Below are 57,671 nucleotides of genomic sequence, written 5' to 3'. Positions count from 1 at the left end.
GCCGATATTGATGTGTGAAGATCGGGTGGTCGCTATCGCCAATCTTTTTATTGATCAAAGATTTGCCGGGCAAGATTGTGAACTCATCTGGGACAAGCCCCTTTAACTTGTGTGACAATTATCTTGATAAATAGAAACAGAATAATAGATAAGGAACAGCAATGAACAAATGGGTGTTTGGTATTCTAATTGGGCTCAGCTTAGTGAGTACTTCGTCATTGGCGGCAGGTGATGCAGCAGCGGGTAAGGCAAAAGCAGGCATCTGCGCTTCTTGCCATGGCGTGGATGGTATAGCCTTAATCCCGGGTTACCCAAACCTCAAAGGGCAGAATGAGCAATATCTTGTGGCTTCGATGAAAGCCTATCAAACCAATCAACGCCAAGGTGGTTTATCGGCGGTAATGAAAGTGCAAGCGGATCTACTCAGTGATGCCGATATCGCGAATTTAGCGGCATACTATGCAAGTTTGAAATAGTTAAAGTTAAAATATCAGTTTATCGCCCAAGCCTTCTCGCTTGGGCTTTTTATTGCGCTAGCTTTTTGGGATAATGGCGCAAACAACGTAAGTTTAAGGGATGAACATGAAAAAGATTGAGGCAATTATTAAGCCTTTTAAATTGGACGATGTGCGTGAAGCTTTGGCAGAAGTTGGTATTACTGGTATGACGGTTTCTGAAGTGAAGGGCTTTGGTCGTCAAAAAGGTCATACAGAGCTTTATCGTGGTGCTGAGTACATGGTCGACTTTTTACCGAAAGTGAAGCTAGAGATTGTCGTAACCGATGAAGTGGCTGATCAATGTGTCGACACGATTATCGAGACTGCACAAACTGGTAAAATTGGTGATGGTAAAATCTTCATCACTGATGTTGAGCGTGTTGTCCGTATTCGTACCGGTGAAGAAGACGAAGACGCCATCTAATTTTGATGAAAGAGCCGCAAGGCTCTTTTGTTTTATTCCCTTTCCCCATTCCCCTGCAAACTCAAATAAATTGAGTACAATATGGATATTAGCTGGGCTGAGATATCCGAATTATGAAAAAAAGAACCCTTATCGCCTTACCTTTGGTTGCGGTCGCCGCGACGATATTCGCTTACCATACGATATTTACTTTGCCTGACTCTGCCCAAGTATCTACCTTATCGCCTGCCACACAAGCACCTGAACTGGCTTGCTATAACAACCCTAAAGCTACAGTGCTCGACAAGCAAGGCGAGCTAAATGTGCTGGTTTGGAATATCTATAAGCAGAATCGAAGCAGTTGGCAGAGCGCGTTAGATTATCTTGCGCAGGATAAACAATTGCTGTTGCTGCAAGAGGCGAGCATGACACCGGAACTGCGTCATTGGATCGATCAGGGTCAGTGGAGTGGCAATCTGGTCGATGCGTTTAAAGCGTTTGATACCTCAGCTGGCGTGTTGAATTTGGCGCATGAACTGCCTAGAAAAGCGTGCGCATACACAGAGATGGAACCTTGGTTGCGACTACCTAAATCGGCAATATACGCCAACTACCCGCTGTCTAATGAGCAAAGTTTGGCGGTGGTAAATATCCATGCGATTAATTTCACCTATGGCACCGAGGAGTACCATAGCCAATTGGGTAAACTCGCCAAAGCGCTCGCACAGCATTCGGGTCCAATGATCATTGCTGGCGATTTTAACAGTTGGAGTGAAGAGCGTTTACAAGTAATGAAGTCACTGCTTGAAAAACTTCAGGTAACAGAAGCGATTTATCAGCCTGATCATCGTAAGCAATTTATTAATGGCTTGCCGCTTGATCACCTTTTTTATCGGGGCTTAGTGCTAGAAAAAGCAAAGGCGCCAATAAGTGACGCCTCTGATCATAATCCAATGGAAGTCTATTTTCGCTTACCTTAGTTGGCTTAGAAAATCACAATAAACAGCGCCCAAGCAACAAAGTATATAAACCAAGGTAGTGCAGAGATTGCCAGCGCTTGTCCGCGTTCGAACTCCGTCCAAGTGCCGACTGCTGCGTAGCTAAGTGCGATATACCAAGGCATCAGCAGCGGTAGAGTATTGGCAAAATTAAACCATTCGCTGGTCATCGGTAGCTTTAACAGACCATTAAGGCTATTGAGATCAGCGGCATAGCTCATCACCTGACCATGTTTAAGTAGTGCGCTGATATAGCTTGCCAAATCACCAATCACGGCAGGAAAGATGATCACACAACTAGCGGCAAACCATTTCCAGAATCCGTGTTGATGCTGGCTTGGCTTGGTCGCAAAGAACAGCCATAACGCTAGCAGTGCAATCGTGGTAATGCGCCCCAAAATATCAAGGATGATTTCGGATGCCATTAACGTGTTAGTATCGAGTAGCGCAATTTGCTCTGGGCTGACTTGCTGCAGTTGCGGGATCAAAGCTTGTTTTAGCCACTCAAAATCAACCATGTCAAAGTAGGCACCCCAAAAAAGAAATGGGGTGACTAATAACACGATAAACGGTTGCCAGCCCCACATGCCGCGTTGATGCAATGCAAGAAAACATGCACTCGGCGAGCGAAATATATCCACTAGCATAGAAAGTGGGTTACTAGAAGGCGTCATACACTTACCTTAGTGACATCAACATACAACTTGAGTTTCTGTCCCGGTTGTAGGTACTTTTTCTTCTGTAGGTTATTCCACTTTACGATGTCTTGGCTTTTCACCTTAAACTTACTAGCGATGCCGCTAACCGTGTCGCCGCTGCGCACGTTGTAGAATACAGTACGGATGATTGCGCCATCAGAACTGTTTTTCCAGATCACCAGTTTTTGCCCTACGCGTAGGGTATCGCGAGGTCCCATGCCATTCCATTTTGCTAGCGAGGTGTGTGACACCTTGTTGGCTTTAGCAATGCTCCAAAGGCTGTCACCTTTGGTCACGGTATGAGTCACTTTAAACTTACCGCGCGCGGTTGCTTGTGTTTTCGCCAAGCGATTAGAGGCACTTAAGCTGTAGGCTTTATCATCTTTGGTGGAAACCGGGATAAGTAAGTGCTGACCAACACGAATATTGTTGTTACTCATGTTATTCGCGCTACGGATCACCTGGCTGGTGGTGCTGTATTTGCGCGCTAACACGCTAACCGTATCACCAGACTTAACTTTATAGCGCACCACTTTCATGCCTTTTCCACGGTTTGCTGTCAGCTCAGTATTGAATTTTTTTACTGAATCTAGCGGCAGAAGCAATTGGGTGTTGCCGTCAGGTGACGTTGCCCATTGATTGTAAGCTGGGTTTAAGCTTTGTAGCTCACGTACCGAAATTCCGGCGTAGTTGGCGGCAATAGCAAGATCGAGCTGCTCTTTAGGTTGAACCAACTCAACCACAGGTTTATTGGCAATCGGCGGGATCTCAATGCCGTATTTTTCTTGGTTCGCCACCACATCAGCCAAAGCTAACAGTTTTGGTACATAGCTACTGGTTTCTTTTGGTAAGTCGAGCGAGAAGAAATCGATCGGCTTGCCTAATTTTTTGTTTTTACGGATAGCACTGGAGACACGACCGCCACCACTGTTATAAGCGGCAATAGCGTGTGACCAGTTGCCATCAAAGCGTTGGTTAAGATCGGTCAGAAAATCGAGCGCTGCACCGGTAGCAGCAGGGACATCGCGACGGCCGTCATACCAGAAGTCTTGCTCAAGCCCATACATCTTGCCGGTAGATGGCACAAATTGCCAAAGACCCGCCGCGCTGCCGTGAGAGTAGGCAAAGGCATCAAATGAGCTTTCCACAACCGGCAGTAGGGCAAGTTCGAGCGGTAGCCCTCGTTTCTCAATCTCTTCAGTGATCAGGAATAGGAAAGGTTCAGCGCGCTTAGAAACCGTTTTTAGGTGGTTAGGGTGCTTTAGGTACCAAGTTCGGTAGTAGTCCACTTTTTTGTGGTTAGGAATTGGCATCTCCAATTGCATCGCGATGCGTTTCCACACATCTTGTTGCGATTGAGGGGTAACCACAGGAGCTGCAACTACTTCAGGTTCTACAGGTGTAGTCACCGATGATGCTGGAGCTACTGTAACAGTAGAATCGTTGCCTGATGTTGTCTGCGCATCAGATTTTTCAGTAGTAGGCTGGGTGGTTTGGCAACCGGCTAAAAGCAGTAGCGTCACCCAGCTGTATTTAAATCGCATGGAACAGCCCTTTTAAAAAATGGCTGCTGATAATACTTGCGACTCTGGTTATATGACAAGCAAGAAAACGTTAAAATTCGTTCTTCCACTCACGTAATGCTGTAAAAATTGAGATAGGATCCATTTGCGCTGTACGATTGCTCACGGACTTTATGACACTTGGCTCATCTGCACGCAGGAACGGGTTAATCCACTTTTCTCGGCGGATTGTGGTTGGCAAAGTGGGTTTGTTTTGTGCGCGCAGGCGAATCACTTCGTCGCGATACTTTTGCAGTTGTGCGTTATCAGGTTCAACCGCAAGGGCGAAGGCAATATTACTCGCCGTATACTCGTGAGCAGCGAACACTTCGGTCTCTTCTGGCAAAGCGACTAACTTTTGTAGCGATTGATACATTTGCTCCATGGTGCCTTCAAATACGCGTCCACAGCCAGCAGAGAAGAGCGTATCGCCACAAAAGAGTTTACCATCCCCAACATAACCGATATGACCTAGGGTGTGACCTTCAAGACCAATCACCATAAATACTTCGTCAAATAGATGAATTTGATCGCCAGCACTGACTGGATGGGTTAGGGTAGGTACGGGCTCATCGGCAGGACCCACGACATCAATCCCAGGAAATTGGCGAACCAGCTCAGGTATTCCCCCAATGTGATCATTGTGATGGTGAGTGATCAAGATCGCATCGAGTGTTAAGTTATGCTCTTGGAGATAAGCCAACACAGGGGCGGCATCACCTGGGTCGACAACCGCGCAACGGCGATCGCTATTTTCGATCAGCCAGATGTAATTGTCGTTAAATGCAGGTATGCTTTTGATATCTAACATGGTTGAGTCTCCATACATCAAAGTGAGCTAGCTATGAAACCAGCACGCAGTGAAAAAAAGCTTCAGCAGCCTCATTCTTGGGCGCAATTGAAAAACGGTCAATGGGTTAGCGAATCAATCCAAACTCGACTCGATGAGTGGTGCCCAAAACTTTTTGGCTACCATATGCTTAAACTGGGCGGGCTCAGTTGTGAGCTCACCAGTTGCAATTGCAATATTCAACATCAAGTAAATCTAGATATCCACAATCCTTTGCATAATGTGATTGCAGATGGTTACGATTTACCCTTTTTAGAGAAAAGCTTTGATGTTGTTATTCTTGCCCATCAACTTGATTACTGCAATGACCCGCATCGCATGTTGCGCGAAGTGGACAGAGTGATGATTGATGATGGCTATTTGATCATCACAGGTTTTAACCCACTAAGTTTTACGGGGTTGGCGAGTTTGATGCCTTGGCGAAAAAATAATTTGCCGTGGAGCGGTCGTATGTTCACGCCCAGTCGCGTCAAAGATTGGCTAGGGATACTCAATTACCAGGTGATTGAATGTGATCGCTATGGTTTGTTTCCTATGCAGCGTTCGCGCACGATGTGGACTTGGCTGGAGAACGGTATAGGCGATTGGGCTGCGCCTTTTGGCAGTTTGTATTATATTGTGGCGCGAAAACGCACTTACCCACTCAAGCCGATTAAACCGCATTGGAAGCTAAAACGAAAATTGACGCCAGTTAGCGTCAATTACAAGGTATCGCCAAAATCGAATTGATTGGTTAGCTAGGAATGTAACCAGTATCTTCATCGGTCGGGTTTTCTGCTGCTGTGCGCGCCAGTTCATCGCACATTTCGTTTTCGCGATGCCCTGCGTGTCCTTTAACCCAGCGCCAGTCGATTTGATGACGTTCGGTTTCTTTGTCCAACGCTTGCCAAAGATCAGCATTCTTTACCGGTTTTTTATCAGCGGTTTTCCAACCACGTTTTTTCCAGTTATGGATCCACTGAGTAATACCTTGACGAACGTATTGGCTATCAGTGGTGAGGATCACCTGACACGGTTCTTTCAAGGCTTTGAGTGCTACGATGGTAGCCATCATTTCCATGCGATTGTTGGTTGTCAGGGTATAGCCTTTGGCCAAGGTTTTCTCGTTTTGCTTATAACGCAGTACGATGCCATAGCCACCAGGTCCCGGATTGCCTAAGCAAGAACCATCTGTGAAAATTTCCACTTGTTTCGTCATGATTTGATACTATAAGAGCTTGCACATATTTACTCATAGTCTGACACATAGTTTGTAATGAATACCAGCAACAATTCTAATCAGCATCGTATCGTGGTACTCGATACCGAAACCACGGGTATGAACCAAGAGGGTGGTCCACACTACCTTGGGCATCGCATTGTCGAAATCGGTGCGGTAGAGATCATCAACCGCAAACTGACGGGTCGACATTTCCACGTCTATATCAAACCGGACCGTGAAATTCAGGCCGAGGCGATTGGGGTTCACGGTATCACCGATGAATTTTTGCGCGATAAGCCGCAATACAGTGAAGTACACCAAGAGTTCCTTGAGTTTATTAAAGGTGCTGAGCTGGTGGCGCACAACGCGCCCTTCGACGTCGGCTTTATGGACTATGAGTTCGATAAACTCGACCCACAAATCGGTAAGACCGAGCAATATTGTAAGGTGACCGATACCCTTGCTATGGCGAAGAAAATCTTCCCGGGCAAGCGTAACAACCTTGATGTACTGTGTGATCGTTATGGTATTGATAACTCACATCGTACTTTGCACGGCGCATTACTCGATGCGGAGATCCTAGCAGACGTTTACCTGCTAATGACAGGTGGACAAACCTCACTGCAATTTAATGCTGGCAGCAACAGTGAAGGTATGGGAGGTGAGTCAATAAAACGTGTCTCTAGTGAACGAAAAGCGCTAAAGGTTTTACGTGCAACCGCCGATGAGATAGAAGCACATAATGGTCGTTTAGATATCGTTGAGAAAAGCGGAAGCTGCCTTTGGCGTCAATAGGAGAAAAGATGTTGAGGATCGGATTTGCCTTACTGGGGCTATTGGTGAGTTCACTGTGTTTTGCAACGCAAGCGGCGACTCTCTCTGAAAGCTCAATGTCTTTACTCGACAACCGTTTTCGTGTCGACCCGAGCATTAAACAGATCACCTTTGTGATTTATCGGGCAGAAAATTCCAAATCAGTGGTGCTTGTGCGTCCTGATGGGCGTAAATACTACTCTCATCGCCATCCTGAAAACGTTCGCTGGTATCAAGAGCCAGCGATGGACATTATTTCCATCGATAGACCAATGCCAGGACCTTGGCAGGCGGTTGGCAAAGTGACGCCAAAAAACAAGATTGAGCTGATCTCCCACCTTAAGCTTTCAGCTGATGTTTTGCCTGAGCGACTGTTTCAAGGGGAAGAGCTGAAATTTACTGCGCGTTTGACCTCTGATGACAAGCCGTTAGTGCTGCGAGATTTTTTGGATCGAGTAAAGCTCAAGGTTACCTTTACTAAGTTTGTTGCCAATGAAGAGAGCTTAATTAAAGAAGCTCGCCCAGTACCGATTGAGATCGGCGAATTTGCCGATGATGGTGTTGATCTTGATGAGAAAGCTGGTGATGGTGTCTTTACCGTAAAGTTACCGATTTCGCCTGAGCCGGGTAAATATCGTGTTCGGATTACTTCTGGCAACGGTGTGTTTTTGCGTGCGCAAGAGCAGGAAGTGCTGGTTTATCCAAGCCCAGTCGAGCTGACGTTTATTCAGTCTCGCCAGCCAAATCAAGCGCATCAAGTTATTTTCTCTGGTGAGCAAGGCATGATTGCTCCTGGCAGCATGGCTGCGCATATTGAACATACCGATTCTGGGCATGCCACCATCGCGGTTGAAGGTGCCGCCGCTTCAGATGAGGCGAGTAAAGTTGCGCTAGAAATTCCTTATTCAGGTGTGATTGGTCAATATTCGTGGAGTGGTGAGGTGTACGCGACAGAGCTTGGTTCTGGGCGCGAGCTCATGTTCCCTCTTGGCGAGCATACCTACAGTGTGGTTAAAGATATTGATTTGGCAGAAACTCGCCGTTTGCAAGAGCAAGAACGCATTCAGCAAGCAAAGCTCCTTGAAGCACAGCGCATCAAAGAGGTGCGTGAGTCTCAGCGTCAAACGAGTATGATGATTATCATTGTGGGCAACCTAGTGGTAGTGCTTATCGGTTTGGTAACCTGGTTTGTGATGCGTAAGCTAAAAGCCAAGCGAGCTGCTATTCCTGAAATGCAGTTGGAAATGCCGAAAAAATAGTACTGCACTTATCCAAAGTGGTAAAAGCTTCAGAGTATTAAAAAGGGCAGCGTTAGCAGCCCTTTGTTATTTAACCGCTTAGTGGTTTACCCACGCGGTGTGCTCTCGGTTTAGTTAAGCGACTTCATCCATGCTGATTGGTTGTAGAGGTTTGGCTGCCAGCGCTTGCGGTTCAAAATCATCCACATTGATCACGTAAAGGCGTTGCTTCTCCGCTTCGATCAGTAATTGAGCTTCTTGCTGATCAATCACCCCCATCTCTAGTCCCAGCTCTGCCACTTTATCTAACATTAGGAAAGGTTTACGTTTGCCTTGTGCTTGGCACACTTTATCAAACACCGGCTCTGCTTCTAAGATGACATGCAATGCGTGTTCGATACGACCTGCAGGGTTAAACTCACTGGCAGCTAAGTACTGATTGCGACCAAGACGTGAGCGAGTGTCACTTGGTGTTTGCAATAATTGTGCGACTTGGCTGTCGAGTTTATCACTTGGCGCTTTACGCACTCGTCCTAATGGCATGACCACCAACTTGAGCAAAGTCGCCACGATGCGGTTCGGGAAGTTTGCCAATAGACCTTCGATCGCTTGTTCTGTCTGATACAAGCTATCTTGCATGCCCCAGTGAACCAAAGGTAAGTCTTGCGCGTTACGTCCTTCCATATCATAGCGTTTTAGTGTCGCAGAGCTGAGATATAACTGACTCAACACATCACCAAGACGCGCAGATAGGCGCTCTTTACGTTTCAACGAGCCGCCCAATACCGCCATTGAAATATCGGCTAACAGGGCAATATTGGCGCTGTAGCGATTTAATTGCTGATAGTAACGCTTGGTTTGATCGCCAACTGGCGCAGATGAAAAGCGACCATCGGTGAGACCAAGCCACAAACTGCGTACTAAGTTACTGATGGTAAAGCTAACGTGTCCAGCAAGGGCTGCATCAAATTTTTCTAGCGCATCGCTTTGCTCTGAATACGCTGCATTCATTTCACTTAATACATACGGATGACAACGAATTGCGCCTTGACCGAAGATGATCATTGAACGGGTAAGAATATTCGCCCCTTCAACAGTGACCGCAATCGGCGCACCTTGGTAACCACGAGCTAAGAAGTTCGAAGGTCCCATACAGATGCCTTTACCACCAACGATATCCATCGCGTCGATAATGCTAGCTTGTCCACGGTGAGTACAGTGATACTTAACGATCGCTGAGATAACCGATGGCTTCTCGCCTAAATCAATACCAGCGACAGTCAGTTCACTCGCCGCATCCATCACATAGGCGTTACCTGCAAGGCGTGCGAGTGGCTCTTCCACCCCTTCCATATGTCCGATAGGTTGCTTAAATTGACGGCGGATTCGCGCATAGGCACCTGTTGCCAGAGCGGCTGTTTTGATGCCGCCGGTAGAGTTCGATGGTAGGGTAATACCACGACCGACCGACAGACACTCAACCAGCATACGCCAACCTTGTCCCGCCATTTTTTGCCCGCCAATTATGTAATCAATTGGCACAAATAACTCGTTTGCACGGGTGGGACCGTTTTGGAAAGGGACATTCAAAGGGAAGTGGCGATTACCAATCTCTACCCCTTTTAGATGGGTTGGGATCAGCGCGCAGGTAATGCCAAGATCAGGCTGATCGCCCAGTAAAGCATCAGGGTCACGCAACTTAAACGCAAGACCGAGTACTGTCGCAACCGGTGCTAAGGTGATGTAGCGTTTGTTCCATGTTAGGCGCATACCAAGTACTTTTTCGCCCTGCCAGTCACCATAGCAAACTACGCCATAATCAGGAATCGCCCCGGCATCTGAGCCAGCCTCAGGGCTGGTTAAGGCAAAACAAGGGATCTCTTTACCTTGTGCAAGGCGAGGTAGGTAGTAATCTTTTTGTTCAGTAGTGCCGTAATGTTGCAGTAATTCGCCAGGACCAAGCGAGTTTGGTACACCTACAGTAGATGAAAGCACACCAGAGACGCCAGTTAGTTTTTGCAGCACGAGAGATTGCGCGTATGCCGAGAACTCTAATCCGCCATATTTCTTTTTGATGATCATGGCAAAGAACTTGTGATCTTTTAAGTACTGCCAAACTTCGGGTGGTAGATCGGCAAGTTCATGGGTGACCTGATAATCACTCACCATAGCACACACCTCTTCAACCGGACCATTTAGGAACGCTTGCTCTTCAGGGCTTAGCTTAGGTGCCTTGATCGCATGCAGCTTGTCCCAATCGGGTTTGCCTTTAAATAGTTCCGCTTCCCACCAAACGGTGCCGGCATCCAAAGCTTCTTTCTCGGTTTGTGACATCGCTGGTAGCACTTTGCGAAACACTTTTAGTGCTTTGCCGCTGATCACAGATTGGCGAATCGAGGGCACCAGTAACACAGCGCCAGCTGCAAGAAAGACAATCCAACTTAAAGCGCCAACCGTACCGACTATTGTCAGAACGATCATCGTTACTGTCATCGCGGCAACTGAAGTCAGCACAGAAGATCGATGATAAAGGCAAGCACCGAGTACGGCGACAAAGCCCAAAGTAGAGAGCAAGATATCCATATTGAGGTTCCTTTTCAGACATTGTTGTTATTTATACGTCTGTTTACGTTAAGTGGTCTAACCAGTTAAATTGTAATCGAGATATTAAAGAAATGTAAAATCAATAACTGTCTAAAAAGTGATCTAAGTAGAGTTAAAAATCTATTTTTGCGTGGTGATGACGAATTTGTGTACGTGAAAGTTCAAGAATCCTAGAAATCTTGCTGGTGGACTATCGACAGTTGCGTAGGTTCAAGTAAACTCAGGTTGTATAGGAGTAACAAGACTCCAAGTTAAACTGAATTCAAGAGAGTGCTTATGTACCAGGATTTGATTAAAAGCGAGCTAACAGAAGCTGCTGATGTACTGAACAAGTTCCTTAGTGATGATCACAATATTGCCCAAATTGAAGCGGCAGCAAAACTGATCGCTGATTCATTTAAGCAAGGTGGCAAAGTGCTATCTTGTGGTAACGGTGGTTCACACTGTGATGCAATGCACTTTGCTGAAGAGCTAACGGGTCGTTACCGTGAAAATCGCCCAGGCTACCCGGGTATCGCGATCTCTGATCCAAGCCACTTGTCTTGTGTAAGTAACGACTTCGGCTACGATTTCGTTTTTTCTCGTTACGTAGAAGCAGTAGGTTCTAAAGGCGACGTATTGTTTGGTCTATCTACATCAGGCAACTCTGGCAACATTTTAAATGCGATTGATGCAGCTAAAGCGAAGGGCATGAAAACCATCGCTCTAACGGGCAAAGATGGCGGCAAGATGGCGGGTTGTGCGGATATTGAAATCCGTGTTCCTCATTTTGGTTACGCTGACCGTATTCAAGAAATCCACATCAAGATCATCCACATTGTGATTCAACTGATCGAGAAGGAAATGGAGAAGTAATCTTCATTTCAAACCACACGGTTTAGGCAGCAGCGGCTTTAGATATGCCGCTGCCAGCTGATGTAGAGGGAGTAAATTAAACCATGTGTGAATTGCTCGGAATGAGCGCTAATGTGCCGACAGATATCTGCTTTAGTTTTACGGGGCTGATGCAACGTGGTGGTAACACCGGACCACATCGTGACGGTTGGGGAATTACCTTTTATGAAGGTAAAGGTTTTCGCAACTTTAAAGACCCTAACCCTAGTTGCCAATCCAAGATTGCCGAGTTGGTACAAAACTACCCGATTAAAAGCCTCGCGGTAATAAGCCACATTCGCCAAGCCAATCGTGGTGCAGTGAATCTCGAAAATACCCATCCGTTTACTCGTGAGTTGTGGGGACGTTACTGGACGTTCGCGCATAATGGTCAGCTAACTGACTATCAAGACCTCATCACAGGACGCTTTCGCCCTGTGGGGCAAACCGACAGTGAACTCTCGTTTTGTTGGCTGCTTAAACAATTGGAAGAGCGCTATCCAGAGCCGCCGCAAGATATGGTGGGAGTATTTCGTTTTATTGCTGAATGCTGCGATAAGTTACGTGAGAAAGGTGTGTTTAACATGCTGCTTTCTGACGGCGAGTATGTGATGACCTATTGCACCAATCACTTGTACTGGATCACTCGACGCGCGCCATTTGGCAAAGCTTCATTGATTGATGAAGATGTGGAAATCAATTTCCAAGAAGAAACCACACCCAATGATATTGTTTCTGTGATTGCGACTCAGCCTTTAACTGACAACGAAACTTGGCATCGAATGAAGCCGGGTGAGTATGGTATTTTCCATTTCGGTGAGCTAATTGATGGCAATGAACAAGCGCTGGTGGATGTTCCATTTGCGCCGAAAAAGGTAGCTAGTCAAGCACCGACAGAGCCTTTGGCGTAGAAAGCGGGAACGGGCTTTGCCCTACAGAACGCTTTGCTTCGAGATGTGGGAACAGGCTTCGCCTTATGGAATACGGAGTAGGCATTATCTTACTTAGCGCTGCCTTAAGTTTGTCATTCCATAGAGCACGTTAGCGCGAGTAGGGAATCTTGTTTTTGTTATTTGAAAGCGAGATCCCCAACTCGATCGTCCCTCCCTCTTGGGGATGATAATGTTTAATTTTTACTCGCCATGACTAAAACCATTGATTCAGCTCGTTCTCCAAAAGATAAAATATCCCGCATCCCGCATCCCGCATCCCGCATCCCGCATCCCGCATCCCGCATCCGTTTTCCGCACGCAACAAAAAAGGCCGATGTTTCCATCGACCTTTTGCATGTTTTAACACTTCATTACGCGAATTGTGCTTTTAGGTGCTCAACGATATCTGCCATCGCTACTGCAGTTTTCTCGCCGCTGCGACGGTTCTTGTATTCGAAGTTGCCTTCGTCCATGCTGCGGTCGCCAATCACGATAGTGTGAGGGATACCGATCAGTTCCATATCAGAGAACATTACGCCTGGGCGTTCTTTACGGTCATCGAATAGTACTTCGATACCCATTGCAGTTAGTTCAGCGTATAGCTTCTCTGCTGCTTCTTGAACGCGCTCAGATTTGTGCATGTTCATTGGTACGATTGCTACTTGGAAAGGCGCTAGAGCGTCTGGCCAAATGATGCCGTATTTGTCGTTGTTTTGCTCGATGGCAGAAGCAACAACGCGTGATACACCGATACCGTAACAACCCATTTCTAGGATAACGTTCTTACCATTTGAATCTAGAACACCACAGTTCATCGCTTCAGAGTAAACATTACCTAGTTGGAAGATGTGACCCACTTCGATACCGCGCTTAAGCATCAGTGTACCTTGACCACATGGGCTTGGATCGCCTTCCACTACGTTACGTAGGTCAGCAACTTGACCAAGCTCTACGTCACGACCCCAGTTGATACCGAAGTAGTGTTTGCCGTCGATGTTTGCGCCCGCGCCGAAATCGCTCATTACTGCTACAGAGCGGTCAACGATAAATGGCAGCTCAAGACCAACAGGACCTAGTGAACCTGCGCCTGCGCCAATTAGCTCACGCATCTCTTCTTCAGTTGCCATCTCTAGAGGAGCTGCAACTTCAGCTAGGTTCTCAGCTTTGATTTCGTTTAGTTCGTGGTCGCCACGGATGATCAGTGCAACGATTGGTGCATCGATTTCATCAGAAGCTTTAACGAATAGCGTCTTAACAGTTTTCTCGATTGGTAGATCGAACTGCTCAACAAGTTCGGCAATAGTTTTCGCGTTTGGCGTATCAACTAGAGTCATCTCTTGAGTTGGTTCTGCGCGCTCAACTGTAGGTGCAACCGCTTCTGCTTTCTCGATGTTTGCCGCGTAATCAGATTCAGTAGAGAAGGCGATTAGGTCTTCACCACTTTCTGCTAGTACGTGGAACTCTTGAGAGCCGTTACCACCGATAGCGCCTGAGTCTGCTAGTACTGGACGGTATTCAAGACCCATACGGTCGAATGCTTTACAGTAAGCATCGTGCATCGCTTGGTAAGATTTCTCTAGACCCGCTTTGTCGATGTCGAAGCTGTACGCATCCATCATGCAGAATTCGCGTGCACGCATTACGCCAAAACGAGGGCGGCGCTCATCACGGAATTTAGTTTGGATTTGGTACAGGTTCATCGGTAGCTGTTTGTAAGAGCTAACCTCGTTGCGCACAAGTGCAGTGATCACTTCTTCTGCAGTTGGGCTTAGTACAAACGGACGAACGTGGCGGTCAGTAAAGCGAAGTAGTTCAGGACCCATCTTTTCGCTGCGGCCTGTCTCTTCCCATAGTTCAAACGGCTGAACAACGGGCATCAAAGTTTCGATTGCACCTGCATTGTCGATCTCTTGACGAACGATGTTTTCGACTTTACGCAATACACGTAGACCAGTAGGTAGCCAGGTGTAAAGACCTGAAGCCAGCTTACGGATCATACCTGCACGTAGCATGAGCTGGTGGCTCACTACTTCTGCGTCGTTTGGAGTCTCCTTCAGAGTAGAAAGAAGATAATTACTGGTACGCATTAAATTTATCCGTTTATTAAAGTGAAATACTCTGGCCAGCATAGGGCTGGAGTATGAAGGTCCCCAGAGGGGAAATTGTTAGCCGCTTATAATATCAGCCAAATCGCTTTGTCAAAAGTGTTCAATCGCAGTAACAGACACTAAGTTATCGTTTACAGTGAATTTAACGTTCAAATTGAATAAATTAACCGCATATTCTTTGTTGTCTGGCTTATTTTTCTTATACGCAGGACGTGGATCTTGGGCGAGAACTTGCTCAATTACTTGACGAATTTGCTGGCTATTGGCTTGTTTAGCTAAGCTTTCAACTGCTGTAGGCAGAAAACAGACCGGTGTTTTTTCTGGTTCTTCTTCGGCATAGCCGCCATTAGCATTGACGATGGAATCGGTATAAGGAATATAAGGTTTGATATCCACAATTGGGGTGCCATCAACCAAATCCACGCTGCCCAGTTCAAGGTAGAACTGATCGCCTTGTTGGCTTACGCCTTTAAGCTCCACCGCCGACATACCGATACCGTTGGGGCGAAAGGTTGAACGGGTTGCCAGCACACCGACCCGTTCATTGCCTCCCAAGCGAGGGGGACGTACGGTAGGCTTCCACCCAGCGGCTAGGTTCTGATCAAACAGGAACAGTAACCATACATGGCTAAATTGTTCGATACCGCGCACGGCTTCTGCGCAGTTAACCTCACCTTGTAGCTTAACTCGAGCAGTGGCTGCGGGCACTAAGCGCGGTTGTCTTGGCACGGCAAACTTTTCTTTATACGGGCTTTGAATAACGCCAATTGGTTCAATGTGGTACACAGCATCATCTCTTACTTAATTCTTGCCACAAGATAGCACAATCACACTAGTCTCACCGCTTTGCCATATTGCTTTTGTATAGAACGAAATAAATTGCTTGATTTGGAATTGATAATTGTTATCATTTGTTATGTTATAACATTTCATTTGAGGAAAAATGATGCAAGAAGGAATTCACCCTGAATACCGCAAAGTGGTGTTCCATGATACCAGCGTGGATAAGTATTTTATTATTGGTTCGACGCTAAAAACTGAGCGAACAATTGAGTGGCAAGACGGTAAGACTTATCCATATTTCACTTTAGATGTGTCGTCTGAATCGCATCCGTTCTACACCGGTAAGCAACGCGTGATGCAAAAACAAGGTCGAGTATCGAACTTTAACCGTCGCTACAGCCGCTTTAAGGAGTCAAAATGAAAGTCGTAAAGTCACTCAAAAGTGCAAAGAGTCGTCATCCAGATTGCCAAATTGTTAAGCGTCGCGGGCGGTTATACGTGATTTGCAAAACCAATCCACGCTTTAAAGCGGTACAAAAATAGAATACAAAGCGGTAGTTATATTTACTGTTTAAATGCTTTTTGATTCCTATTATTGACTGCTACTTAGGTAATTGATTGGTTATAAATTCTGCAATATTAAATTATTGTTACATTTTTCATTTGTTTTACATTCCCTCCTTAAAGTAGGCTGTCTCGGCTTTGTGACAATTTGTTCACATTTGCGCAGGAATAACTACAAGGAGGGAACAGATGAGTTCATCTGATTCAATAAGACAACACTCACCGAAGAAAACTCTGTTTACACGCTTTTTAGATACGGTTGAGTATTTGGGGAATCTATTACCTCACCCAATCACTTTATTTGCTATTTTCTGTGTCGCGATTCTCGTGACATCCGGAATTGCCGGTTATTTTGAAGTCTCTGTGGTTGACCCAAGACCTGAAGGGGCTAAAGGTCGTGCTGCTGATGGCATGATCCATGTTGTAAGCTTGCTCAATGCGGACGGTCTGCAACTGATCGTCACTAACCTAGTGAAAAACTTTGTTGGCTTTGCACCATTAGGCACTGTGCTGGTGGCGATGTTAGGTGTGGCAATTGCCGAGCATTCAGGGCTACTTTCTGCTGCGATGCGTGGTCTTGTCATGGGCGCATCCAAGCGCATGGTAACTGTCACTGTGGTGTTTGCTGGTATTATTTCCAACACCGCTTCTGAGCTAGGCTATGTTGTTCTTATCCCTCTTGCCGCGATGCTATTCCACTCACTAGGGCGCCACCCACTTGCAGGTCTAGCTGCTGCCTTTGCCGGTGTATCCGGCGGTTACTCTGCCAACCTACTGATTGGTACCGTTGACCCGTTGTTGTCTGGTATTACCGAGACAGCGGCGCAGATGATTGACCCAACCTATACCGTTGGACCAGAAGTTAACTGGTACTTCATGTTTGTTTCTACCTTCTTTATCGCGATTACTGGTGCTTTCGTTACTGAGAAGATTGTTGAGCCTAAGTTAGGTAAATATAACGATGAAGAAGCGGCGGAAGATCTGTCACAAGATTCAATGGGTAAGCTAACCGACATTGAGAAAAAAGGTCTTAAGCTTGCGGGTTTAGCGGTATTGCTGGTATCGGCATTACTAGCGTGGACGATCGTTCCAGCTGACGGCGTATTACGTTCTGATGCAGGTAAGGTGGCGGGCTCACCATTTTTGAAGAGTATTGTTGCCTTTATCTTTGTTTTCTTCGCCATTCCTGGTTTTGTCTACGGCAAAGTGGTGGGCACGATGAAAACTGACCGAGACGTGATTGATGCAATGGCAAAATCGATGTCTTCAATGGGTATGTATATTGTACTGGTATTCTTTGCCGCGCAATTTGTTGCTTTCTTCAAGTGGACCAACTTTGGTCAGGTGTTTGCGGTTGCCGGCGCTGGTTTCTTGCAAGAGATTGGCTTGACTGGACCAATGCTGTTCTTCGCCTTCATCTTGATGTGTGCCTTTATCAACTTAATGATTGGCTCAGCGTCAGCGCAGTGGGCGGTAACCGCACCGATTTTTGTGCCGATGTTAATGTTGGTTGGCTATGCGCCAGAGACGATTCAAGCGGCTTACCGTATTGGTGATTCAACCACTAACATTATTACGCCAATGATGAGTTACTTTGGTCTGATTTTGGCGGTAGCAACACGTTACGTGAAGAATCTTGGTATTGGTACGCTGATCGCGACTATGCTGCCTTACTCAATCTGCTTTATGGTTGGTTGGAGCTTACTATTCTACATCTGGGTATTCGTATTGGGTCTTCCAGTTGGTCCTGGTGCAGCGACTTACTACACGCCATAGTCACGTAGTGACCACTTGATTGAATGATTAACCCAAAGCCGGAGTATTTGCTCCGGCTTTGTCGATTTTTTGCTTGATGAACTTTCTTGATAGCCTTCGGCTAGTTATGTGCGTTTAGTTTCAGCTTGCATTTGTGCTGCGGGCTGCCTTCTTAGCCACTTCATTATCGGTTTTTCAAAGCCATAATAGCTAAGTGCTGATAGAGCAATCAGTAATCCGAGAAAGCCACTAATTGCTAAGAGGTGCGCCAGCCAACTGGTTTGTTGATACCACTTATCCACCGCGAGCGGATTGATAAGGTTTAGAATTTCTACTCCCGCAAGCAGCAAGACGCAGTGCCACAAATACATCGAGTAGGAGAGCTCTCCGAGCCAATTAGTGAGGCGATTGTCTAACAAGCGGTTGGCGATATGCTGAGGGTGTTTTTGCGTTGCTGATGATGCCACTAACACCGCAAACAGTGGGTAACACGCCAGCAGTGACCAGACATTTTGGCTAAAATGCATCACCAAAAGGCAGGCTATAAAAGTCAATAAAGGTAGCCAAGGGTTGGCTAGCGCTGAGCGTGCGCTAAGAGAAACATAACAACATAAACTTGCTCCGGTGGTAAAACCTATCCATCCACGTAATAGCGCCCCAACGCCGGTGGTGAGATCAAGCGTGCCATACAGTGAGACTAAGCTGATAAGTATGCCTGCATTAACAAGTAGCAGTAGTGGCAACTTGCTGCGCAGGCGGAGCAAGAAAGGCACGGAAAATGGGAAGGCAAGGTAGCAAAGCCATTCAATAGAGAGTGACCAGCCCGCAATGTTCCAACTTAATCCGTAGCTTGATAGTCCTTGCAGCATAAGTAAGTTGGATAGCAGCGTTTGTGAGGTATTAAATGGTCCTGCAAAAGCCGGTATGCCAGCTAATCCCCATGAATTAAGTAACGCCCCGCCAAAAAAGCCAATGCCATGCTGCTGTTTGTAGCTTTCCCAAGCGATAAGACACAATAGAGTGATGAGAAACAGCGGATAAATCCGGGTAAACCTTAGCCAGATAAATCGTTTCCAGCTTTGTCGTGTGATGCCAGACGAGAAGGTTTGCTGATAGCAATGCAGCATCACATATCCACTGAGGATAAAGAATAGGTCGACCCACAGATAGGCATTTTCTAAAAACGCGCTGTAGATCTTAATCTCTGGGTTTATTTGCGGAAATAGGATCAGCCGAGCGTGAAACAGCACAACAAATAACGCGGCAAGCCCACGCAGCGGAGTTAAGACCGGCAAAAATTTATTACTCATAATAGCCTCTATATCGTCAAATCAGACTTTTAGCTCTGGCAGAGTAACCGAGTTGTGAGCAGGTGAAAGCGCGGTAAAGTCAGGATGTAATCACTGGGGCAGAAGCGATTGAGAACAAGATTAAGGTTACATTAACTTCTCGAAAGAGTTGGCGAATTGTGTGGGCTTAAATACAAAAAAAGCTGGCTCGAAAGCCAGCTTGTAAGATAATTTCTTGCTAAGTGCGTGATTACCAGCCTTTAGCAACGCCACCTTTGAAGATTTCAGACGCTGCTGAGTATACTTCTTCAGATTGGTATGCTTTTACGAAGTTAACCACGTTTTCTGCATTCACGTTGTCTTCACGAGCAACGATAAGGTTTACGTATGGAGATTCTTTGTCTTCCACAAAAATACCGTCGCGTTGTGGAGTTAGATTAACTGACGCTGCGTAAGTGTTGTTGATTACTGAAAGCACTACGTCATCTAGTGAGCGTGGCAGTTGTGCTGCATCTAGCTCAACGATGGTTAGGTTTTTCGGGTTTTCCACGATGTCACGTACTGTTGCTAGTAGACCAACGCCATCACGTAGTTTGATCAAACCTTGTTGCTCAAGAAGTAGTAGTGAGCGACCTAGGTTAGTTGGATCGTTTGGTACTGCAATACGCGCACCATCTTGGATCTCTTCAACCGCTTTGATTTCTTTCGAGTAGCCTGCGATTGGATACACAAAGGTGTTACCCGCGATAACCAGTTTGTAGCCACGGTCAGCGATTTGCTGATCTAGGTATGGCTTGTGTTGGAATGCGTTAATATCGATAGAGCCATCATCCAGTGCTGCGTTTGGCGTTACATAGTCAGAGAAAGTAATTAGCTCTACTTCAAGACCAAACTTTTCTTTTGCAACTTTAGCTGCAACTTCAGCAACTTGCTCTTCAGCACCTGCCATTACACCCACTTTAATTTTGCTGTTGTCGACTTCCTTCTCGCCACAACCCGTTAGCACAAGTGCGGATGCTGCTGCCACGATAGCAACTAAAGATTTAAAACCAAATTTCATAACACATCTCCTTATATGAATTCTTATCTGTGGTCTACGTGGCGAACAACGGCGTCACCGATAGACTGAATAATTTGTACCAATACAATCAACATCACGACAGTCACAGCCATTATCACCACATCATAACGGTGGAAACCATAACGAATGGCAACATCACCAAGACCACCGCCGCCAACAGTACCTGCCATTGCAGAGTAGCTAACTAGTGTGACTAGTGTGATAGTGACTGAGTTAACAATCGTTGGTAGTGCTTCAGGAAGCAGTACCTTATTAATAATTTGCAGCGGTGTCGCGCCCATAGCTTGCGCAGCTTCTACCAAGCCGGTTGGAACTTCCAGTAGCGCGCCTTCAATCAGACGAGCCACAAAAGGGATGGCGCCAATGGTCAGTGGAACAATCGCCGCGGTCGTGCCGATAAAGGTACCGACTAAAAACTTGGTTACTGGGATAATTGCCACCATCAACACTAAGAAAGGTACTGAGCGACCAATGTTAACAATCGCACCTAATGCGCTGTTTAGACGAGGGTTCTCAAGTAAACCACCTTTTTTGCTGGTGTGTAGAATTACTCCAAGAGGAATACCAATCGCAAAGCCAACGATGCCAGCTACTGCCACCATATAGATGGTTTCCCATGTTGCACCAAGCAACAAATCTGCATTTAAGCTTAGCCAATCAGAAATGGTATTAAAGGACATAGCCAAGCACCTCTACTTTCACGTTGTTTTCACGCAAGAATTCAATTGCCCTGTTGTCATCTTCTTCGTTGCCAAACAGCTCTGCGACCATCATGCCGAATTTCACGCCGCCAGCGTAATCAAGATCTGAGCTAAGAATACTGATGTCGATATTGTATTTGCGCGCAATTTGGCTCATCAATGGTGCGTCAACCGTTGCGCCGGTAAATTCAAGACGTACCAACGGGTAGCTATCTGCAACGCGGGTTGGTTGTAGGCGCGCTTGGTAATCTTCAGGAATCGACAAGTCTAAAGTTGAACGAATAAATTGATGCGCCAGTTCAGTTTTCGGATGGGCAAAAATTTCGCCAACCGTGCCTTTTTCCACTAACTCACCACCACCAATAATCGCCACTTCGTGACAGATGCTCTTAACCACATCCATTTCGTGAGTGATAAGCAGGATGGTAATTTTTAGTTGGCGGTTGATTTCACGTAGCAATTCTAAGATCGATTGCGTGGTTGCTGGATCGAGTGCGCTGGTGGCTTCATCACACAGCAATACTTTAGGATCGCATGCTAGTGCACGAGCGATAGCAACACGCTGTTTTTGACCGCCACTTAAATTTGATGGGTAGCTTTCATGTTTATCCGCTAGACCAACCAATTTAAGCAGTTCAGTCACTTTGCTAGTAATGTGTGACTTTTCTTTGCCCGCTAGCTCAAGTGGCAGTGCCACGTTTTCAAACACAGTACGGGATGACAGCAGATTAAAATGCTGGAAAATCATGCCAATGTTACGACGAGCTTCGCTCAGTTGAGATTTACTCAATTTGGTTAAGTCGACGCCATCGACGATGATTTCACCACTGGTTGGTGCTTCAAGCATGTTTACGCAGCGGATCAGGGTACTTTTACCAGCGCCAGACGCACCGATCACCCCAAAAATAGTCCCTTGGGAGATATGGAGGTTAATATCTTTCAAGGCATTAATTTCCTTTTTGCCTTGATAGAACACCTTATTTACCTGATTAATTTCAATCATTGAGAAACCTGCTTATGCTCGAGTGTTTGAACAGTATATTATGTTGAGCTACATCTCATTTAATAGATGATGCTATGGGTTTGTTGAATTAGTGTCAATAGATATTTTTACGTCTAGACGTCCAAACTCACCTTGGTAAGCAAACGATTAAGTAATTAGATAGTGATGAAAGAAATAAAGCGGGTATAATCCTTTAAGTTATACAAGCAAATAGAGACAGTAATTTTGGCGAAACCAGCAGTTTTTTTGGATCGTGATGGCGTAATTAACGTAGACCACGGCTATGTACATGATGAGCATGACTTCGAATTTATCGAAGGCGTTTTTGAAGCGACCAAAAAGCTACAGCAGATGGGCTATTTGCTGGTATTGGTAACTAACCAGTCGGGAATTGCGCGTGGTAAGTTCAGCGAAGATCGCTTCCTTTCTCTCACTCAGTGGATGGATTGGAACTTTGTTGATAACGGTGTTGAGCTCGATGGCATTTATTACTGTCCACACCATGCTGAACATGGGCAAGGTAAATATAAAGAAGACTGTGATTGTCGTAAGCCAAAGCCGGGTATGTTTATCTCGGCGCGTGATTTCCTAAAAATTGATATGGCTAACTCAGTGATGGTTGGCGATAAAGCAGAAGATATGATGGCGGCTGAAGCGGCAGGTGTGGGCACAAAAATTTTGGTGCGTACCGGCAAGCCAGTTACTGAGCAAGGTGAGTCATTAGCGAGCGCTGTTTTGGACAGTATCCGCGATGTTCCAAGGTACTTAGATAAATGATTAACCTAACTATCTAAAAAAATAGACTATTATTTAAAGGCTGCCGTTGCAGCCTTTATTTTTATCGGAGGTGACTATGTTCAGAGCCAGCATTTGTATCACTAGTGCTGTTCTTCTTGCGGGTTGTGCGACCAGTAACGACTCAACGACTAACAACAATGATCAGTACGGCTATCAGTATCAATGCAGTGAAGATAAACAGTTTGCCGCAGACTATCTGATTGAAGAGCAGGGCGCATTGGTTCAAGTCGATGGCGTTGATTATGCGCTAGTGCAGGTTCCATCGGGTTCGGGGACGCGTTACATGTTGCCGGAAAACGCGCAAACTGAGATCAAGCCTGTGAACTTGTACACGAAAGGCAAATATGCTCGCTTAGAGTTAGGTCGAGAGATTTACAAAAACTGTGAAAGCCAATAATGTTATGGGCTGAGGTGATTGGGTTTAAGCTCCATAGCCTTAGCCACTGACTTTCTAACCACAATAAAACCCTCAACTATGAACAAAAAGCTGACCATTTTGGATATTGCCCGCCTTGCTGGTGTTGGTAAGTCGACAGTTTCTCGCGTGTTAACCAATGATCCCAAAGTGAAACCAGAGACACGCATTAAAGTGGAGCAAGTGATAGCTGAATCGGGTTATGTCCCTTCTAAGTCTGCACAATCAATGCGCGGCGGTAGCCAACGTGTTGTTGGGGTGATTATTTCACGACTTGATTCGCCATCAGAGAACAAAGCGGTGGGCAGTATGCTGCAAGCGCTTTATCAAGCTGGCTACGATGTGGTGATTATGGAAAGTCAGTTTGATCCGCAAAAAACCACTGAGCATTTGGATGTACTTAAGCGCCGTAATGTAGATGGGGTGATCGTGTTTGGTTTCAGCAGTTTGGATTTGTCGCAGCTTGAACGATGGCAAGATCGTGTGGTGGTGATCGCGATGGACACTCAACAGGTTTCTTCAATCAATTACGACAATCACGGAGTGATCACTCAAGCTCTCGAGCATTTGCAGCAGCAAGCTTTAACTCAGATTGCTTACATTGGGGTGAATCCGAGTGACCGTACTACAGGTCAGTTGCGTCTTGACGCTTACCTCACATGGTGTGAGCAACAAGGTGTGGCGCCAAATTATCAAACGGGCGATCTTAATCATGAAAGTGCTTACCAACTGGTTGAGCAAGTATTACGCGAAGGCACCGAAGCGATTGTGTGCGCCAGCGATACCTTAGCGCTTGGGGTGATTAAACGTCTACAAGAGTTAGGTCGTGAGGAGGTTATCGTGACAGGCGTTGGTGGTAATGAACTGCTCTCTTTTCTTTTTCCGAAAGTTTTCAGCATTGATCCCGGCTATGCCCAAGCAGGGGTAAAAGCGGCTAACTTATTGATTTCTCATATCAATGGTGAAGAGTCGCTCTCACATATCACTCAGCAACCCGTCCTAGCTTAAGTTCCTATTTTTAAAGTGATTTAAAATTATACTGTGATCACTTTCAATTAATGGGACTGTTCCCATTTTTAGTTGTTATCGATTCTGTCAATATACTCACCAAGAGATGGGAATGTTCCCATTAAAATTAAGAACTATAAATGAATCAACTCCAATAGGGTGGACAGGGTTATGAGTAAGATAGCCAAACAAGATGTTGTGCGTCTGATCGAATTGGTCGGCGGAGCGGAGAACATTGCCAGCGTAAGCCATTGCTTAACGCGCTTGCGTTTTGTGTTAAACGACACAGCCAAAGCCGACGAGAAAGGTTTGGAAGCTCTGCCGATGGTCAAAGGCTGCTTTACCAATGCAGGTCAGTTCCAAGTGGTGATCGGCACTGAGGTTGATGAAGTCTACAAGGTGTTGATTACACTCTCTGGTAAGAGTGAAGCTTCAAAAGAAGACGCTAAGAATGCGGCGCGTCAGAACATGAATGTGCTTGAGCGCGGGATTTCCCATTTAGCTGAAATCTTTGTCCCGCTGTTGCCTGCGATTATTACTGGCGGTTTGATCTTAGGTTTCCGCAATGTGATTGGCGACATCAAGATGTTTGATGGTCAGTCACTGACTGAAATTAGTCAATTTTGGGCAACAGTACACAGCTTCTTGTGGTTAATCGGTGAAGCGATCTTCTTCTTCCTACCGGTTGGTGTGTGTTGGTCAACGGTGAAAAAGTTGGGTGGTACACCGATCTTGGGTATTACTTTAGGTGTGACTTTAGTTTCGCCGCAATTGATGAACGCTTACCTCATTGGTAAACAAGCGCCTGAAGTATGGGATTTCGGACTGTTTGTGATTGAGAAGGTCGGCTACCAAGCTCAGGTGATACCAGCAATGCTCGCTGGTGTGGCATTGGCATTTATTGAGACTAACTTAAAACGCATTGTTCCGTCCTACCTCTATTTGGTGGTGGTGCCGTTTGTCTCAATTATTGTTTCTGTCGTTTTGGCGCACTCTATTATTGGTCCGTTTGGTCGTATGTTGGGTGATGGCGTGGCATTTGCTGCTAAAGCGGCGATGACTGGCGATTTTGCTGTGATTGGCTCTGTGATTTTTGGCTTCCTTTATGCGCCACTGGTGATCACGGGTATTCATCACACTACTAACGCGGTTGACCTGCAATTGATGCAAGATTTAGGCGGTACGCCAATCTGGCCTTTGATTGCGCTTTCAAATATTGCTCAGGCTTCTGCGGTGGTCGGCATCATTATCATCAGTAAAAAACATGGTGAGCGCGATATTTCAGTACCAGCAGCCATCTCCGCTTATTTAGGTGTGACGGAACCGGCGATGTACGGCATTAACCTCAAGTATAAGTTTCCAATGCTAAGTGCCATGTTTGGCTCAGCAGCAGCAGCGGCGATTTGTGGCATGTCAGGTGTGATGGCGAATGGCATCGGAGTGGGCGGTCTGCCGGGGATTCTATCAATCCAGCCACAGTTCTGGGGCGTCTATGCGCTCGCGATGCTGGTGGCAATCGCATTGCCAATCATCTTCACTCTGTTCTTCTATAAGCGTGCTCAAGCGAAAGGTGAGCTTGAAACCGCCAACGCGTAATTTTTTGTCCCACGGCAGCTTTTGCCGTGGGTTTTCTTGAGTCGAAATCTCGCTCAAACTGGTAAGTGAAAACCGTTATGACAAATATCAATCCACAGCAAGATTGGTGGAAGAGTGCCACCATTTATCAAATCTATCCCAAAAGCTTTTGCGACTCAGGAGATAAAGGAACGGGCGATATTCGCGGCATTATTTCCAAGCTGGATTACCTAAAGCAATTGGGTATCGATGCCATTTGGTTAACGCCAGTTTATCAATCACCGATGGTCGATAATGGCTACGACATCTCAGACTACTATGCTATTAACCCGCAGTTTGGTGATATGGACGATTTTGACGCACTGCTTGAGCAGGCGCATCAACGCGGTATCCGAATTATTATGGATATTGTGGTTAACCACACATCAACCGCCCATCAATGGTTCCAATCTGCCCTAGGCGACAAGCAGAGTCCATATCGCGATTACTACATCTGGAAAGATCCCGTAAACGGCGATGTGCCAAACAACTGGCAATCGAAGTTCGGTGGCAGCGCTTGGGCGTTAGATTCACAGACCAACCAATACTATTTGCATCTTTTCGCCACCGAGCAAGCGGACCTTAATTGGGAGAACCCTCAGGTTCGCCAAGAGGTGAAGAACATCATTAGTTTTTGGGCAGAGAAGGGCGTCGATGGTTTCCGTTTGGATGTCATCAATCTGATTTCCAAGCAACAAGATTTTCCTAATGATGACGAGGGTGATGGTCGTCGCTTTTATACCGATGGTCCACGAGTCCATGAATATCTGCAAGAGATCAGCCAAGCGGTGTTTCAGAAATACGGCAGCGTAACCGTTGGTGAGATGTCTTCCACCACGCTTGAGCATTGTCAGCAATATTCATCCCTCGATGGTAAAGAGTTGTCGATGGTGTTTAACTTCCATCATTTGAAAGTGGATTATCCGCAAGGGGAAAAATGGACTAAGGCACCGTTTGATTTTATCCAGCTTAAGCAGATCTTTAACCATTGGCAGACCGGGTTAAGTAACAATGGTTGGGGCGCACTGTTTTGGTGTAACCATGATCAGCCGCGTATTGTTAGCCGCCTTGGTGATGACCAAAACTATCGTGTCGAATCGGCAAAAATGCTTGCTGCTTCACTGCATATGATGCAAGGAACTCCATATATCTATCAAGGTGAAGAGTTGGGGATGACCAACCCAGGTTATCAAGACATCAATCAGTATCGTGATGTTGAGAGCACCAATATGTACCAGATTATGGTTGAGCAGCAGGGGGTTAGCCATGATGAAATGATGGCGATTCTTGCGCAAAAATCACGTGATAACTCGCGTGCACCAATGCAGTGGGATAGTTCAGTACATGCTGGGTTTACCCAAGGTACTCCTTGGCTTGAAGTAGCGAGTAACTACTCACATATTAATGCACAAGCAGCGTTAGCAGACACTAACTCGGTGTTTTACTTTTATAAGCAGTTGATTGAACTGCGTAAGCAATATCCTGTGATCACTCAAGGTAGTTTTTGTGACTTATTACCGTTAGATGAGCGCTGTTATGTTTATGTGCGTGAAACCGACACTCAGCAACTGTTATCAATCAGTAACTACTACGCTGAGCCAACGCAGTGTCAGTTACCCGATGAGATTGAGTTAGAGAAAGCGGAGTGCTTACTCACTAACTACCCACAGCAGCCAATGCAGCAATCAGGCAATAGCATTGAACTGCGCCCTTATGAGACCCGTATTATCCTTATTGATAAGTAACCCCCATTTGCTATCTGATAGATATAAAAAAGGCTTTGGTTATTGACCAAAGCCTTCATTTTTCAATCTTAGCTGTATTTCACAATGTAGCGATGCGGTTTGTGGTTCATCCCGAGTACTAGGTTTAACGCGACAACGCCAATTACAGAGTAAAGCAACGTCATCGGCTCAACAAAGAAGTAGGAAGTTACCAAGATGCTCAAATCGATCACCATCTGTGTTTTGCCTACCGAGATACCAAATTTGTCTTGAATGTAGAGACACAGAACGTTGAAGCCACCCAGACTTGAGCGGTGACGAAATAGGATCAACATACCTAAGCCCATTAACAAACCGCCAGCAATCGCGCAGTAAATCGGATTTACCTTGTCGACACTAATGACTAAATGGAGGTGATCGGCAAATACCGAGACCAAAGCACCTGAAATCGCACTATTTAATGCAAACTTAGTCCCAAAACGTTTCCACGCTAACAGGTAAAATGGACAGTTTGCCAAAAAGTACAGAGTGCCGAATGACCAAGGGACAACTTGACTAATTAGCAGTGCCAAGCCAGTCGTGCCGCCAGTTAATAAGTGAGCGGCTTGGAGAAAGAAAATACCTTGTGCCACAACAAGTGTACCAGTCAGGATCGCGATCCAGTCTTCTTTACGAGTATGTTTTGCCATCAAAGATCATTAATCAGGTGAAAGAAAGCCGTGCATAGTAATGAAAAGATCGGCATTTCGGTAGCTTGATTGCGAAATTTAAGGTAAATCTATGTAATCGTCATTTTACAAGGTGTAAACCTGATAGTGATTGCGATCACACAATTACCCGACTAACATGACAAACCTTGAACCACAGTATGAAAAAACTGCATGAGAAAATTCAAATTTTCTCTTTATGACCTAGATCAAATTAGTTAAAATGCGCGCCAATAGGGTGACGAAAACGTTTGCGTCGGAGTCGTTTACCAGTTTTTTGCAACTTTCAGTCTAAATCTGAGTCAGGAGATACAGATGCTTAAGCGTGATATGAACATCGCAGATTACGATGCGGAATTGTTCGCAGCTATCCAAGAGGAAACTCTTCGCCAGGAAGAACACATTGAACTAATTGCTTCTGAAAACTACACCAGCCCACGTGTAATGGAAGCGCAAGGTTCTCAGCTAACAAACAAATACGCTGAAGGTTACCCAGGTAAACGCTACTACGGTGGTTGTGAGTACGTTGACAAAGCTGAATCGCTAGCGATTGATCGTGCATGTCAGCTATTTGGCTGTGAGTACGCGAACGTTCAACCTCACTCAGGTTCTCAAGCAAACAGTGCTGTTTACATGGCGCTATTGAACCCAGGCGATACAGTGCTAGGTATGAGCCTAGCGCACGGCGGTCACCTAACGCACGGTTCACCAGTAAACTTCTCAGGTAAGCACTACAACGTAATTCCTTACGGTATCGATGAAGCTGGTCAAATCAACTACGACGAAATGGAAGCGTTAGCAGTTGAGCACAAGCCAAAAATGATCATCGGTGGTTTCTCTGCTTACTCACAAATCGTAGATTGGAAACGCATGCGTGAAATTGCAGACAAAGTTGACGCTTACCTATTCGTCGACATGGCTCACGTAGCAGGTCTAATTGCGGCGGGCGTATACCCAACGCCAGTACCACACGCACACGTAGTGACAACAACGACGCACAAAACTCTAGCAGGTCCACGTGGCGGTCTAATCCTGTCAAACGCGGGTGAAGACATGTACAAGAAGCTGAACTCAGCTGTCTTCCCTGGTGGTCAAGGTGGTCCGCTAATGCACGTAATCGCAGGTAAAGCGGTCGCGTTCAAAGAAGCAATGGAACCAGAGTTTAAAGCATACCAAGCGCGCGTTGTAGAAAATGCAAAAGCAATGGTTGCTCAATTCCAAGAGCGCGGTTACAAAATCGTATCAAACGGCACTGAAAACCACCTGTTCCTAGTTGATTTAATCGACAAAGACATCACTGGTAAAGATGCAGACGCAGCACTAGGTGCAGCAAACATCACAGTAAACAAAAACTCAGTACCAAATGATCCACGTAGCCCATTCGTAACATCAGGCATCCGTGTAGGTACGCCAGCGATTACGCGCCGTGGTTTCACAGTAGAAGATTCAAAAGATCTAGCAAACTGGATGTGTGACGTGCTTGATAACCTTGAGAACCAAGATGTTATTGAAGCGACGAAAGCGAAAGTACTCGAGATCTGTAAGCGTCTACCGGTTTACGCATAATTTCTGCCTAAATCACTCTATTTCTGTGTCAAAGGTGCTCATTTACTTACGTAAACTGTGTCCTTTTCCTTGAACTAGAGACGATTTAGTTTGAAATTGAAGTTTAGAAAGAGTCCGCTAGGGCTCTTTTTTATGCGTACTCTCCTAGAACTTCTTGCCACTATTTGCCAATGCTGATTTCAAACAACGCGACTTTTCCTTGAATTAGAAGCGATTTAGTTTGAATTAGAGGCGATTTAGTTTGAAATTGAGAGTTCAGAAAGAGTCCAGTAGGGCTCTTTTTTGTTGCCTATTGTTTTAAACTGGAAGCGAAATGCTGCGAAAAATGATTTGCATGCATCCCGCATCCCGCATCCCGCATCCCGCATCCCGCATCCCGCATCCCGCATCCCGCATCCCGCATCCCGCATCTCACTTCGTGATACTCAGCAGCGTACCGGATTTACACTTAAACGAGTAGTAGCGAGTCGATTCGTTAAATTTGCCTAGCCCTTCACCATCACAATAATCGATGTTGATGTCTTGCATGGTTTCTAAGGTATTGGTTTCGGTGAGAGCAAATTTGGAGCCGTCAGAGCAGACAATTCTTACCCGCCCATCATCGCTAACAGAATAGATATCTACCTCGGTATTGCACAGTTCGAAGGAGGCTTGGCGAAAATGGTCTTGCTGGCTTGGGGAGTTGCATCCAATCAGTAAAGCGCTGGTACAAAAGGCGAGTAGGGCTATTTTTTCCATAACAGTCTCCTAGATTTTGCTTGTCGGCTCGTAAGTGATGACGTAGCGGGTTTCTATAAGACTAGAAGTGCATATCAATAGGTGCAAGACAGGTTTGCTGGTGGCAGAGAAATGGGATAGAAAAAGACCAGCAAGATGTGCTGGTCTTAGATAAAAGCGTTGGTGCTAATGGCTTATTTCACTTCAATACCTTGCGCTTGCATATCGGCATGGTAAGAAGAGCGTACGAATGGACCACAAGCAGCGTGAGTAAAGCCGAGTTCTAGAGCAATCTCTTTTAGCTCATCAAACTCTGATGGCGGCACATAACGCTCAACTGGCAGGTGATGACGGCTAGGCGCAAGATATTGACCAAGGGTTAGCATAGTCACGCCGTGGGCACGTAGGTCTTTTAGCACTTCGATGATCTCTTCTTTGGTTTCACCAAGACCCATCATCAAACCTGATTTGGTTGGGATATCAGGATGTTGCTCTTTGAATTTTTTCAGTAGCTCTAGTGACCATTTGTAGTTCGCACCTGGGCGAGCTTTACGATACAAGCGTGGCGCGGTTTCAAGGTTGTGGTTAAATACATCTGGCGGGTTATCTTTCATCAGATCCAGTGCCACATCCATACGACCACGGAAGTCAGGCACAAGCGTTTCAATCTTAATGTTCGGGCTAAGAGCACGGATTTCACGGTTACAATCAGCAAAGTGCTGAGCGCCGCCGTCACGTAGGTCATCACGGTCAACAGAGGTGATCACCACATACTTTAGCTTCATATCTTTGATGGTTTGAGCCAGTTTTTGTGGCTCGTCAGCTTCCGGTGTCAGTGGTCGACCGTGGGCAACGTCACAGAATGGGCAACGACGAGTACAAATTGCGCCAAGGATCATAAAGGTCGCTGTACCGTGGTTAAAACACTCGGCTAAGTTCGGGCATGAGGCTTCCTCACAAACTGAGTGCAGGTTGTTTTTACGCATTGCAGATTTGATATCTTGAATACGTTGGCTATCTGCAGGCAGCTTGATCTTCATCCAGTCAGGCTTGCGCAGTACTTCTTTCTGCTCAACTGGCATGTTCTTAACAGGAATCAGTGCCATCTTGTCAGCATCACGGTATTTGATGCCTTTTTCCATTTGGATTGGTTTACTCATGCTTCTATTTCTTATCGTTTGGGACTTCTGTGCTGACTTCAATCTGTTGGTAATCCAACAAAGTCACGAGTTCTTTCAATAATTGCTCTGCCACATTATCGACACAGTCTGGACCGCCAAGTTGGCTAACTTGCACCATTTCCATGCCCGCATAACCACATGGGTTGATACGCAAAAAGGGTGTTAAGTCCATATTCACGTTGAGCGCCAGTCCGTGGAATGAACAGCCTTTGCGAATACGCAAACCAAGCGAGCAGATTTTTTTATTGTCTACATACACTCCGGGCGCATCAGGTCGGGCAGCTGAGTCGATATTGTAAGCTTTCAGTGTATTGATCACGAGGTTCTCAATGTGTGTAACGAGATCTCGCACACCAAAGTTTTTCCTACGTAGATTGATCAGGAAATAGACCACTAGTTGACCAGGACCATGATAGGTTACCTGACCACCACGATCACTTTGTACTACCGGAATGTCACCGGTGTTCAGTAAGTGCTCTGTTTTGCCTGCTTGACCTTGGGTAAATACAGGGTTGTGTTCGACAAACCAAACCTCATCCAGAGTCTCGTCTGTGCGGGTGTTGGTAAAATCATGCATTGCGTGCCAAATTGGCTCGTAATCCTGTTTTCCAAGATGCTTCACAACCAGAGTTTGGTGCATTCCTGAGTCCATCATTTATCAATAAAGAGCGTCGATTATAAACCGCTTTGTCACTTTGAACTATATGTTGATAACACATTCTTAACCCTAGTGAATGTGATGGTTATTTATCTGATTGATAAATAACAAAAAAGCAGCCGAGGCTGCTTTCAAAAATAATTTATTTTTTCAAATAAAGTTATAGAACCATGCGTACGATGTCGATTTCGCCCAGCTCTTTGTAAAGCGTTTCAACCTGTTCGATTGAAGTTGCTTTAATAGTAACAGATACCGCGTGGTAGTTACCTTTTGAGCTTGGTTTCACCGTTGGACTGTAGTCACCTGGAGCATGGCGTTGAATCACTTCCAGAACCTTTTCTGGTAGTTCAGGCTTAGCGTAGCCCATCACCTTGTAGGTAAACTTACAAGGGAACTCTAGCAGGTCTTTCAGTTTTGCGTCTGAGTTGATAGTCAACATGTAAAAAACTCCAAGTTGGAATATTGATCTGAGCAGCGCGGAATCTTACTGCCAATCAGGTTTAATCTCAAGATTAGCGATTATACGTTAATCAAACAAAAGCCGCCCAAAGGCGGCTTTGCAAATTCATTTAGCGGTTGGGATCAGAATAGGCTCTTAACCAGCATCACGATGTAATCCCAAAGGCGGCTAAATAGGCTACCCTCTTGAACATCTTCTAGAGCTAGAAGAGGGTATTCCGCAATATCTTCACCATCTAGTTGGTAGTATAGCTTACCAACTACGTCACCTTTACTAATTGGGGCTTCAAGTTCTTTTTCAAGTACGAAACTCGCTTTTAGGTTTTTCGCCTGACCACGAGGTAGCGTTACGTAGGTGTCTTGGTCTAAACCAAGTGCAACCATATCTTTGTCGCCCATCCATACTTTTTCTTCAACGAAAGTTTCACCCGCTTTGTGTGGTGCCACAGTTTCAAAGAAGCGGAAGCCGTAGCTTAGTAGCTTTTTGCTTTCTGATTTACGAGCATTGGCGTTTTTAGTCCCCATTACTACCGCAACTAGGCGCATTTTGCCTTCTGTTGCTGAGCTAACTAGGCTGTAGCCTGCGTTGCTTGTGTGACCGGTTTTGATACCGTCCACATTCATGCTTTTGTCCCACAGTAGACCGTTACGGTTGTACTGTGTGATGCCGTTAAAGGTAAATTTCTTCTCAGAGTAAATACGATACTCTTCTGGAACATCACGAATTAATGCACTACCTAGCAACGCCATATCGTAAGGCGTTGAATAAAGCGCATCGTTATCTAGACCATGTACGTTGGCAAAGTGTGAATCTTTCATGCCAAGCGAGTTAGCCCAAGCATTCATCAGATCAACGAAGGCATCTTCAGAGCCGGCGATATGCTCAGCCATTGCTACACACGCATCGTTACCTGATTGGATAATGATGCCACGGTTAAGATCTTTTACTTTTACCGTTGTGCCCACTTCGATGAACATTTTTGATGAGTCTGGGAAGTTTTTCGCCCAAGCATTTTTGCTGATAGTAACATCATCATTTTCGTTGATGTTGCCGCGCGCAAGTTCTTGACCGATAACGTAGCTGGTCATCATTTTGGTCAGGCTAGCTGGCGACAGCTTAGTGTGCATTTCTTTTTCAGCAAGCACTTTACCTGAATGGTAATCCATCAACACGTAGCCTTTTGCTGCGATTTGTGGTGGATCCGGCACAACTACTGGAGATGCAATCACTTGCGATGCGAAAGTGGTTGAAAGCGCAATAGAAGACGCAAAAACGGTTTTAAGTAACGTTGTTTTTTTCATATTGACTACAGGTTTATCTTGAACTGTCCATATCTTAACAGAAACCCTGCTGCAAACTAGTCAGCGAGGGCTCTGAATGCATGGGAATCTAATTTTTTCTGACGAAGGCGCTCGAATAGCCCAATAGTTTAACTTGCTCTAACGTTTTTTGCGTCAGGGCATAGTCATCAAATGGGCCTAAGATCACACGATGAATCTCATTTTCTGAGTTTACAAAGCTCGCCACTGAGAGCTTTTGACCAAGATCTTGCGCTAAAGTTTCCACGCGATCTTTATGTTGTGAGGAGGCAACTTGAATTTGGAACTTAGGTAAGGCTTGTTGCTTAGTCTCTGCCGTTGGTTTTTCTGGCATGAGAACTTCGATTTCCACATTCGCCGTACCTGTCTTGATCACATCCAATTTGGTTGCAGCCGCGTAACTCAAATCAATAATACGACCAGGATGGAAAGGTCCACGGTCATTGACGCGTACAACGGTGCTTTTACCATTATCGGTATTGGTGACTTTGACATAGCTTGGTAGAGGCAGCTCTTTGTGCGCGGCAGACATCGAATACATGTCGTACACTTCACCATTTGATGTCAGGTGACCATGGAATTTTTTACCATACCAAGACGCTTGTCCCTTTTGTCTAAAACCGTTGGCATCTTTAATCACATGGTAGCGTTGGCCTCGCACGGTGTAATCTCGGTTACCGCCTAAGCTGTATGGTTCGTATTGAGGGGTGATTTCCTCAATATGTTCCACAGACATCGGCTGTTCAGGAGCGACGTCATGTTTCAGATCGTAGCGCTCTTCTTGATAGCGGTCTGATTTAGACAGGGTAGGTGTCGTTGGTGTTGTTTCTTTTGCAGTTTCAGTTTCGTTTTCTTTAGGCGCAGAAGAACAACCAACAATCACACTGCTAATCAGTGCAAGTGCTGCTAATTTTTGTAATTTATTCATTAATTTGCCTTCGAAAACGCTTTTCTATGAGTATGAATAGACATCAAAATACCAAAGCCGGCCATTAAGGTAACCATGGAGGTACCGCCGTAACTAATTAAAGGTAACGGAACACCCACAACAGGGAGAATACCACTTACCATACCAATGTTTACAAACACGTAAACAAAAAAGCTTAACACGATACTGCCCGCAATCATGCGTCCAAATGCCGTCTGTGCTCTGCTTGCGAGAACAAGCCCGCGCCCAATAATAAACAAATACAGACAAAGTAAAATCAATATTCCAATTAATCCCCACTCTTCGGCGATAACGGCGAAGATAAAGTCAGTGTGACGCTCTGGGAGAAACTCTAATTGCGATTGTGTACCTTGTAGCCAGCCTTTGCCGGCAACGCCGCCTGACCCGATGGCGATTTTACTTTGGATAATATGATAACCGGCGCCGAGTGGATCTGATTCAGGGTTGAATAAGGTGCGTACACGTACCTTTTGATACTCGCGCATCAAGAAAAACCATAGCACGGGCAAAAATGCGCCAAGGCCAACTACCGCAGCGAAGATGATTTTCCAACTGATGCCAGCAAGAAAGATAACGAAAATCCCTGATGCCGCAATCAAGATAGATGTGCCAAGATCAGGTTGCTTAGCGATTAAAATTGTTGGTACAAACACCATCACCAAGGACATCACAATCGTTTGAAAGGATGGTGGAAGCGAGCGACGGCCAATATATCTTGCGATCATTAGAGGAACGGCGAGCTTTAACAGCTCTGATGGCTGAAAGCGCACAAAACCAAGGTTTAACCAGCGCTGTGCCCCTTTGGATGCCTCACCGAAAAACAGTACCCCAAGCAGCAGAAGTACGCCAACAAAGAACATCAGCGGCGCAAGTGTCTCATAGGTACGCGGTGGAATTTGAGCAAGGAGAATCATCACGCCCAGAGAGAGCCCCATACGCATCGCTTGGCGATCCATCATGGCAAAGCTCTGGCCGCTTGCGCTGTACATCACCACTAAGCCAAACCCCATTAAAACTAGGATTCCTAGCAGTAGGGGTAAGTCGATATGGAAACGTTCAAACAGCGATCGGTTCTGGCCAGTAGCTTGGGCAAAGTCCATTACTCTTCCTTGTTTTTAACTATATTTTTCTCTAGTAATACGTGGTCAAACACTCTGCGTGCAACAGGGGCACCATTACTTGAACCGCCACCAGCGTTTTCAAGTACCACTGTCACCACTAATTGTGGATCATCAAGTGGCGCAAAACCGGTGTACAAAGCGTGGTCACGCAAGTGCTCTGCGATTTCATCAGCGTTGTATTCTTCATCTTCACCAAGACCGAAAACCTGCGCTGTTCCTGATTTACCTGCCGTAACATATTTTGCATCGGCAAAAGCGCGTCGGGCAGTCCCTTTTCGACCGTGGTTTACAAGGCGCATCCCTTCAATTGCGATATCCCAATAGCGCTCTTTTACGTTATCGATTGGTGGATAAGTGACGATTTCTGCCATCGAATTGGTATTAAACTCGGCGCCATTTTCAATCGTAGCACGCAGCAGGTGCGGCGCGATGACCTTACCATGATTTACCACCACAGAAGTCGCTTTGGCAATCTGCATTGGGGTTGCGGTCCAGTAACCTTGCCCAATCCCGACAGGAATCGTATCACCTTGATACCATGGCGTGCGGTGACGCGCCATTTTCCAATCACGGGTTGGCATATTGGCTTTGCTCTCTTCGTGGATATCGATACCGGTGTAATCACCAAAACCAAACATCATCATCCACTGCGAGATACGGTCGATACCCATATCGTAAGCGACTTGGTAGTAGAAGGTATCGACAGATTCTTCAATTGACTTAATCACGTCAACTTTGCCGTGTCCCCAACGTAACCAGTCTCGGAATGGTTTGGTTTTTGAGTTTGGTATCTTCCAGTAGCCAGGGTCATTACGCGTCGTGTTCGGCGTGATAACTCCTTCGGTAAGAGCGGCAACTGCTATCATCGGCTTGATGGTTGATGCTGGAGGATAGATCCCCAGCGTCGCTCGGTTCACCAGCGGACGGTTTTTATCATTGAGTAGCGCGCGATATGCTTTGCCTGAAATGCCATGTACAAAGGCATTTGGGTCATAGCTCGGGCTAGAGACCATCGCCAGCACGCCGTTGTCGTGCGGGTCGAGTACCACTGCACTGCCACGGCGTCCGGCAAGCAAATTATGAATATATGTCTGTAGATCAATATCAAGGTTGAGGACGATGTCTTTACCAGGAACTGGTGGCACATATTTCAACACACGGATAATGCGTCCACGGCTATTCACTTCAACTTCTTGATAGCCAGCGGTACCGTGCAAAAGATCTTCATAGTAGCGCTCAATACCAAGTTTACCGATATCGCGTGTGGCTTGATAGTTGGCATCTTTTTCTTCACGGATCAGGCGCTGCATGTCGCGATCGTTGATACGTGATACATAGCCGATAACGTGGGTTAGCACCTCACCATAAGGGTAATAGCGCTTAAGGTTGGCATTAACCGTTACCCCAGGGAATTTATGCTGGTTAACGGAAAACTTGGCAACTTGCTCTTCGCTAAGTTGGGTTAAAATAGGTACAGATTTAAAGCGTCGAGTTTGGCGGCGCTCTTTTTGGAAGCGCTCCACTTGCTCTGAGGTGATGGTGATGATTTGCTGCAGACGAGCAATCGTATCATCCATGTCCTTGATTTTCTCTGGGGTGATTTCAAGGCTAAACACCGGACGGTTTTCTGCCAACAGCACGCCATTGCGGTCGTAGATTAGACCGCGATTGGGTGCGATTGGCACAATTTTGATTCGGTTATCGTTAGAGCGAGTTTTATAGTCTTGGTACTGATTGACTTGAATGTTGTACAAGTTGGCGATCAGTAGACCCATCATCACGACAATACCAAGAAAAGCAACGATTGCGCGACTGGCGAACAAACGCGATTCTTCTTGATAGTCTCTGATTTTGGTGCGCTTCCGTAACATTGACGCTTATTCTCGATGATATGGGTGATTAGCAGTAATGCTCCAAGCACGATAAAGGCTTTCCGCCATCACAATACGTACTAGGGGATGAGGTAACGTCAGGGCTGATAATGACCAGCTTTGGTCAGCAGCAGCTTTGCACGCCGGCGCTAAGCCCTCAGGACCACCGATAAGGATTGATACGTCACGACCATCTAACTTCCAGGCTTCTAGCTGCTCGGCAAGTTGCGGTGTGTCCCATTTTTTTCCGGGAATATCGAGCGTAACAATTCTTGCGCCTTTAGGCACGGCTGCTAACATAGCTTCGCCTTCTTTTTGCAGAATTCTTGCAATGTCGGCATTCTTACCGCGTTTGCCAGCTGGAATTTCAACCAGCTCTAATGGCATATCATGCGGGAAGCGGCGGCGATATTCCTGAAAGCCTTCTTCCACCCATTTTGGCATTTTGGTGCCAACGGCGATCAACTGTATCTTCATCGCTTTAGCCCCACAGCTTCTCAAGCTGGTACATTTCGCGCTGCTCTTCTTGCATCACATGCACGATAGTGTCGCCCATATCCACTACAACCCATTCACCATCGTCTTCACCTGATACTGCGAGCGGTTCAAGACCTGCCAGTTTGGCTTCGCGAGCAAGATGATCAGCAATAGAAGCAACATGACGCTTTGAAGTACCGGTGCACACGATCATGAAATCTGTAATGCTAGATTTGCCTTGCACATCGATAGTTTGGATATCTTGTGCTTTCATATCGTCGACTTTGTCTACTAAAAATGCGTTGAGTTGTTGGTGTAGCAAATTGGTATCCTCAATGACACATAGAGCGTGCCGCAGTTGTTGGAATTAAATTGGGTGGCGGATTATAACACGCTTTTTATAGCTTCACTTGTGGCAAGCAAAGCTCAACACTTAGTTGGTGTAATAGTGGCCAACTCGATTGTTCGTATTGCGTTTTACTTAAGATTTCAGCTTGAGCTAAAAGTTGCATCAAAGTTTGCAGGCGCGCGCAATCTAAGCGTTGCAGTGCAGCAGCATAGAGTGGTCGCTTGTTTTGCCAAATACGATAGCTATCGAAGACTTGCGCAATAGAGCTGCTACTGGCTTGTCGCTGCATTTGCCAAAGTTGCATCAATTCTTTTTGCAAGGTGCGCACGAGAATGACGATCTCAACCCCTTCAGCTTCAAGTTGGCGGATGATGCGTTGGGCGCGGTTACCTTTGCCAGCGAGTAACGCATCAATCCAATGAAACGCAGTAAAGTGGTTATGGCGGCTGAGAGATTCCTCTAAGCGCACTAACGTCAGTTGCCCATCAGGATAGAGAAGAACGAGTTTTTCAAGGCTCTGGCTTAGGGCAAACAAGTTGCCTTCGTGCCATTGTGCCAGCATCTGCACGGCTTCGGCATCCGGCTTTAAGCCGAGTGCGCGGCAACGGGCTTGGACAAACTGAGGGAGACGCTGCAGATCTGGTGATAGGCAGTTGACCCAGCAGCCTTGGCTGCTGAGCGTTTTAAACCACTTAGCACTCTCTTGTGCTTTGGTCAGCTTAGTACCAACCACAACCAATAGAATATCTGGATGAAGCATCTCAGCCACATTGAGTAGCTCTTTGGCAATGGCTGCGTTAGCACCAGCCTCTGGCAACTCAAGTTCGATCAGTTGGCGTGATGAGAAAAGGCTTAGTGCTTGGCAGCAGTCATAGACTAAGTTCCAGTCAAAACTGTTATCAATGGCAAAGCGATGTTTTTCATCAAAACCTTGTTGCTTGGCGCTCTGTTGAATGGCTTGACGTGATTCTTGTAGAAGCAGCGGCTCGTTGCCAAACAACAGATAAATAGGGTGGAGCTGTTTGCTCAGTTGATCCGCTAAGCGGTCAGCAAAAATACGCATTACTATCTCTTATTGCTCAAGCAGTGGTTGCTCTATATCAAGAGAGTTGGTGTTATTTTCGATGGTTTGGATCTGGTATTGCTCTTGTTCTTGAGCGCGCTCTAGCGCTTTTTGCTCATCAAGCTCTTGACCGGTCATCATTGTGCCAGCTTCGATATCCGCTTTAAGGCGCGCCATCTGACGAACAATTTGCGTTGCAGCAAGGCTGCGCATTTCGTCTTCAATCATGTCGCGTTCGACCGATTTTGCCAAAGCAGTCAGTGGGTTGTCTAAGTAGCTACGCGTTACACTGGTAGAGAACTCACGTGATCCTAAGTCAGGGATAGTCACTCGGTATGAAGCGCGGAAAGTAAGTTCTTTTTCTGCTGCACGGGTATTTTGATACAACGACAGAGTTCGCTCACCAACACTTTCGCCGAGCAAATGTAGGTTAGGTACAGAGGCAGATGGCGGCACAACTTTTACTTCGTTCATGCGCAACTGCGCACGCATCATGCGCGTAAAGGTGCTGTATTGGTCGTAGCTTGTCAGTGACATGGTATCGAGTTCTTCCGGAATGGAATAGTCACCTCGTAAATGAAATCCACAAGCAGTCAAAAGACTGGCTGCAAGTACAACACTAGTCAACTTAATAGAGGATAGGGAAAATAGACGCATTGACGTACGGCTCTCTGTTATTGGTTATTTATCTAAAGCCACTCATTACTGCTTTGCAATAAATAGCTTGAGATAAATAAACAGGGTAGAAGTGCTACCCTGTTTATTATTCTATCGCGCCAAGCTAAAGGCTGGTTAAACAGTATCTTATGTTTAGCGCTTGCTCACTAAAATAGAGTGAGCAGGATTAGTTTGCTACGATGTTTAGTAGCTTACCTGGTACGTAGATCACTTTACGAATCGTTAGACCGTCAGTGAACTTAGTAACGTTTTCGTCATTCAGACCAAGCTCTTCAACTTGTTCTTTCGTTGCGTCAGCCGCTACCGTTAGTTTTGCACGTAGCTTGCCGTTAACTTGAACCACGATAGTTTTTTCATCTTCAACTAGCGCTTTCTCATCAAACGTTGGCCATACTGCATTGTCGATGTCTGCTTCACCTAGCGCAGCCCATAGTTCGTATGAGATATGCGGAGTGATTGGGTACAGCATTGCAACAACTGCTTTTAGCGCTTCATCAAGGATTGCACGATCTTGTACAGATTCTTGTGGTGCTTTCGCTAGCTTGTTCATCAGTTCCATGATCGCTGCAATTGCAGTATTGAACGTTTGACGACGAGCAATATCATCACTCACTTTTGCAATTGTTTTGTGAACGTCACGACGAAGAGCTTTTTGCTCACCAGAAAGTGCCGCTGCATCTACTGCTTCTGCTGCGCCTTTCGATGTGTGCTCTTTCACTAGTTTCCACACACGTTTTAGGAAGCGGTTAGCGCCTTCAACGCCAGACTCTTGCCATTCAAGTGTCATGTCAGCCGGTGATGCGAACATCATAAATAGACGTACTGTGTCTGCACCGTACTTGTCTACCATCTCTTGAGGGTCGATACCGTTGTTTTTCGACTTAGACATTTTGATCATGCCTGAGTGTTCAACGTTGCGACCTTCGCTATCAACGGCAGAAGTAATGCGACCTTTACCGTCACGCTCTACTTTCACGTCTGTTGGAGCAACCCACTCTTTGCCACCTTTTTCGGTTTCAAAGTAGAACGCATCTGCTAGAACCATACCTTGACATAGTAGTTGCTTGAATGGTTCGTCAGACGTTACGTAACCCGCGTCACGTAGCAGTTTGTGGAAGAAGCGCGAGTACAATAGGTGCATACAAGCGTGCTCGATACCACCGATGTACTGGTCTACTGGTAGCCAGTAGTTTGCTTTTTCTGGATCTAGGATGTCATCAGCTTGTGGGCTGCAGTAACGTGCGTAGTACCAAGAAGATTCCATAAAGGTATCGAAGGTATCCGTTTCACGCAGCGCAGGCTCGCCGTTGAAAGTGGTTTTCGCCCACTCTTTGTCAGCTTTAATTGGGCTAGTAACACCATCCATTACCACGTCTTCTGGCAGAATAACTGGTAGTTGATCTGCTGGTACTGGGTGAACTTGACCGTCTTCAGTGGTTACCATTGGGATTGGTGCGCCCCAGTAACGTTGACGAGATACACCCCAGTCACGTAGACGGAAGTTAACCGTCTTAGTGCCTTTGCCTTCTGCTTCTAGCTTCGCTGCGATAGCATCGAATGCTGCTTGGAATTCTAGACCGTCGAACTCACCTGAATCGAACAATACACCTTTCTCTGTGTATGCTACTTCAGAGATGTCTAGCTCGCTGCCGTCAACTGGCTTGATCACTGGCACGATGTCTAGACCGTACTTAGTTGCGAACTCGTAGTCACGTTGGTCGTGTGCAGGAACGGCCATTACTGCGCCTGTGCCGTAATCCATTAGCACGAAGTTAGCTACATACACAGGTACTTCACGACCGTTCAATGGGTGAACAGCAGTAAGGCCCGTTGCCATACCTTTCTTCTCCATTGTCGCAAGCTCTGCTTCAGCAACTTTAGTGTTCTTACATTCGTCGATGAACTTCGCAAGCTCAGGGTTGTTCTCAGCTGCTAGCGTTGCAAGAGGGTGACCTGCTGCAATACCTACGTAAGTCACACCCATTAGCGTGTCAGGACGAGTTGTGTACACTTCTAGGTCTTGTTGACCTTTTACTGCAAACTTAAGTTCAACGCCTTCAGAACGACCAATCCAGTTACGCTGCATGGTCTTAACCATTTCAGGCCAGCCTTCTAGCTTGTCTAGATCGTCAAGTAGCTCTTGAGCGTATTCAGTGATCTTGATAAACCACTGTGGAATTTCTTTTTGCTCAACTGGTGTGTCACAGCGCCAGCAGCAGCCGTCTTCAACCTGCTCGTTAGCAAGAACTGTTTGGTCATTTGGACACCAGTTCACTGAAGATGTCTTCTTGTACACTAGGCCTTTTTGGTAAAGCTTAGTGAAGAACTCTTGTTCCCAACGGTAGTACTCAGGCGTACATGTTGCGAATTCACGATTCCAGTCGTAGCCAAAACCTAGCAATTTAAGCTGGTTTTTCATGTATTCGATGTTTTCGTATGTCCAAGGCGCTGGTGCTGTGTTGTTTTTAACAGCTGCGTTTTCTGCTGGAAGACCGAATGCATCCCAACCGATAGGTTGCATTACGTTTTTGCCTTGTAGACGTTGGAAACGAGATACCACATCACCGATGGTGTAGTTACGCACGTGACCCATGTGCAGTCGACCACTTGGGTACGGGAACATTGATAGACAGTAGAATTTTTCTTTATTTGGGTCTTCACTTACAACAAAGGTCTTGTTGTCGTCCCAGTGCTGTTGAACCTTCTGTTCAATATCTTGCGGGTTATATTGCTCTTGCATCGATGGTATCCGGTTATCTTGGAAAGTGTGAGTTCAGTTAGAACAGACAATAATAGATCGTCATAGAATACATAAAGGAGCAAGGTTCAACAATAGCCAACACTCTTCATCCTTGAGTTTGCGGCAATGTTGGCGGCTTTATCTCTCTTCCAGAGTCATTGAGAGTGAGTGTTTAGGGCTTTTTACAGTTGATAAGACTGAATTTAAGTCCTTCGGTGAGTGAAAATCGCAAGGGGGTGGCTATGCCTAAACAGAAAGCAGGTTATGAAGATATGTTTGATGATGTTGTTGAAGCGCTCAAACATAGTCCGGATGAGGTTAACCATGTGCTAGAAACCTCAGGTAAATATGTTGATGCGGCCAATGACATGACCAAAGATGAGCTGGCTTTGATCTCAGCTTACGTTAAATCAGACTTAAAAGAATTTGCCAATAACTACGAAGAGTCAAAAAAAGGTCCCTTCTACCTCATGGTGGCAGATTCCATTTGGCAAGGTTTACTCGATATTACTGACAGAACCAAAGTTGAATGGGTAGAGCTATTTGCTGATTTAGAGCATCAAGGCTTATATGAAGCTGGCGAGGTGATTGGCTTAGGCACTTTGGTGTGTGATGAATGTGGGCACCAAACTCAATACAACCATCCAACAGTGATTATCCCGTGTACGCAATGTGGGCACAAAGCGTTTTCTCGTCGAGCTCTGAAACCTTAACAACCAACAGATGTACAAAAGGGCTCACTCGAGCCCTTTATTCGATTTATGCTGACTTTCTCATTCGCCATGTCAGCAGTAGACAAAATGCAACCCAAAGATACAGAGGCCAACTGCCTACACCGTGATAAGGCGTTTGTCCGACGGTCGATGTCACTTGTGTGCGTAGCACGCCAGTTTCAAATTGCGGTAACTGTGCGGTGATCTTGCCTTTAAAGTCGGTGACTGCGGTAACTCCATTGTTGGTAGAGCGAATGACAGGCTTACCAAACTCCAGCGCTCGCATGCGGGCAATCTCCATATGTTGCAGCGGTCCGATAGAGCGTCCAAACCAAGCATCATTAGACAGTGTTAAAATAAAGTCTGTCTCATCGGTAATATTTTCACGCACCTGCTCACCAAAAATGATCTCGTAGCACAGTGCTGGCGCGAGCTGCTTGCCATTGGCATCGATATTACTCTGGATGAAATCTCCTCGGCTAAATGATGACATCGGCAAATTGAAGAAGGGGGCGATTGGACGCAAGATATCTTCAAATGGCACAAATTCACCAAATGGCAGCAGGTGATGCTTATGGTAGCGTTTATCGAGATCGTAGTGGTAATCACCATAAGAGGTCGCGCCAAGAGAAAGAATACTATTGTAAAAACGGCGTTGCTCATCTTGGTTGACGATACCGGTGATCACGGCACTATTTTGCGCTTTGGCATTGCTGTCAAGATTGCTTAGAAATGAGCTTATCTCAAACTCAAACGCAGGCACTGCTGCTTCTGGCCAAATGATAATATCGGCATCCCAGTTTTGGCGCGTGAGATCGATGTATTTCATAATGGTCGGCCAGCGCTGACTTGGTACCCACTTAAGCGCTTGTTCAATATTGCCTTGCACCAGTGCAACCTTAGTGGTGCTTTCTGGGTTGAGTTGTACCCAGTTGATATTTCTTAAGCCAAAGCCGGTTGCAAGGATAACAGCTGGAACAATTAAGGTTAGCCAGTGTTTATTGACCAGCGCATAGCTTATCGCAGCAGCGCTGAGCACAACCAGCATAGTCACTAGTTCGACACCGCCAATTGGCGCAAAGCTTGCCAGAGGTGAGTCTATTTGGCTGTATCCAAGCCAAAGCCATGGAAAGCCTGTCATAACCCAGCCGCGCAGCCAGTCACATATTAGCCACAGAGCCGGGGCGAGAATAAAAAAGCGGGTGCGATTGTTTTGCGGGGCAAAGCGATTGAGTAGCCCGGAAAAAAGGGCAGAGTAGATCGCGAGGTAGCCAACCAAGAGCGTCATTAAAAACACACTGGCTATTTTTGGCATGCCGCCGAAGTTGTCGATGCTGACATGCACCCAACTGATGCCGGTTGCAAACTGACCGAGTCCCCACGCGTAACCAATCCAAGCGGCTTGTTTTGCCGATTGACGGTGAATTAAACACAGCAGTGCAGCGACACTGACAAAGGTCAGTGGCCAAATTTGATAAGGTGCAAATGCGAACGTTGTTAGAGCGCCAACAAAAGCGGCCCCTAGGGGCCGCTTGAGGCGATGAACTAGATTACTAATCATCGTATATTCTTATTGAGAAGAATGGTGGATTATTCTTCGATCGGTTGAGTGAACTGCTCTTCATCTGGCACAGTAACTTGCAGTTGTACAACGCGGCGGTTGTCTGCAGCAGTTACTTTGAAGCTGTAGCCTTCGATCTCTACAACTTCGCCACGAGTAGGGAGATGACCAAATGTAGTCATAACCAAACCACCCACCGTATCCACTTCTTCATCACTGAACGAAGTCCCGAAGGTTTCGTTGAACTCTTCAATAGTGGTTAGGGCTTTGACAGCAAAAGTGTGCTTGCTTAGCTTGCGGATATCCAGTTCTTCTTCATCGTCGAACTCATCTTCGATGTCACCAACGATCTCTTCCAAGATATCTTCAATGGTTACAAGACCTGATACGCCACCAAATTCATCCACAACGATCGCCATATGGTAGCGCTCTTCACGGAATTCTTTGAGTAGGCGGTCTACACGCTTGCTTTCAGGAACAACAACAGCAGGGCGGATCACTTGTTCAATGTCGAACTCTGAGCTGTTTGAACCAAGGTACTTAAGTAGGTCCTTCGCTAGCAGAATGCCTTCCACATGGTCTTTGTCTTCGCTGATCACAGGGTAGCGAGAGTGTTGAGCGTCAGTAATTAATGCCACTAGTGCATCTAGATTATCTGTGCGTTCAACTGTAACCATTTGCGAACGCGGGATCATAATGTCGCGCACACGCATTTCGGCGATTTCCATAACACCCTCAAGCATGTCGCGAGTGTCGTGGTCAATCAGGTCATTTACTTCTGAGTCGCGAATTACATCGACAAGCTCTTGGCGATCTTTTGGTTCACCTTGAAATAATTGACCTAGGCGTTCAAAGAAGGACTTTCTACTCGGACCTTCAGATTTTTCTTTCTTACCTTCTACAGATGAGGGCGAATTGTCTTCGTTCATTGTGTCTCATTACAATAACGCTATCAGAAGTGTGATAGCACACATGGGATACAAAGCTCTTAATGTCTCTGGCTTTGTATGCCGCCAAGTAACCTAAGTTACTCTTTTTCAGCAATATATGGGTCTTCAAATCCCATCTTTTGCATAATTTCTGTCTCGAGCGACTCCATCTCTTCAGCTTCGTCGTCTTCGATATGATCATAACCTAGCAGATGCAAGCTGCCATGTACAACCATATGAGCCCAATGTGCTAATAAAGGCTTATCTTGCTCAATCGCTTCTTGCTCAACGACTTGGCGGCAGATGATTAAATCGCCAAGTAAATTGATTTCAATCCCCGGAGGTGCCTCAAAAGGGAAAGAAAGCACATTGGTCGGCTTATCTTTACCGCGATACTCGAGATTTAGCTGGTGGCTCTCTTGTTCATCAACAATACGCACCGTCACTTCCGCTTCCTTTTGGAATAGCGCAATAGCATTGCTTAGCCATGAGTGAATTTCATCGAAACTAGGCAGACCGCTTTCATTTTCGACTGCCAATTGTAGATCGAGTTCGATTGTCATTACTCTTTGTTCTCCGGTGCTGAAGTGAGTTCAGCTTTCTGTGCTTCGAGGAGTTTCGCCTCGCGTTCTTCGCGGCGGCGCTTTTCAAACTCTTTACGCTCTTTTTGATCTTGTGCTTCCCACTTCTCATACGCATTGACGATGCGCGCAACCACAGGGTGGCGTACCACATCATCAGATTGGAAGAAGTTAAAGCTGATCTCATCAACTTCATTCAGTACTTCAACCGCATGGCGCAGACCTGATTTTGCTCCGCGTGGTAAGTCAATCTGGGTTACGTCACCGGTAATCACGGCGCGCGAGTTAAAGCCGATACGCGTGAGGAACATTTTCATCTGTTCTACCGTGGTGTTTTGGCTCTCATCGAGAATGATAAAGGCATCGTTAAGTGTTCGACCACGCATGTAAGCCAGTGGCGCGACTTCAATCACGTTGCGTTCAATCAACTTCTCAACGCGCTCAAAACCGAGCATTTCAAACAGCGCATCGTAAAGTGGGCGTAAATAAGGGTCGACTTTCTGACTTAAATCACCCGGTAAGAAACCAAGTTTTTCACCCGCTTCTACCGCTGGACGAGTCAGTAGAATACGACGAATTTCTTGACGCTCAAGCGCATCAACCGCAGCTGCTACCGCAAGGTAAGTTTTACCAGTACCCGCAGGACCAATACCAAAGGTGATATCGTGAGTAACCATATTCACCAAGTATTGAGCTTGGTTTGGCGTGCGCGGCTTGATTACACCTTTTTTGGTTTTTACGAACACTTCTTTGCCGTGTTCAAACTCGGCTTGAGCATCTTGCTCAAGAACGCCCGTTTCTTTGATCGCAAGATGGATCTCTTCCGGTTCAATATCCGGAATGTCACCACGAACAGGGGCGGTGTTAACGTAAAGGGTTTTAATAATTTCAAGCGCAGCGGCAGAGGTATGTGGTTTACCCACGATAGTGAAGAAGTTGCCTCGGTAGCTGATTTCGACACCTAAGCGGCGCTCTAAGTGCTTGATATTGTCATCGAATGGACCGCACAGGCTTGCTAAACGGCGGTTGTCGGCAGGTTCTAGATTGATTTCTAGAGTTACGATTTTATTGCTCAAAGTTACCTCTCATTGTTGCCATACAATGGAGAGCTGATAACGACCAGCTCTCCGATGGCTTTATACGAGCTTATGGCGTAAAGGTTGCAACACCTAGCTCGTCTTCGCGACGCGTTTTCGCCATCATTTGCGTTGGTGAAATTACGCTACGAAGATCCATATCTTTTTCTGTGCGCACTAGCTCACCACGGAGTGAGTTAGCAAATACGTCAACAATCTTAACATCAACGAACTGACCAATTAGGTCTGCACTGCCTTCAAAGTTAACCACACGGTTATTTTCAGTACGTGCACGAAGCTCCATTAGGTTTTTCTTCGATGGACCTTCAACCAGTACGCGTTGCTCTGTGCCTAGCATTAGGCGAGAGTAGCGCATTGCTTGTGCGTTGATGGTTTGTTGCAGTTCGTATAGACGCTCTTTCTTCACATCTTCAGCTAGATCACATGGGTAATCAGCCGCAGGTGTACCTGGACGAGGCGAGAAGATAAAGCTGAAGCTCATATCAAAATCAACGTCTTTGATAAGCTTCATTGTGTCTTGGAAATCTTTATCTGTTTCACCTGGGAAACCAACGATAAAGTCTGAACTGATTTGGATATCAGGGCGTGCTTTACGCAGTTTACGGATGATAGATTTGTACTCGATTGCCGTGTGAGGACGCTTCATCATGGTTAGTACGCGGTCACTACCACTTTGTACTGGCAGGTGTAGGAAGCTCACAAGCTCTGGTGTGTCTTCGTACACAGCGATGATGTCGTCAGTGAACTCAAGTGGGTGGCTAGTGGTAAAGCGAATACGGTCGATACCATCGATAGATGCCACAAGGCGCAGCAGTTCAGCGAATGAACAAATATCGCCTTCGTGTGTTGGACCACGGTATGCGTTTACGTTTTGACCCAGTAGGTTTACTTCACGTACGCCTTGCTCTGCAAGTTGCGCGATCTCGTAAAGTACGTCATCCATTGGGCGGCTAACTTCTTCACCACGAGTGTATGGTACTACGCAGTAAGTACAGTATTTAGAACAGCCCTCCATGATTGAAACGAATGCTGTTGCACCTTCAGCGCGCGGCTCTGGTAGGCGGTCAAACTTTTCAATTTCAGGGAATGAGATATCCATAACAGGCGCTTCATTGGTTTGCGACTGTTTAATCATCTCTGGAAGACGGTGTAGCGTTTGTGGACCGAAGATAACGTCAACAAATGGGGCGCGTTCACGGATGTGATCACCTTCTTGAGTCGCTACACAGCCACCCACGCCGATTACCACACCGGCTTTTTTATCTTTAAGTGTTTTCCAACGGCCAAGTTGGTGGAACACTTTTTCCTGTGCTTTTTCACGGATCGAACAGGTATTAAGTAGAAGTACATCTGCTTCATCAGGGTCTTCTGTTAGCTCATAGCCATTTGCAGCATTAAGCAGGTCGGCCATTTTCGATGAATCGTATTCGTTCATCTGGCAGCCCCAAGTTTTAATTAGCAGTTTCTTACTCATCTCACTTTCGCTCGTGTTAAATCTTAAAATTGGCTGAACTACTTTTATCGCTATAGTTCAAATTATATACCCAAGTAACCATAATTTAGCACTTGAGCGTGCCGCCTTCTCGGCGGTAAGCGGCGTATTGTACTGCTTTAAAAAGCACCTGACTAGTGTTGTGGTAAAATCAGTCAAAGCCCGAATATATAAGGGCTTTGCCCCTTATGTGGATAAGGTTTTTAGTTACATTTTCGTAATCAATACGTACAATGAAAATTCACCCACAAATCAAGATGATGACGTGTAAAAAATGAACAAATTCGATATTGCTGTGATCGGTGGTGGCATGGTCGGTGCTGCTGTTGCACTGGGTTTTGCTAAGCAAGGCAGACAGGTTGTAATGATTGAGGGGCAGGCACCAAAGGCTTACTCGGCGGAACAACCAATGGATATTCGTGTTTCGGCAATCTCACATCACTCGGTACAAATTCTCGAAGAGCTTGGCGCATGGCAAGCGATTCAAGCCACTCGTGTGTGCCCGTATCGTCGTCTGGAAACTTGGGAGCACCCTGAGTGCCGTACTCGCTTTCATTCTGATGAGTTGGGTCTTGAACAACTGGGTTACATTATCGAGAACCGATTAATTCAACTTGGTTTATGGGCACAGTTTGAACAATACCCGAATCTTACCGTGATTTGCCCTGATGCGTTGGCTTCACTTGAATTTGCTGAGAGCGTTGAGATTGAATTGTCTTCAGGGGCGAAAATTTCTGCTGAGTGGGTGATTGGGGCGGATGGAGCTAATTCGCAAGTGCGTCAGCAAGCAGGTATCGGAATTACTGCGTGGGATTATCGTCAGCATTGTATGTTGATCAATGTGGCGACTGAACTTGAGCAGCAAGATATTACTTGGCAGCAGTTTAACCCTACTGGACCGCGTTCATTTTTACCGCTGTGTGGTCAGCAAGGTTCATTGGTGTGGTATGACTCACCAAAGCGTATTAAGCAGCTAAGCGCGATGTCGAACGAGCAAATACGCGAAGAAATCTTACTTAATTTCCCTGCTGAGCTTGGAGATATTACGGTTCTTCAGCATGGTAGCTTTCCACTGACTCGTCGTCATGCTCAGCAATACGTGAAAAATCGCTGCATTCTAGTGGGGGATTCTGCCCATACGATTAACCCACTTGCTGGTCAAGGTGTGAACCTAGGCTTTAAAGATGTCGATGCGCTATTAAAAGTTACGCAAGGTGAATCATTAACCGCTGAGTTGTTAGCCGGTTATGAACGTAAGCGCCGCGGTGATAACCTTTTGATGCAATCGGGAATGGATGTGTTCTATAAAGGCTTTAGCAATGATGTCGCGCCACTGAAACTGCTGCGCAACGCGGCACTTAAACTTGCCGATAAAACAGGACCGTTAAAACAGCAAGTGCTGAAATACGCGCTTGGCTTGTAAGGTTTGATTGCTCTAGATACAAAAAACGCTGCCATTGGCAGCGTTTTTTCGTTTAGCTAAGTAATAATTACTTAGTTACACGTAGAACTGGAGTTTCACCAACAGTTACTGCACCAGAAAGCTTGTTCAGCTCTTTGATTTCGTCCATGTTAGAGATAACAACAGGAGTTAGAGTAGACTTAGCTTTCTCTTCTAGAAGTGCTAGATCGAACTCAATGATAGTGTCACCAGCTTTAACTGTTTGACCTTCTTCAGCGATACGCTTGAAGCCTTCGCCTTTTAGTTCAACAGTGTCGATACCGAAGTGAACGAATAGCTCAACGCCGTCGTCAGATTCGATAGAGAACGCGTGGTTAGTTTCGAAGATCTTACCGATAGTGCCGTTTACAGGAGCTACCATCTTGTCGCCTGCTGGTTTGATAGCGATACCGTCACCAACGATTTTCTCAGCGAAAACTACATCTGGCACATCTTCGATGTTAACGATTTCACCAGATAGAGGTGCGATGATCTCGATTGCACCAACATCAGCGCTGTCATCAGATACTAGCTTCTTAAGTTTGTCAAACAGACCCATTGTGTCATGCTCCTAACGTTTAGTTTTATTCTTTCGCAATATAGTATACCAATCTAGTCGAATAGACGAATGATTTTAGCGCCACAAAACGCCAACAAATATGCGATGACTTGGTGATGAATAGGTTAAGAATAGACCATTCTCAACCTACTGTTTCTCCGTTATCGCAATCTATAGCGACCGTTCAACTAGATTAGCTATGCAGATTATTTAGATTTTTCTGCAATGAATTTTTCTACAACTGCTTCGATTTCTGCTGCTGTTGGTAGAGAAAGTGCTTCTTCTGCCATTGCTTTAACTTCAGCGAAGTTAGAGTTACGGATTACTTTCTTAACCTTAGGAATTGAGATGCCGCTCATTGAGAACTCATCTAGACCCATACCTAGTAGTAGCAATGTAGCACGCTCGTCGCCTGCTAGCTCACCACACATACCAGTCCATTTACCTTCAGCGTGAGAAGCATCAATCACTTGTTTGATCACAGTTAGTACTGCTGGTGATAGTGGGTTGTATAGGTGAGAAATCATCTCGTTACCACGGTCTACCGCTAGCGTGTACTGAGTTAGGTCGTTAGTACCGATTGAGAAGAACGCCACTTCTTTTGCAAGGTGGTGTGCGATTGCAGCAGCTGCTGGAGTCTCAACCATTACGCCGATTTCGATTTCTTCATCGAAAGCATGACCTTCAGCGCGAAGCTCTGCTTTGTACTCTTCGATAGCTTTCTTAAGCTCACGAATTTCTTCAACAGAGATGATCATTGGGAACATGATACGTAGTTTGCCGTGTGCAGATGCACGTAGGATACCACGTAGTTGGTCACGTAGGATTTCACGACGATCCAAGCTGATACGTACTGCACGCCAGCCTAGGAACGGGTTCATCTCTTTTGGTAGATCCATGTATGGTAGATCTTTGTCACCGCCGATATCCATAGTACGGATGATTACCGCTTGACCTTCCATTGCTTCAGCAACTTCTTTGTAAGCTTGGTATTGCTCTTCTTCAGTTGGAAGTGCAGTACGGTCCATAAATAGGAATTCAGTACGGTACAGACCAACACCTTCACCGCCGTTACGGATGATACCGTCACAGTCTTTCACTGTACCGATGTTACCGCAAACTTCTACACGGTGACCGTCTAGAGTTTCTGCGTGTAGGTCTTTAAGTTGAGCTAGCTCTTCTTTTTCAGCAAGGAATGCCGCTTTAACCGCTTTTGCTTCTGCTAGCTCTTCTTCTGATGGATTGATAACAATTTTGTTGTTCATCGCATCAAGAATTAGCATGTCGCCGTTCTTCACTTGTTTAGTGATGTCGTTAGTACCAACGATTGCTGGTAGTTCAAGAGAACGAGCCATGATTGAAGTGTGAGAAGTACGACCGCCGATGTCACAAGCGAAGCCTAGAACGTAGTCTAGGTTGATTTGTGCAGTTTCAGATGGAGTTAGGTCGTAAGCTACTAGGATAACTTCTTGGTCGATATCGCTTAGAGAAACAATATTGATGCCTAGTGCATTTTTAACGAAACGAGAACCGATATCGCGGATGTCAGTTGCGCGTTCTTTTAGGTATTCGTCGTCTAGAGATTCTAGTGCACATGCCTGCTCTTCGATCACAGTGTGAATTGCGTTATCAGCAGACAGTTTGTCGTTCTTGATCAGTGCTAGGATTTCTTCTTCTAGCTCTTCGTCTTCAAGAAGCATGATGTGACCTTCAAAGATCGCTTCTTTTTCTTCACCGAAGGTTTCAAGTGCTTTTTGCTTGATAGTTTCAAGCTGAGCTGATGACTTGTTACGAGCGTCAAAGAAACGCTGAACTTCTGCTTCTACTTGATCGTCTGAGATTGTGTTTGTATTTAGGACAATTTCATCTTCTTGAAGTAGTAGTGCTTTACCAATAGCAATACCCGGAGATGCTAGGATGCCTGAAATCATAGCCTTACCTTAAAATGGTCAACTTTAAACTGGAGAAAATTTGATGTGCTAACGTTAATGTTTAGCTTATGTTAGGGCCTATTTCCAACAAAGCCATTCTGTTTACACAAAATGGCTTTGAAAATAGGATACCGGATTAGTGTAGCTGATCCATTAGAGCAACTAGGTGGTCAACAGCTTGTTGAGCTTGTGGACCTTCAGCAGAAATTTTAACTACTGTGCCTTTAACTAGACCTAGAGTTTGTAGTTTGAAAAGGCTTTTCGCGCTAGCGCTCTTGCCGTTTGAAGTCACAGTGATGTCAGCATCAAAAGCTTTAGCTTCTTTAACGAACTGCGCAGCAGGACGAGTGTGAAGACCGTTTTCTGCAGTGATTTCAACTTGCTTCTCGTACATTTTGTATACCCCAATTAATTTATATTTTAGATAGTATTTTAACCAAACTTAGCTTAGCGACTTCTCTTAGAGTGTTCCATTAAACAGACTAATGAAATTCATCAAAGCTGACTTTGGTTACAAATTTCTGTAGCAATGATTGTAACTTTTAACACAATCACCACCACTTAGATACTGTTTTGGCAATATTATTTTGAAGCCAAAAATAAAACATTGCTGATATTACCAAAGGTGTGTTTAGGATCAACAAAAAAGCCCCTGAATGGGGCTTTTTTAGACGAAAAATTGATTTGGATACGTATTACTGTTGGTTCTCTTTTTCAGTAAAGATGCCTGCAAATAGCGCCGTACTTAGGTAACGCTCACCAGAGCTTGGCAGAACGACTACAATTGTTTTTCCTGTAAATTCAGGTAGTTCTGCGATTCTATTGGCTGCCACTACAGCTGCGCCAGAAGAAATGCCGGCTAGGATACCTTCTTCTTCCATTAGGCGTTGAGCCATCGCAATCGCTTCGTCGGAAGTCACCGCTTCAACACGGTCTAGTAGCTCTAGATCGAGGTTGCCAGGGATAAATCCAGCACCGATACCTTGGATTTTGTGCGGCGCAGGCTGAATTGCATCATCGGCCAGTGCTTGGGCAATAACAGGAGACTCAGCTGGCTCAACCGCAACTGAAGTGATTGCTTTACCTTTTTCACCTTTGATGTAACGGCTTGTCCCAGTGATAGTGCCACCAGTACCCACACCAGCAACTAACACATCGATTGCGCCATCTGTTGCTTCCCAAATTTCTGGACCTGTGGTTTTTTCGTGAATTTCAGGGTTCGCTGGGTTGTCAAACTGCTGAAGCAGTAGGTACTTATCTGGGTTGCTTGCGACAATTTCTTCTGCTTTAGCAATCGCGCCTTTCATACCTTTAGCCGCTTCAGTGAGCTCTAGGTTAGCACCAAGTGCTTTAAGTAGTTTACGTCGCTCAAGGCTCATTGACTCAGGCATGGTTAGCGTTAGCTTGTAGCCGCGCGCTGCTGCAACAAATGCTAGAGCAATACCAGTGTTACCACTGGTTGGCTCAACCAGTTCAACGCCTGGTTTAAGTTTGCCTTGTTTTTCTGCATCCCAAATCATGTTCGCGCCAATACGACATTTAACACTAAAGCTTGGGTTACGAGCTTCAACTTTCGCGAGTACGTTACCTTTCGCCACTTTATTTAAGCGAACTAGGGGAGTGTTACCGATAGTTTGTGAATTGTCTTCGTAGATTTTGCTCATTGTCTGGTCCTTCATAAGATGGCTATTTGCTCGTCTGTCAGATTCTGACCGCGCAAACATTGATTAAGTAAGTGGGTTTAAGATTAGGGCTTTTCGAAAAATGAGAGAAGGATTAAAAAGTTATATCTTATTTAAAATGCCGAGTGAAAGCCTCTAAGCTTGGTTTGAAAAGAGGGTGCGCCGAGTTTTACTCTTTGCAGCCCTTCTCGTTGTTCTACTTCTTAAATTCGTTGACCCACATAGAGGTCGCCCCGCAGACCGCTACCGGCATGACGATCAAATTGAGGATCGGGATAGTAGTAAATAGACTGACTAGAGCTCCAAAGCCGTACGCTTTACCTTGTTTTTGTTTCAAACTGTAACGCATATCATTAAAGCTGACTTTATGGTTATCAAATGGATAGTCACAGTACTGAATGGCAAGAATCCAGGCAGTAAAAATAAACCACAATACCGGCCCCAATGTTTGCCCTAATGCCGGAATAAGTAATAGTAGAAATAGACCGATGGCTTTAGGTAAAACGTAAACCAGTTTTCGCCACTCACGAGCTAAGATCCTCGGTGTGTCTTTAACCACGCTCATAATTCCGTCTTCATTTACCTTTTGTCCAGTGAGGTGTTCTTCGACTTTTTCAGCCAGTAAACCGTTAAAAGGCGCTGCAATGAAGTTGGCAAGCGTGCTAAAGAAATAAGAAAAGGTGGCTAAAATGGTCAATACGAGTAGTGGCCATAGGAGGTAGCTGAGCCAAGAAAGAAACTCAGGCAGTTGTCCCACCCACTGAGTAATCCAACTATCTAGGTGAGAAAACAGATAAAACAGTGCGCCACCGACCAAAATAATATTTGCCATTAGCGGCATAATAACAAAGCGTCGAATGCCTGGACTTAATGCCAGTTCGATACCGTGGAAGAAGTAGCCGAAGCCAGAACGTGATGTTGTGTAATTTGTCATAAGAGCTTTATTTGAGTAGAAAACGACCTTTTTCTATCTTAACAAGAAAAGAAGCGTGTCCAAAATCACAAGATTGTGGGAACTTCTCACATTAATTTGTTCTAAAACCTAGGATAACTTTGGTAAAGTTATAAGCAAACAGGTTTAATCAACTTGGCTGTGAGCCCACAGAGTGTTTGCCGCTAAGCAAATGAGAGCAAAAAATGCAGGAATTGCGATTCGTACTTATCGTGGTTGGCGCGTTAGCCATCGCCGCGTTGTTATTCCACGGTCTATGGACGAGTAAAAAAGAAGGCAAGTCAAAATTTGGAGACAAGCCATTAGGGAAGCTTGATGCGGAAGCCGACGAGATCTCTGACCGCAGCTCAGAGCGTGGCTTTGCTCCGGAAGATGATTTTGAGATTATCCGTAAAGAGCGCAAAGAGCCTGAATTGGCAACGGACTCATTTGCTCCAGATCCACTGATTAGCGATTCTCTAGTGGCGGACCCGTTAACTGGCGATTTGCCTGAATCGGCGTCAAATCGTGAGCTAACGCCTGAGATTAAAGAGATTGTCGAAGATGTGCCGCCTATGTCTGCTTTGGTAGTGGATGAAGTTGAACCTGCACCGGTAATCACGGAAATAGAGCAAGATATCAAACCTGAGAGCGCCCCAGAAGCAGCACCGTTGACTAGCGAAGAACCTGCAGAGCCAGAGTTGGAAGTTATCGTGCTGAATGTGCATTGCGCAGGTGAAGAGGCATTTGTTGGTACTAAGCTCTTCGATAGCATGCAGCAGCATGATTTGCTTTATGGTGAAATGGATATTTTCCATCGTCATACCGATTTGTCCGGTACAGGTAAAGTGTTGTTCAGTGTCGCTAATATGATGCAACCCGGTACTCTCAAGCATGATGATCCTGCTGAGTTTAGTACAAAAGGTATTTCGTTCTTTATGACACTACCTTGCTATGGCGATGAAGAGCAGAACTTCAAGTTAATGCTTAAAACGGCGCAGCAAATTGCGGACGATCTTGGTGGTCATGTCTTAGATGATGCACGCAACCTACTCACACCCACCCGACTGGATAAATACAAAGCGCAGGTGAAGGAGTTTAAGGCTCGCCAAGCTAGCTAAGCTTCAAATTGTGACCCGTCCTGATATGGGTTGACACTTTTTAGTTAAAACGCTCGGTGTACTTCATCGGGCGTTTTGTATTTTAGCGCTGTATGAGGCCTCATCTGATTATAGATTTCTACTGACTCAGCGACCATTTTTCTTGCTTGAGCTACATCTTTAGGCTTTCGCAAGAGATATTCCATTTTCAAAATGCCGTTCACCCTCTCTGCCAACGCATTCTGGTAGCAGTCATACCCATCCGTCATTGAAATCCGTCATTGAA

55 protein-coding genes and 2 pseudogenes (1 of these 57 running past the window's edge) are annotated in these 57,671 nt (G+C 45.7%); 21 read left to right on the top strand and 36 right to left on the bottom strand.

From position 1 onward, the window contains the following. The 4 genes from tilS to DPF93_RS12455 all read left to right on the top strand — a co-directional run. Positions 1-106, top strand: partial view of a tRNA lysidine(34) synthetase TilS gene (gene tilS / locus DPF93_RS12470; RefSeq protein ID WP_114766546.1) — the 3' portion only. It extends 1,202 nt beyond the left edge of the window; the window shows 106 of its 1,308 coding nt (coding positions 1,203-1,308); its start codon lies off the left edge, out of view; the stop codon is at positions 104-106. Positions 107-161: 55 nt separating this feature from the next. Then, positions 162-476: a c-type cytochrome gene (locus DPF93_RS12465; protein ID WP_114766483.1), complete on the top strand. Its 315-nt coding sequence runs from the start codon at positions 162-164 to the stop codon at positions 474-476. Positions 477-582: 106 nt separating this feature from the next. Continuing rightward, complete coding sequence (gene glnB / locus DPF93_RS12460) at positions 583-921, top strand: nitrogen regulatory protein P-II (RefSeq protein ID WP_040987526.1); 339 nt, start codon at positions 583-585, stop codon at positions 919-921. Positions 922-1,034: 113 nt separating this feature from the next. Further along, positions 1,035-1,880, top strand: coding sequence for an endonuclease/exonuclease/phosphatase family protein (locus tag DPF93_RS12455; protein WP_114766482.1), 846 nt, complete (start codon positions 1,035-1,037; stop codon positions 1,878-1,880). Positions 1,881-1,885: 5 nt separating this feature from the next. On the opposite strand, the gene DPF93_RS12450 is transcribed toward DPF93_RS12455, so the two are convergent. The 3 genes and pseudogenes from DPF93_RS12450 to gloB all read right to left on the bottom strand — a co-directional run bounded on the left by DPF93_RS12450 (position 1,886) and on the right by gloB (position 4,969). After that, entirely contained in the window at positions 1,886-2,572 is a 687-nt protein-coding gene (locus DPF93_RS12450) for a YIP1 family protein (RefSeq protein ID WP_114766481.1), read from the bottom strand. Continuing rightward, positions 2,569-3,978 (bottom strand): annotated as a pseudogene (locus DPF93_RS12445) (lytic transglycosylase); the annotation flags it as partial. The pseudogene DPF93_RS12445 and the gene DPF93_RS12450, both read right to left, overlap by 4 nt. Positions 3,979-4,210: 232 nt before the next feature. Then, a complete protein-coding gene (gloB, locus tag DPF93_RS12440) occupies positions 4,211-4,969 on the bottom strand; it encodes a hydroxyacylglutathione hydrolase (protein WP_114766479.1) in 759 nt (252 codons plus the stop codon). A gap of 33 nt (positions 4,970-5,002) precedes the next feature. Between gloB and DPF93_RS12435 the strand changes: the two genes are divergently transcribed. Next, on the top strand, positions 5,003-5,737 hold the full coding sequence (locus tag DPF93_RS12435; RefSeq protein ID WP_114766478.1) for a class I SAM-dependent methyltransferase: 735 nt from the start codon (positions 5,003-5,005) through the stop codon (positions 5,735-5,737). Positions 5,738-5,741: 4 nt separating this feature from the next. Here the strand turns inward: DPF93_RS12435 and rnhA are convergent, their stop codons facing one another. Then, positions 5,742-6,206 (bottom strand): ribonuclease HI, encoded by a 465-nt coding sequence (gene rnhA, locus DPF93_RS12430; RefSeq protein ID WP_114766477.1) that lies wholly within the window; start codon positions 6,204-6,206, stop codon positions 5,742-5,744. 57 nt (positions 6,207-6,263) lie between these two features. Between rnhA and dnaQ the strand changes: the two genes are divergently transcribed. Together dnaQ and DPF93_RS12420 are read left to right on the top strand one after the other, a co-directional pair. After that, positions 6,264-7,004, top strand: coding sequence for a DNA polymerase III subunit epsilon (dnaQ, locus tag DPF93_RS12425; protein WP_114766476.1), 741 nt, complete (start codon positions 6,264-6,266; stop codon positions 7,002-7,004). Positions 7,005-7,012: 8 nt separating this feature from the next. Further along, a complete protein-coding gene (locus tag DPF93_RS12420; protein ID WP_114766475.1) occupies positions 7,013-8,281 on the top strand; it encodes a TIGR03503 family protein in 1,269 nt (422 codons plus the stop codon). A 114-nt stretch (positions 8,282-8,395) separates the two neighbouring features. Here DPF93_RS12420 and fadE read toward each other — a convergent pair whose 3' ends face one another. Continuing rightward, positions 8,396-10,843, bottom strand: coding sequence for an acyl-CoA dehydrogenase FadE (fadE, locus tag DPF93_RS12415; protein WP_114766474.1), 2,448 nt, complete (start codon positions 10,841-10,843; stop codon positions 8,396-8,398). Between the two features lie 297 nt (positions 10,844-11,140). Between fadE and lpcA the strand changes: the two genes are divergently transcribed. Then, positions 11,141-11,719, top strand: a complete 579-nt coding sequence (gene lpcA, locus DPF93_RS12410; protein WP_114766473.1) for a D-sedoheptulose 7-phosphate isomerase — start codon at positions 11,141-11,143, stop codon at positions 11,717-11,719. Between the two features lie 83 nt (positions 11,720-11,802). Next, complete coding sequence (locus tag DPF93_RS12405) at positions 11,803-12,648, top strand: class II glutamine amidotransferase (protein WP_114766472.1); 846 nt, start codon at positions 11,803-11,805, stop codon at positions 12,646-12,648. A gap of 392 nt (positions 12,649-13,040) precedes the next feature. Here DPF93_RS12405 and DPF93_RS12400 read toward each other — a convergent pair whose 3' ends face one another. Continuing rightward, complete coding sequence (locus DPF93_RS12400) at positions 13,041-14,756, bottom strand: proline--tRNA ligase (protein WP_114766471.1); 1,716 nt, start codon at positions 14,754-14,756, stop codon at positions 13,041-13,043. Between the two features lie 111 nt (positions 14,757-14,867). Then, entirely contained in the window at positions 14,868-15,563 is a 696-nt protein-coding gene (tsaA, locus tag DPF93_RS12395; protein WP_114766470.1) for a tRNA (N6-threonylcarbamoyladenosine(37)-N6)-methyltransferase TrmO, read from the bottom strand. 160 nt (positions 15,564-15,723) lie between these two features. On the opposite strand from tsaA, the gene DPF93_RS12390 reads away from it, so the two are divergent. From DPF93_RS12390 to DPF93_RS12380, 3 genes are all read left to right on the top strand, one after another. Continuing rightward, positions 15,724-15,981, top strand: coding sequence for a type B 50S ribosomal protein L31 (locus tag DPF93_RS12390; protein ID WP_114766545.1), 258 nt, complete (start codon positions 15,724-15,726; stop codon positions 15,979-15,981). Next, positions 15,978-16,103, top strand: coding sequence for a type B 50S ribosomal protein L36 (gene ykgO / locus DPF93_RS12385; protein ID WP_005380299.1), 126 nt, complete (start codon positions 15,978-15,980; stop codon positions 16,101-16,103). The genes DPF93_RS12390 and ykgO overlap by 4 nt, the downstream gene beginning before the upstream one ends. A gap of 210 nt (positions 16,104-16,313) precedes the next feature. Continuing rightward, a complete protein-coding gene (locus tag DPF93_RS12380; protein ID WP_114766469.1) occupies positions 16,314-17,900 on the top strand; it encodes an AbgT family transporter in 1,587 nt (528 codons plus the stop codon). Between the two features lie 104 nt (positions 17,901-18,004). Here the strand turns inward: DPF93_RS12380 and DPF93_RS12375 are convergent, their stop codons facing one another. The 4 genes from DPF93_RS12375 to metN form a co-directional block, all read right to left on the bottom strand. Further along, positions 18,005-19,189, bottom strand: coding sequence for an acyltransferase family protein (locus DPF93_RS12375; protein WP_114766468.1), 1,185 nt, complete (start codon positions 19,187-19,189; stop codon positions 18,005-18,007). Between the two features lie 229 nt (positions 19,190-19,418). Further along, positions 19,419-20,228 carry a MetQ/NlpA family lipoprotein gene (locus DPF93_RS12370; protein ID WP_114766467.1) on the bottom strand — a complete coding sequence of 270 codons (810 nt, stop codon included), beginning with the start codon at positions 20,226-20,228 and terminating at the stop codon, positions 19,419-19,421. A 23-nt stretch (positions 20,229-20,251) separates the two neighbouring features. After that, positions 20,252-20,929, bottom strand: coding sequence for a methionine ABC transporter permease (locus DPF93_RS12365; RefSeq protein ID WP_114766466.1), 678 nt, complete (start codon positions 20,927-20,929; stop codon positions 20,252-20,254). Then, positions 20,919-21,953: a methionine ABC transporter ATP-binding protein MetN gene (gene metN / locus DPF93_RS12360; RefSeq protein WP_114766465.1), complete on the bottom strand. Its 1,035-nt coding sequence runs from the start codon at positions 21,951-21,953 to the stop codon at positions 20,919-20,921. The genes DPF93_RS12365 and metN overlap by 11 nt, the downstream gene beginning before the upstream one ends. A 225-nt stretch (positions 21,954-22,178) precedes the next feature. Here metN and gmhB point away from each other — a divergent pair, with 225 nt between their 5' ends. The 5 genes from gmhB (at position 22,179) to treC (ending at position 27,533) form a co-directional block, all read left to right on the top strand. Beyond that, positions 22,179-22,730: a D-glycero-beta-D-manno-heptose 1,7-bisphosphate 7-phosphatase gene (gene gmhB / locus DPF93_RS12355; protein ID WP_114766464.1), complete on the top strand. Its 552-nt coding sequence runs from the start codon at positions 22,179-22,181 to the stop codon at positions 22,728-22,730. Between the two features lie 76 nt (positions 22,731-22,806). Then, positions 22,807-23,148, top strand: coding sequence for an MliC family protein (locus tag DPF93_RS12350; protein ID WP_114766463.1), 342 nt, complete (start codon positions 22,807-22,809; stop codon positions 23,146-23,148). A gap of 78 nt (positions 23,149-23,226) precedes the next feature. Continuing rightward, the gene (gene treR, locus DPF93_RS12345) at positions 23,227-24,174 is read left to right on the top strand and encodes a trehalose operon repressor TreR (RefSeq protein WP_114766462.1); all 948 of its coding nucleotides are present in this window, start codon (positions 23,227-23,229) and stop codon (positions 24,172-24,174) included. 171 nt (positions 24,175-24,345) lie between these two features. After that, positions 24,346-25,770 carry a PTS trehalose transporter subunit IIBC gene (gene treB, locus DPF93_RS12340; protein WP_114766461.1) on the top strand — a complete coding sequence of 475 codons (1,425 nt, stop codon included), beginning with the start codon at positions 24,346-24,348 and terminating at the stop codon, positions 25,768-25,770. A gap of 77 nt (positions 25,771-25,847) precedes the next feature. Continuing rightward, positions 25,848-27,533 (top strand): alpha,alpha-phosphotrehalase, encoded by a 1,686-nt coding sequence (treC, locus tag DPF93_RS12335; protein WP_114766460.1) that lies wholly within the window; start codon positions 25,848-25,850, stop codon positions 27,531-27,533. Between the two features lie 68 nt (positions 27,534-27,601). Here treC and DPF93_RS12330 read toward each other — a convergent pair whose 3' ends face one another. Further along, positions 27,602-28,201, bottom strand: coding sequence for a YitT family protein (locus DPF93_RS12330; RefSeq protein WP_114766459.1), 600 nt, complete (start codon positions 28,199-28,201; stop codon positions 27,602-27,604). 333 nt (positions 28,202-28,534) lie between these two features. Here DPF93_RS12330 and glyA point away from each other — a divergent pair, with 333 nt between their 5' ends. After that, positions 28,535-29,785 carry a serine hydroxymethyltransferase gene (glyA, locus tag DPF93_RS12325; protein WP_114766458.1) on the top strand — a complete coding sequence of 417 codons (1,251 nt, stop codon included), beginning with the start codon at positions 28,535-28,537 and terminating at the stop codon, positions 29,783-29,785. Positions 29,786-30,196: 411 nt separating this feature from the next. Here the strand turns inward: glyA and DPF93_RS12315 are convergent, their stop codons facing one another. The 13 genes from DPF93_RS12315 to leuS form a co-directional block, all read right to left on the bottom strand. Continuing rightward, on the bottom strand, positions 30,197-30,523 hold the full coding sequence (locus DPF93_RS12315; RefSeq protein WP_114766456.1) for a hypothetical protein: 327 nt from the start codon (positions 30,521-30,523) through the stop codon (positions 30,197-30,199). A gap of 173 nt (positions 30,524-30,696) precedes the next feature. Then, positions 30,697-31,662 (bottom strand): lipoyl synthase, encoded by a 966-nt coding sequence (gene lipA / locus DPF93_RS12310; RefSeq protein ID WP_114766455.1) that lies wholly within the window; start codon positions 31,660-31,662, stop codon positions 30,697-30,699. Positions 31,663-31,666: 4 nt separating this feature from the next. Then, positions 31,667-32,323, bottom strand: coding sequence for a lipoyl(octanoyl) transferase LipB (gene lipB / locus DPF93_RS12305; RefSeq protein ID WP_114766454.1), 657 nt, complete (start codon positions 32,321-32,323; stop codon positions 31,667-31,669). Between the two features lie 178 nt (positions 32,324-32,501). Further along, complete coding sequence (gene ybeD / locus DPF93_RS12300) at positions 32,502-32,780, bottom strand: DUF493 family protein YbeD (protein WP_075651088.1); 279 nt, start codon at positions 32,778-32,780, stop codon at positions 32,502-32,504. Between the two features lie 143 nt (positions 32,781-32,923). Further along, a complete protein-coding gene (locus DPF93_RS12295; RefSeq protein WP_114766453.1) occupies positions 32,924-34,102 on the bottom strand; it encodes a serine hydrolase in 1,179 nt (392 codons plus the stop codon). An 88-nt stretch (positions 34,103-34,190) separates the two neighbouring features. Beyond that, on the bottom strand, positions 34,191-35,048 hold the full coding sequence (locus tag DPF93_RS12290; RefSeq protein WP_114766452.1) for a septal ring lytic transglycosylase RlpA family protein: 858 nt from the start codon (positions 35,046-35,048) through the stop codon (positions 34,191-34,193). Continuing rightward, complete coding sequence (gene rodA / locus DPF93_RS12285) at positions 35,048-36,169, bottom strand: rod shape-determining protein RodA (RefSeq protein WP_114766451.1); 1,122 nt, start codon at positions 36,167-36,169, stop codon at positions 35,048-35,050. Before rodA ends, DPF93_RS12290 begins: the two co-directional genes overlap by 1 nt. Then, positions 36,169-38,061, bottom strand: a complete 1,893-nt coding sequence (gene mrdA / locus DPF93_RS12280) for a penicillin-binding protein 2 (RefSeq protein WP_114766450.1) — start codon at positions 38,059-38,061, stop codon at positions 36,169-36,171. Before mrdA ends, rodA begins: the two co-directional genes overlap by 1 nt. A gap of 6 nt (positions 38,062-38,067) precedes the next feature. Next, on the bottom strand, positions 38,068-38,538 hold the full coding sequence (gene rlmH, locus DPF93_RS12275) for a 23S rRNA (pseudouridine(1915)-N(3))-methyltransferase RlmH (RefSeq protein ID WP_005447517.1): 471 nt from the start codon (positions 38,536-38,538) through the stop codon (positions 38,068-38,070). 4 nt (positions 38,539-38,542) lie between these two features. Beyond that, positions 38,543-38,860 carry a ribosome silencing factor gene (rsfS, locus tag DPF93_RS12270; protein ID WP_114766449.1) on the bottom strand — a complete coding sequence of 106 codons (318 nt, stop codon included), beginning with the start codon at positions 38,858-38,860 and terminating at the stop codon, positions 38,543-38,545. Positions 38,861-38,936: 76 nt separating this feature from the next. Beyond that, positions 38,937-39,950 carry a DNA polymerase III subunit delta gene (gene holA / locus DPF93_RS12265; protein ID WP_114766448.1) on the bottom strand — a complete coding sequence of 338 codons (1,014 nt, stop codon included), beginning with the start codon at positions 39,948-39,950 and terminating at the stop codon, positions 38,937-38,939. Positions 39,951-39,959: 9 nt separating this feature from the next. Continuing rightward, complete coding sequence (locus DPF93_RS12260; RefSeq protein ID WP_114766447.1) at positions 39,960-40,607, bottom strand: LPS-assembly lipoprotein LptE; 648 nt, start codon at positions 40,605-40,607, stop codon at positions 39,960-39,962. 187 nt (positions 40,608-40,794) lie between these two features. Next, positions 40,795-43,368 carry a leucine--tRNA ligase gene (gene leuS / locus DPF93_RS12255; RefSeq protein WP_114766446.1) on the bottom strand — a complete coding sequence of 858 codons (2,574 nt, stop codon included), beginning with the start codon at positions 43,366-43,368 and terminating at the stop codon, positions 40,795-40,797. A gap of 242 nt (positions 43,369-43,610) precedes the next feature. On the opposite strand from leuS, the gene DPF93_RS12250 reads away from it, so the two are divergent. Continuing rightward, entirely contained in the window at positions 43,611-44,081 is a 471-nt protein-coding gene (locus DPF93_RS12250) for a zinc ribbon-containing protein (protein WP_114766445.1), read from the top strand. Positions 44,082-44,127: 46 nt separating this feature from the next. Here DPF93_RS12250 and lnt read toward each other — a convergent pair whose 3' ends face one another. The 5 genes from lnt to miaB all read right to left on the bottom strand — a co-directional run bounded on the left by lnt (position 44,128) and on the right by miaB (position 49,723). Then, positions 44,128-45,642, bottom strand: coding sequence for an apolipoprotein N-acyltransferase (gene lnt, locus DPF93_RS12245; RefSeq protein ID WP_114766444.1), 1,515 nt, complete (start codon positions 45,640-45,642; stop codon positions 44,128-44,130). A gap of 29 nt (positions 45,643-45,671) precedes the next feature. Then, complete coding sequence (gene corC / locus DPF93_RS12240; protein WP_114766443.1) at positions 45,672-46,571, bottom strand: CNNM family magnesium/cobalt transport protein CorC; 900 nt, start codon at positions 46,569-46,571, stop codon at positions 45,672-45,674. 98 nt (positions 46,572-46,669) lie between these two features. Then, positions 46,670-47,134 carry an rRNA maturation RNase YbeY gene (gene ybeY, locus DPF93_RS12235; protein ID WP_114766442.1) on the bottom strand — a complete coding sequence of 155 codons (465 nt, stop codon included), beginning with the start codon at positions 47,132-47,134 and terminating at the stop codon, positions 46,670-46,672. Further along, positions 47,134-48,228 carry a PhoH family protein gene (locus DPF93_RS12230; protein ID WP_114766441.1) on the bottom strand — a complete coding sequence of 365 codons (1,095 nt, stop codon included), beginning with the start codon at positions 48,226-48,228 and terminating at the stop codon, positions 47,134-47,136. Before DPF93_RS12230 ends, ybeY begins: the two co-directional genes overlap by 1 nt. A 70-nt stretch (positions 48,229-48,298) precedes the next feature. After that, the gene (gene miaB, locus DPF93_RS12225) at positions 48,299-49,723 is read right to left on the bottom strand and encodes a tRNA (N6-isopentenyl adenosine(37)-C2)-methylthiotransferase MiaB (RefSeq protein ID WP_114766440.1); all 1,425 of its coding nucleotides are present in this window, start codon (positions 49,721-49,723) and stop codon (positions 48,299-48,301) included. Between the two features lie 292 nt (positions 49,724-50,015). On the opposite strand from miaB, the gene DPF93_RS12220 reads away from it, so the two are divergent. Then, positions 50,016-51,164: a 2-octaprenyl-3-methyl-6-methoxy-1,4-benzoquinol hydroxylase gene (locus tag DPF93_RS12220; protein WP_114766439.1), complete on the top strand. Its 1,149-nt coding sequence runs from the start codon at positions 50,016-50,018 to the stop codon at positions 51,162-51,164. Between the two features lie 67 nt (positions 51,165-51,231). Here the strand turns inward: DPF93_RS12220 and crr are convergent, their stop codons facing one another. The 5 genes from crr to cysZ form a co-directional block, all read right to left on the bottom strand. Then, positions 51,232-51,741 carry a PTS glucose transporter subunit IIA gene (gene crr, locus DPF93_RS12215; protein WP_075651122.1) on the bottom strand — a complete coding sequence of 170 codons (510 nt, stop codon included), beginning with the start codon at positions 51,739-51,741 and terminating at the stop codon, positions 51,232-51,234. A gap of 206 nt (positions 51,742-51,947) precedes the next feature. Then, positions 51,948-53,672 (bottom strand): phosphoenolpyruvate-protein phosphotransferase PtsI, encoded by a 1,725-nt coding sequence (gene ptsI, locus DPF93_RS12210; RefSeq protein ID WP_114766438.1) that lies wholly within the window; start codon positions 53,670-53,672, stop codon positions 51,948-51,950. Positions 53,673-53,808: 136 nt separating this feature from the next. Continuing rightward, the gene (locus DPF93_RS12205) at positions 53,809-54,066 is read right to left on the bottom strand and encodes an HPr family phosphocarrier protein (RefSeq protein WP_005593570.1); all 258 of its coding nucleotides are present in this window, start codon (positions 54,064-54,066) and stop codon (positions 53,809-53,811) included. A 301-nt stretch (positions 54,067-54,367) separates the two neighbouring features. Beyond that, the gene (gene cysK, locus DPF93_RS12200) at positions 54,368-55,336 is read right to left on the bottom strand and encodes a cysteine synthase A (protein ID WP_114766437.1); all 969 of its coding nucleotides are present in this window, start codon (positions 55,334-55,336) and stop codon (positions 54,368-54,370) included. 214 nt (positions 55,337-55,550) lie between these two features. Beyond that, positions 55,551-56,288 carry a sulfate transporter CysZ gene (cysZ, locus tag DPF93_RS12195; protein WP_114766436.1) on the bottom strand — a complete coding sequence of 246 codons (738 nt, stop codon included), beginning with the start codon at positions 56,286-56,288 and terminating at the stop codon, positions 55,551-55,553. 203 nt (positions 56,289-56,491) lie between these two features. Here cysZ and zipA point away from each other — a divergent pair, with 203 nt between their 5' ends. Further along, a complete protein-coding gene (gene zipA / locus DPF93_RS12190; protein ID WP_114766435.1) occupies positions 56,492-57,406 on the top strand; it encodes a cell division protein ZipA in 915 nt (304 codons plus the stop codon). A gap of 44 nt (positions 57,407-57,450) precedes the next feature. On the opposite strand, the pseudogene DPF93_RS12185 reads toward zipA, so the two are convergent. Next, a pseudogene (locus DPF93_RS12185) lies at positions 57,451-57,657 on the bottom strand (integrase core domain-containing protein); the annotation flags it as partial. Between the last annotated feature and the right edge of the window lie 14 nt (positions 57,658-57,671).

The sequence above is a fragment of the Vibrio rhodolitus genome, from assembly GCF_003350325.1.
Classification (GTDB): domain Bacteria; phylum Pseudomonadota; class Gammaproteobacteria; order Enterobacterales; family Vibrionaceae; genus Vibrio; species Vibrio rhodolitus.
The sequence above is the reverse complement of the archived record's forward strand: the minus strand, read 5'-3'. Positions and strand labels throughout refer to the sequence as shown.

Coding starts and splice junctions, on each gene's coding strand:
- DPF93_RS12465 (WP_114766483.1), top strand. CDS start 162: ATGAACAAATGGGTGTTTGGTATTCTAATTGGGCTCAGCTTAGTGAGT.
- glnB (WP_040987526.1), top strand. CDS start 583: ATGAAAAAGATTGAGGCAATTATTAAGCCTTTTAAATTGGACGATGTG.
- DPF93_RS12455 (WP_114766482.1), top strand. CDS start 1,035: ATGAAAAAAAGAACCCTTATCGCCTTACCTTTGGTTGCGGTCGCCGCG.
- DPF93_RS12450 (WP_114766481.1), bottom strand. CDS start 2,572: ATGACGCCTTCTAGTAACCCACTTTCTATGCTAGTGGATATATTTCGC.
- gloB (WP_114766479.1), bottom strand. CDS start 4,969: ATGTTAGATATCAAAAGCATACCTGCATTTAACGACAATTACATCTGG.
- DPF93_RS12435 (WP_114766478.1), top strand. CDS start 5,003: ATGAAACCAGCACGCAGTGAAAAAAAGCTTCAGCAGCCTCATTCTTGG.
- rnhA (WP_114766477.1), bottom strand. CDS start 6,206: ATGACGAAACAAGTGGAAATTTTCACAGATGGTTCTTGCTTAGGCAAT.
- dnaQ (WP_114766476.1), top strand. CDS start 6,264: ATGAATACCAGCAACAATTCTAATCAGCATCGTATCGTGGTACTCGAT.
- DPF93_RS12420 (WP_114766475.1), top strand. CDS start 7,013: ATGTTGAGGATCGGATTTGCCTTACTGGGGCTATTGGTGAGTTCACTG.
- fadE (WP_114766474.1), bottom strand. CDS start 10,843: ATGGATATCTTGCTCTCTACTTTGGGCTTTGTCGCCGTACTCGGTGCT.
- lpcA (WP_114766473.1), top strand. CDS start 11,141: ATGTACCAGGATTTGATTAAAAGCGAGCTAACAGAAGCTGCTGATGTA.
- DPF93_RS12405 (WP_114766472.1), top strand. CDS start 11,803: ATGTGTGAATTGCTCGGAATGAGCGCTAATGTGCCGACAGATATCTGC.
- DPF93_RS12400 (WP_114766471.1), bottom strand. CDS start 14,756: ATGCGTACCAGTAATTATCTTCTTTCTACTCTGAAGGAGACTCCAAAC.
- DPF93_RS12390 (WP_114766545.1), top strand. CDS start 15,724: ATGCAAGAAGGAATTCACCCTGAATACCGCAAAGTGGTGTTCCATGAT.
- ykgO (WP_005380299.1), top strand. CDS start 15,978: ATGAAAGTCGTAAAGTCACTCAAAAGTGCAAAGAGTCGTCATCCAGAT.
- DPF93_RS12380 (WP_114766469.1), top strand. CDS start 16,314: ATGAGTTCATCTGATTCAATAAGACAACACTCACCGAAGAAAACTCTG.
- DPF93_RS12375 (WP_114766468.1), bottom strand. CDS start 19,189: ATGAGTAATAAATTTTTGCCGGTCTTAACTCCGCTGCGTGGGCTTGCC.
- DPF93_RS12370 (WP_114766467.1), bottom strand. CDS start 20,228: ATGAAATTTGGTTTTAAATCTTTAGTTGCTATCGTGGCAGCAGCATCC.
- DPF93_RS12365 (WP_114766466.1), bottom strand. CDS start 20,929: ATGTCCTTTAATACCATTTCTGATTGGCTAAGCTTAAATGCAGATTTG.
- metN (WP_114766465.1), bottom strand. CDS start 21,953: ATGATTGAAATTAATCAGGTAAATAAGGTGTTCTATCAAGGCAAAAAG.
- DPF93_RS12350 (WP_114766463.1), top strand. CDS start 22,807: ATGTTCAGAGCCAGCATTTGTATCACTAGTGCTGTTCTTCTTGCGGGT.
- treR (WP_114766462.1), top strand. CDS start 23,227: ATGAACAAAAAGCTGACCATTTTGGATATTGCCCGCCTTGCTGGTGTT.
- treB (WP_114766461.1), top strand. CDS start 24,346: ATGAGTAAGATAGCCAAACAAGATGTTGTGCGTCTGATCGAATTGGTC.
- treC (WP_114766460.1), top strand. CDS start 25,848: ATGACAAATATCAATCCACAGCAAGATTGGTGGAAGAGTGCCACCATT.
- DPF93_RS12330 (WP_114766459.1), bottom strand. CDS start 28,201: ATGGCAAAACATACTCGTAAAGAAGACTGGATCGCGATCCTGACTGGT.
- glyA (WP_114766458.1), top strand. CDS start 28,535: ATGCTTAAGCGTGATATGAACATCGCAGATTACGATGCGGAATTGTTC.
- DPF93_RS12315 (WP_114766456.1), bottom strand. CDS start 30,523: ATGGAAAAAATAGCCCTACTCGCCTTTTGTACCAGCGCTTTACTGATT.
- lipA (WP_114766455.1), bottom strand. CDS start 31,662: ATGAGTAAACCAATCCAAATGGAAAAAGGCATCAAATACCGTGATGCT.
- lipB (WP_114766454.1), bottom strand. CDS start 32,323: ATGCACCAAACTCTGGTTGTGAAGCATCTTGGAAAACAGGATTACGAG.
- ybeD (WP_075651088.1), bottom strand. CDS start 32,780: ATGTTGACTATCAACTCAGACGCAAAACTGAAAGACCTGCTAGAGTTC.
- DPF93_RS12295 (WP_114766453.1), bottom strand. CDS start 34,102: ATGAAAAAAACAACGTTACTTAAAACCGTTTTTGCGTCTTCTATTGCG.
- DPF93_RS12290 (WP_114766452.1), bottom strand. CDS start 35,048: ATGAATAAATTACAAAAATTAGCAGCACTTGCACTGATTAGCAGTGTG.
- rodA (WP_114766451.1), bottom strand. CDS start 36,169: ATGGACTTTGCCCAAGCTACTGGCCAGAACCGATCGCTGTTTGAACGT.
- mrdA (WP_114766450.1), bottom strand. CDS start 38,061: ATGTTACGGAAGCGCACCAAAATCAGAGACTATCAAGAAGAATCGCGT.
- rlmH (WP_005447517.1), bottom strand. CDS start 38,538: ATGAAGATACAGTTGATCGCCGTTGGCACCAAAATGCCAAAATGGGTG.
- holA (WP_114766448.1), bottom strand. CDS start 39,950: ATGCGTATTTTTGCTGACCGCTTAGCGGATCAACTGAGCAAACAGCTC.
- DPF93_RS12260 (WP_114766447.1), bottom strand. CDS start 40,607: ATGCGTCTATTTTCCCTATCCTCTATTAAGTTGACTAGTGTTGTACTT.
- leuS (WP_114766446.1), bottom strand. CDS start 43,368: ATGCAAGAGCAATATAACCCGCAAGATATTGAACAGAAGGTTCAACAG.
- DPF93_RS12250 (WP_114766445.1), top strand. CDS start 43,611: ATGCCTAAACAGAAAGCAGGTTATGAAGATATGTTTGATGATGTTGTT.
- lnt (WP_114766444.1), bottom strand. CDS start 45,642: ATGATTAGTAATCTAGTTCATCGCCTCAAGCGGCCCCTAGGGGCCGCT.
- corC (WP_114766443.1), bottom strand. CDS start 46,571: ATGAACGAAGACAATTCGCCCTCATCTGTAGAAGGTAAGAAAGAAAAA.
- ybeY (WP_114766442.1), bottom strand. CDS start 47,134: ATGACAATCGAACTCGATCTACAATTGGCAGTCGAAAATGAAAGCGGT.
- miaB (WP_114766440.1), bottom strand. CDS start 49,723: ATGAGTAAGAAACTGCTAATTAAAACTTGGGGCTGCCAGATGAACGAA.
- DPF93_RS12220 (WP_114766439.1), top strand. CDS start 50,016: ATGAACAAATTCGATATTGCTGTGATCGGTGGTGGCATGGTCGGTGCT.
- crr (WP_075651122.1), bottom strand. CDS start 51,741: ATGGGTCTGTTTGACAAACTTAAGAAGCTAGTATCTGATGACAGCGCT.
- ptsI (WP_114766438.1), bottom strand. CDS start 53,672: ATGATTTCAGGCATCCTAGCATCTCCGGGTATTGCTATTGGTAAAGCA.
- DPF93_RS12205 (WP_005593570.1), bottom strand. CDS start 54,066: ATGTACGAGAAGCAAGTTGAAATCACTGCAGAAAACGGTCTTCACACT.
- cysK (WP_114766437.1), bottom strand. CDS start 55,336: ATGAGCAAAATCTACGAAGACAATTCACAAACTATCGGTAACACTCCC.
- cysZ (WP_114766436.1), bottom strand. CDS start 56,288: ATGACAAATTACACAACATCACGTTCTGGCTTCGGCTACTTCTTCCAC.
- zipA (WP_114766435.1), top strand. CDS start 56,492: ATGCAGGAATTGCGATTCGTACTTATCGTGGTTGGCGCGTTAGCCATC.